Below are 56,251 nucleotides of genomic sequence, written 5' to 3' on the forward strand. Positions count from 1 at the left end.
GCGCGGCGAAGGCAATGGTCGGGTTGCTGAAGTGGTTGGCCAGGTACGACAGGATCGACAGGTTCTGCGCCTTGGCTTCGGCCAGCTGGGCGCTACTCAGGGTGAGCACGCAGCTGAACACGAAGAACAGCACCATCACCACCATCAGCAGGTGGGCACGGCGCAGGATCTGGCCGCTGCGCTCGTCGGCGTGCTCGCCATAGCTGCGCTTCTGGTCAACGGCGAAGGCCGAGATGATCGGCGAATGGTTGAACGAGAACACCATCACCGGAATGGCCAGCCACAGCGTATGCAGGAAGGCCGGGCCCGACGGCACCTGGGCGGCGCTGTCGAGGATGCCACCGGTCCAGTGCGGAATCAGGTACAGGCCAAGCAGCCCCAGGGCCACGATGAACGGGTACACCAGCAGGCTCATGACCTTGACCGTGGCCTGCTCGCCGCAGCGCACGATGGCCAGCAGGCCGAGGATCAGCACGAACGACAGGATGACCCGCGGTGGCGGCGCCATGTGCAGCTGGTGCTCCATGAAGCTGCTGACCGTGTTGGTCAGCGCCACGCTATAGATAAGCAGGATCGGGAAGATCGCGAAGAAGTACAGCACGGTGATCAATGCACCGGCCTTGATGCCGAAATGCTCTTCGACCACTTCTGTGATGTCACCGCCGTTGCGCCCGGACAGCACGAAACGGGTCAGCGCACGGTGGGAGAAATAGGTCATCGGGAAAGCCAGCGCGGCCAGGATCAGCAGCGGCCAGAAGCCGCCGAGGCCAGCGTTGATCGGCAGGAACAAGGTCCCCGCGCCAATGGCTGTGCCAAACAGGCCCAGCATCCAGGTGGTGTCGTTACGCGACCAGGCGCCGAGGGTGGCGGGGGTCGATTCTACAAAGCGTTGTTCAACGCTTGGGGCCTGCTCATTCATTCCGGGTGAAGCTCCACTCGCAAGACTGCAACAGGCTGAGAATGGCGAAATCGTGTTATCGCCCAACTCAACCGGGAAAGAGGGGCGCGATTGTGCACCGAAAGGTTGCACTTGCGAAGCCCCTTTCCGAGAGGCGGTTGCACTTGTCTTTACAAGCGGGTTGTGCCCATAAGGCAGGCCGCAAATGAATGTGGGAGCGGCCTTGTGTCGCGAAAGGGCTGCGCAGCAGCCCCAGGACCTGTGCAGCGACACAGATAGCTGGGGCCGCTGCGCAGCCCTTTCGCGACACAAGGCCGCTCCCACAAGAGCCGCGTGCGGCCCGCTGCGGTTTATTTCTGGACGGCAGCGAAGGCTTCGGCAACCCGTTGCAGGTTAGCCGGGCGCAGGCCGGACATGCACACCCGGCCGCTGTCGATCAGGTACACGCCGAACTCGTCACGCAGGCGACGCACCTGCTCGACGCTGAAGCCGGTGTAGCTGAACATGCCGCGCTGGCGCAGGAAGAACTGGAAGTCCTGACCCGGCAGCAGCACCGCCAGGGCATCGACCAGCGCCTGGCGCATGTCGAGGATACGCTTGCGCATCACTTCCACTTCTGCGGCCCACTGGGCGTTGAGTGCAGCATCGCCGAGCACGCCAGCCACCAGCTGGGCACCGAAGTTGGGCGGGCTGGAGTAGTTGCGACGCACGGTGGCCTTGAGCTGGCCGAGCACGCTCTGGGTGGTGGCTTCGTCGTCGCAGACCACCGACAGGCCCCCTACCCGCTCGCCGTACAGCGAGAAGATCTTGGAGAACGAGTTGCTGACCAGGCACGGCACGCCGGCCCGGGCCATTTCGCGGATGGCGTAGGCGTCTTCCACCAGGCCTTCGCCGAAGCCCTGGTAGGCGATGTCGAGGAACGGGATCAGCTGGCGCGCCTTGACCACTTCCACTACCTGTTGCCACTGCGCCGGCTCAAGGTCGGCACCGGTCGGGTTGTGGCAGCACGGGTGCAGCAGCACGATGCTGTTGGCCGGCAGGCCCTGCAGGGCTTGCAGCATGCCGTCGAAGTCGACGCCACGGCTGGCCTGGTCGAAGTACGGGTAGGTGTGCACCTTGAACCCGGCACCTTCGAAGATGGCGCGGTGGTTGTCCCAGGTCGGGTTGCTGACCCAGACTTCCGACTGCGGGAAGTAGCGTTTGAGGAAGTCGGCACCGACTTTCAGCGCGCCGGAGCCGCCAACGGTCTGCACGGTGGCCACGCGCTTGCCGGTCACGGCCGGGTGGTCGGCACCGAACAGCAGCGCCTGGATCGCCTGGCGGTAGCTGGCCAGGCCTTCCATCGGCAGGTACAGCGAGGCTTCATGGGCCTGGCCGGCAATGCGCTTTTCCACCGCATCCACCGCTTCCAGCTGCGGCACCACACCGGCCTCATCGTAATACAGGCCGATACTCAGGTTGACCTTGTCGGCGCGCGGGTCGGCCTTGAAGGTTTCCATCAACGAGAGGATCGGGTCGCCGGCATAGGCATCGACATGTTTGAACACAGCGTGCAGCTCCTTGGATCAGGACAGTTCGGAAAGACTGCCCTGAGGATACCCGGAGTCGGGCCCAAGGAACATCACATAAGTGCAAGGTTGTCTATGCAACTTTGCACAGCTGGGGTTTCGTGCTGGATTCTTCGCGGGCATGCCCGCTCCCACAGGGATATCACAGCCCTTGAGATCTGTGCAGTACCTGTGGGAGCGGGCTTGCCCGCGAAGAGGCCGGATCAGCCAAGCAATTCTTTCAGTCCTTGCAACTCTTGTTCAGTCACCGCCACCCCTTCCCGCTCGGCCTGCTCCCGCTCGCGGTAGCGCCGCTCGCCCGGCATGCGCGACAACCCTGCAGCCTGCATGTGGTCGACCAGTTCGCGGCTGCGCTGGGCAAACCGGCTACCCTCGGCCTTGCTCGGGTCGATGACGATGATCAGTTGCCCGGTCCACGGCGTTTTCGCACCTGGGTGCCCTGACCAGTCGAACTCCCAGGAGAAATGCCCGCCGGTCAGCGCCGCCGCCAGCAACTCGACCATCATCGACAACGCCGAACCCTTGTGCCCGCCAAACGGCAGCAGTGCGCCGCCTTCGAGAATGGCCTTGGGGTCGGTGGTCGGCAGGCCTTGGGCATCCACGCCCATACCCTCGGGCAGTGCCTGGCCGGCACGCGCGGCGATCTGTACGTCGCCATGGGCCATGGCACTGGTGGCCATGTCGAAGACGATCGGGTCATGCCCGGCACACGGCGCAGCAAAGGCAATCGGGTTGGTGCCGAACAGCGGTTTGCGCGCGCCGTGCGGCACCACGCAGGTCATGCTGTTGACCACGCTCAGTGCCACCAGGCCCTCATCGGCAAAGGGTTCGACATCGGGCCACAGCGCGGCGAAATGGTGCGAATTGTGGATCGCCAGCACGGCAATGCCGGCGCTGCGGGCCTTTTCCACCAGCAACTCACGGGCCGCTGCCAATGCAGGCTGGGCGAAGCCACCGGCGGCATCCACGCGCACGTAGCCTGGCGCCAGGTCGGTCACCTGCGGTATGGCCCGCCCATCAACCCAGCCACTGGCCAGGGTCGAAACGTAACCGGGAATACGAAACACGCCATGGCTGTGGGCGCCATCGCGCTGGGCACTGGTGCAGTTGTGGGCAAGCACGGTGGCCACCGCTTCGCTGCAGCCGTGACGCAGGAAGATCGCTTGCAACAGCCCCTGCAGTGCAGTGAAGGGCACGCGCACGAGCGGGCTGGTGGAAGGTGCGGACATCTGTAGCTCCTTTTTTGGAATTGGAATGGCAACAGCGTATGCAACGACAAAAACTTTCCGATAAGTGACAGCTATCTGTCAAATGTTGACGGCATGACAGAAAACAGCCATTTTCTATTTCACGCCTTACCTGGAGCAGCAGCATGAGCCAACCGATCAAGCAACGCCTGGAAAACAGCCTGCAAGGGGCCGCTGCCTCAGGCCGCAAGATCGCCAGCTACATGCTCGCCAACCTGCACGAACTGCCGTTCCAGACCTCGGCCAGCATTGCCGAGAAGCTGGGTGTCAGCGAATCCAGCGTCGGCCGTTTCTGCCGCTCCCTCGGTTATGCCCATCTCAAGGCGCTCAAGCAAGACCTGCAGAGTGACCTCGGCGACGGGCCGTGGCTGATGGGTGATCGCCTGCAAGAATATCGCCAGAACCAGGACGTCAGCGACAACGCTGGCAGCCTGGAGCGGGAAATCGCGGCCCTGGTGCGCGTTCACGAATACCGCCAGAGCGATGCCTGGCACACCGTGGCACAGCGCCTGGCGGTAAAGCCACGGGTGTGTATCGCCGGCTTCCAGACCGAGCGCGGCATCGCCATGTGCATGAGCCACCTGCTGCAATACCTGCGCGACGGCGTGCTGCTGGTCGATGGCAGCGCCGGGCACTTCGGCGACGTGCTGCTCGGCCGCAGCGAGGACACCGCGCTGGTGGTGTTCGAGGCCCGCCGCTATTCCCGCCATGCCCTGCAGCTGTGCCAGAAGGCACGCGCCGCCGGCATCCCGGTCACCCTGGTGACCGACACCTTCTGCGACTGGGCCGATGCCCATGCCGACGAAGTGTTCCGTATCCCCACCGAATTCAACCTGTTCTGGGAGTCCACCGCGACCATGCTGTCGTGGGTGCACCTGATGGTCAACGAGGTCTGCAAGAAGCTCGGGCCTGATGTTGAAAAACGCTTGGAAGCGACTGCCGCTCTACATAACGAGTTCGTCGGCTACACCTCGTGGCCGGCGGGCAAACAACAATAGCAAGAGTGCAAGAGGTGCGAGATGAACAAGACCATGGCTATGCTGGGTGCGTGTGCCCTGCTGCTGGCGGGTAACGCCAGCGCCGAGACCCTGCGCTTCGCCACCGAAGGTGCCTACCCGCCCTTCAACTATGTCGATGCCGATAACCAGCTGCACGGCTTCGACATCGACATTACCCACGCCCTGTGCGAACAGATGAAGGTCGAATGCACCCTGGTCGCCCAGGACTGGGAAGGCATCATCCCGGCCTTGATGGCGCGCAAGTACGATGCCGTGGTGGCGTCGATGATCGACACCGAGGAACGGCGCAAGAAAATCGCCTTCACCGACCACTACTACCGCACCCCGCTGACTGTCGCCGTGGCCAAGGACAGCAAGATCGGCGACGCCCAGACCAAGTTTGACGGCTACACGGTCGGCGCCCAGTCGTCCTCGACCCAGGCCATCTATGCCGAAGACGTGTACGCCAAGGCCGGCGCCGACGTGAAGTTGTACCCGACCATGGACGAGGCCAACGCCGACCTCGCCGCCGGCCGCCTGGACGGGGTGATCGCCGACAAGTTCCCGCTGCACGAGTGGATGAACAAGAACGGCGGCGATTGCTGCAAGATCCTCGGCGACGTTGCCGATACCAAGGCCAACGCCGCCATTGCCGTGCGCAAGGACGATGACGCCCTGCGCCAGCGGCTGAACACCGCACTGGCCGAGATCGTCGCCAACGGCACCTACCAGAAGATCGCCAGCAAGTACTTTGCCTTCGATATCTACAACTGATCTGTAGAAAGTCTTTGCGAAACCCCTGTGGGAGCGGCCTTGTGTCGCGAAAGGGCCGCATAGCGGCCCCGGCAATCTGTGCTGTTGCATAAATCCTGGGGCCGCTTCGCAGCCCTTTCCGACCGGTCCGACGCCTCGGCAAGGCCGCTCCCACACTGTAATCGCATTACCCGCCCAAGGGGTTTGTCATGCTCGATCAATTGTCCTTGCTGTCCTTCGCCAGTGGTGGCTGGGGCCAGGCGCTGCTGGCCGGCGCCCTGGTCACCGTTTCCCTGGCCCTCGCCTGCCTGCCCATCGGCCTGCCGCTGGGCCTGGCCGTAGCCCTGGCGGCGCGTTCACGCAAGCGCCTGCCACGGGCCTGGGCCACTACCTTTTCCACAGTGTTCCGCGGCCTGCCCGAGCTGCTGACCTTGCTGATCATCTATTACGGCTGCCAGATCGCCGCGCAGAAGCTGCTGGCGGCCATGGGCTATGAAGGCGAATTCCTGATCAACACCTTCCTGACCGCGATGATCGCCTTCAGCCTGGTCTTCGCAGCGTTCTCCAGCGAGATCTGGCTGGCGGCGTTCAAGACCCTGCCCAAAGGGCAACTGGAGGCCTGCTCGGCGCTGGGCCTGAGCAAGCGCACCGGCTTCTTCAAGGTGGTGCTGCCGCAACTGACCCGCATCGCCCTGCCGGGCCTGTCGAACAACTGGCTGTCGCTGCTCAAGGACACCTCGCTGGTGTCGACCATCTCGCTGGTCGACCTGATGCGCCAGACCAACCTGGCGGTCAGTGTGACCAAGGAGCCGATGTTCTTCTATGGCGTCGCCTGCCTGGGTTACCTGCTGTTCTCCGCCGCCTCGGGACGGGTATTCGCCTATATCGAGCGCCGCAGCAACCGCCACCTGCAAGGAGCACGCGCATGAGTGCCGAACAACTGCTGGGCCTGGTGCTGGACCCGGACCTGCTGGAGCGCTACGGCCCGCGCTTCGTCGAGGGCCTGCTGGTGACCGCCAAGCTGGTAGCGATTTCCTTCAGCCTGGGCGCCGTGCTCGGCCTGCTGCTGGCCCTGGCGCGCATGTCGCGCCACCTGCTGCTGCAGCGCATGGCGGCCGGCTACATCTACTTCTTCCGCGGCTCGCCACTGCTGGCACAACTGTTCCTGCTGTATTACGGCCTGGGCTCGCTCAAAGGTTTCTGGCAGGACGTCGGGCTCTGGTGGTTCTTCCGTGAAGCCTGGTTCTGCACCTTGCTGGCGTTCACCCTCAACACCGCCGCCTACCAGGCCGAGATCTTCCGCGGCAGCCTGATGGCCGTGGCGCCGGGGCAGTACGAAGCGGCACGGGCGCTGAACCTGAAACGTTCGACCACCTTCTTCAAGGTGATCCTGCCGCAATCGTTGCTGGTGGCCATCGGCCCGCTGGGCAACGAGCTGATCCTTATGATCAAGGCCAGCGCCATCGCCTCGCTGGTGACCATCTACGACTTGATGGGCGTGACCAAACTGGCGTTCTCGCGCAGTTTCGACTTCCAGATCTACCTGTGGGCCGCGGTGCTTTACCTGGTGATCGTCGAACTGGTCCGGCGCTTGCTCAAACACCTGGAAGCCCGCCTGGGCCGCCACCTGAACTGACCGAAGGATACATCCATGCATTGCCAGACCCTTGTTCTCGGCGCCGGCATCGTCGGCGTCAGCACCGCACTGCACCTGCAGGCCCGCGGGCGCCAGGTGATCCTGATCGACCGCGATGACCCCGGCAGCGGCACCAGCCATGGCAACGCCGGGCTGATCGAGCGCTCCAGCGTGATCCCCTATGCCTTCCCGCGGCAATTCGGTGCCTTGCTGCGCTATGGCCTGAACCGCCAGCCCGACGTGCGCTACAGCCTGCTGCACCTGCCCAAGGCGGCGCCCTGGCTGCTGCGCTACTGGCAACAGTCGGCGCCCGGGCGCCTGGCTGGTGCGGCGGCCGACATGCTGCCTCTGGTGCAGCGCAGCGTCGAGGAACACGATGCGTTGATCCACGCCGCCGGCCTTGAAGGGCTGATCCAGGCCAAAGGCTGGATCGAGGTGTATCGTGAACCGGCGCTGTTCGAGCAGGCCAAGGCCGAGCTCAAGGGCCTGGCCCGTTACGGCCTGCAGTACGAAATCCTCGAACGCGGCCAGCTGCAGGCGCGCGAACACCAGCTCGACAGCACCGTGGTCGGTGGCATCCACTGGCTCGACCCGAAGACCGTCAGCAACCCCGGCGCCCTCACCCGTGGCTACGCCGCGCTGTTCGTACAGCGTGGCGGGCAGTTCCTGCATGGCGATGCGCGCAGCCTGCGCCAGGTCGACGGCCAATGGCAGGTCGATAGCCAACGGGGGCCGATTACTGCCGACGAGGTGGTGGCCTGCCTGGGCCCGCAGTCGGGCGACCTGTTCGAGCGCCTGGGCTACCGCATTCCGCTGGGCATCAAGCGTGGCTACCACATGCACTACGGCACCCGTGACGGCGCGCAGCTGCAGCATTCGGTCTGCGACACCCAGGGCGGCTACGTCCTGGCCCCTATGGCCCGCGGCGTGCGCCTGACCACCGGCATCGAGTTCGCCGCCAGTGACGCGCCGGGCAACGAAATCCAGCTCAAGCGCTGCGAAGCCCTGGCCCGCAAGCTGTTCCCGGCCCTGGGCGAGCGCCTCGATGACAAACCCTGGCTCGGCCGCCGGCCCTGCCTGCCCGACATGCGCCCGGTGATTGGCCCGGCGCCCCGACACAAAGGCCTGTGGTTCAACTTCGGCCACGCCCACCACGGCCTCACCCTTGGCCCGGTCAGCGGCCGCCTGGTGGCCGAGTTGCTCACCGGCGAGCGCCCCTTCACCGACCCTGCGCCCTACAGCGCGGCACGTTTCGACTGACACCCAGCGGGAGAACAACAACATGACCGCCCCCATGAGCGTTGCCAGCCTTGCCCCCGAACCTGACCCACGCCCGGAACTGATCCGCATCGAGGGCCTGAACAAGCACTATGGCGCCTTCCATGTGCTGCGTGACATTGACCTGCGGGTGCGCGAAGGCGAGCGCATTGTCCTGTGTGGCCCGTCCGGCTCAGGCAAATCGACGCTGATCCGCTGCATCAATCGCCTGGAAATCGCCCAGCAGGGCAGCATCCAGGTTGCCGGCACCGACCTGGCCGCCAACACCCGCCAGGCGGCCCAGGTGCGCAGCGAGATCGGCATGGTGTTCCAGCACTTCAACCTGTTCCCGCACATGAGCGTGCTCGACAACTGCCTGCTCGCCCCCACCAGCGTGCGCGGGCTGTCGCGCAAGGACGCCGAGGAACGGGCGCGCATGTACCTGAGCAAGGTGGGTATCGAGAGCCAGGCGCACAAGTACCCCAGCCAGTTGTCCGGCGGCCAGCAGCAGCGCGTGGCCATCGCCCGGGCGCTGTGCATGAAGCCGCGCATCATGCTGTTCGACGAGCCGACCTCGGCGCTCGACCCAGAGATGGTCGCCGAGGTCCTGGACGTACTGGTGCAGCTGGCCGGCACGGGCATGACCATGCTCTGCGTCACCCATGAAATGGGCTTTGCCCGGCAGGTGGCAGAGCGGGTGCTGTTCCTTGAAGGCGGGCAGATCATCGAAGACAGCCCGCCCCAGGTGTTCTTCAACCAGCCGCGTACTGCACGGGCCAAGGCGTTCCTGGCGCAGATACTGCACTGAGCCGTCGATCATTGCAGCGCTGCAATGAACCAACTGCGTCGTTAAATATAATTGACCTTACCCCCTGCCAAACCCTTGCCGGCTCAGGCTCGCAAGGGTTCAGCCCCCGTATTTCGGCGCCTTAACCGCTTTTTGCTCGTTTGACATATCGAACGGCTCTGGCAAGCTATCTACAAGCCCCGACCGGAATCGTCCAGTGATGAGCCGGCAGTGCTCGGGACTTCAGGTAGCACAACATGGCCACGGGCCGTGCACCTGCACAACAACGACAGGCAGAGCCCTGTCATAAGGTGACATATGTCCAACAGCAACATTGGCAACAAGCAACCTTCCCTGCGCAAACCCGTCGTCCTGATGACCATGGGCAGCCAAGAGCGCAAAGGCCATGACTATCAGGTCATGACCCACAAATACATCACCCCGCTGGTCGACTTCGCCGATTGCGTCCCGGTCCTGGTGCCCACCTGCTGTGGCATCGAAGACCTCGAGACCTATCTGGACATGGCCGACGGCGTGTACCTGACCGGTGCTGGCAGCAACATCGACCCGACCCTGTACGGTCAGGAGAACGAAACGCCAGGCAAGGGCCAGGACAAGAACCGCGACCTGTTCGACATCCCGCTGGTCAAGGCGGCGCTCAAGCGCGGCCTGCCGATTTTCGGCATCTGCCGTGGCATGCAGGAAATCAACGTTGCCCTGGGCGGCGACATCTACCAGAAGGTCTACGCCGAGCCAGGCTTCAACGACCACCGGGAAAACCCGGAAGATCCGGTCGATGTGCAATACGCCCAGGTGCATGGCGTGAAGATCAAGCCGGGCAGCTGGCTGCGTGAAACCCTCGGTACCGACGAGATCCGCGTGAACTCGCTGCACGGCCAGGGCCTGCGTAACCTCGGCGCCGGCATCGAGCCGATCGCCCACGCCGAAGACGGCCTGGTCGAGGCGATCCACGCCCCGAGCATCTCGCCGTTCCTGTTTGCCGTGCAGTGGCACCCGGAGTGGCAAGCGGCGAAGAACCCTGATTCGATCAAGATCTTCCAGGCCTTCGGCGATGCCTGCCGCGCCCAGGTGCGCAAAAGCCAGATCAAGCGCCAACAGGCTGCCTGATACCCGGTTTCAGCTTCGTTAGCTTTGATCGCGGGGCGGCGCAAGGCCGCCCCCGCTTCCCCGGTCACCCTCTGCTGGTCCCAGAACACTTCCCGTGGAAGCGGGCGGCGGGCTTGTGCCTGTCTCCGCGATCGTTTTTTTCCTTTCTCCTGAAGAGATACGATGACTGCCTAGTGCTCGTCGTTAGATCTTCTGCGCCTATCAGATCGAGCGCCGCCCGCGCGGCGCATCGCGGGCAAGCCCGCTCCCACATTTGTTTCGGGCCAGTTACTCCTGTGCCGCCAACAGGATCCGCCTTGGTGCATGACTGGAGACAGGTGGGGCTTCATCAGCGCCCACCAAGATGCATTGCCATGCCAACAAGGCGGTCCCTGTTGGCTTCACAGGAGAGATTGGCCCGAAACAAATGTGGGAGCGGGCTTGCCCGCGATGCGCCGCGCGGGCGGCGCTCGATATCCGCATCCGCACAACTCTTGAACTGATCACTTAGGCATCCACACAAAATTTCTGCATAAAGCACTAGTCATCGCAGCAGTTGTACGATAACTTACCTCCAACGCAGAACAACACCCTTCACCCCAAGCGCCACAGGATGCCTACAACAATGACTCCACAAGAACTGAAATCCATCCTCTCCCACGGCCTGCTGTCTTTCCCGGTCACCGACTTCAATGCCCAGGGCGACTTCAACCAGGCTGGCTACATCAAGCGCCTGGAGTGGCTCGCCCCTTACGGCGCCAGCGCCCTGTTCGCCGCCGGTGGCACCGGTGAGTTCTTCTCCCTGGCCGCCAGCGAATACAGCCAGGTGATCAAGACTGCGGTCGACACCTGCGCCAAGTCGGTGCCAATCCTCGCCGGCGTCGGTGGTTCCACCCGCCAGGCCATCGAATACGCGCAAGAAGCCGAGCGCCTGGGCGCCAAGGGCCTGCTGCTGCTGCCGCACTACCTCACCGAAGCCAGCCAGGACGGCGTAGCCGCCCACGTCGAAGCGGTGTGCAAATCGGTCAACATCGGTGTGGTGGTGTACAACCGCAACGTCTGCCGCCTGAACGCCAACCTGCTGGAACAACTGGCCGAGCGTTGCCCGAACCTGATCGGCTACAAGGACGGCCTGGGCGACATCGAACTGATGGTGTCGATCCGTCGCCGCATGGGTGATCGTTTCAGCTACCTGGGTGGCCTGCCGACCGCCGAGGTGTATGCTGCGGCCTACAAGGCACTGGGTGTGCCGGTGTACTCGTCGGCAGTGTTCAACTTCATTCCGAAGACCGCGATGGACTTCTACCACGCCATCGCCCGCGACGATCACGCCACCGTGGCCAAGCTGATCGACGATTTCTTCCTGCCGTACCTGGACATCCGTAACCGCAAGGCCGGCTACGCCGTGAGCATCGTCAAGGCTGGCGCCAAGATCGCCGGTTACGACGCAGGCCCGGTGCGCACCCCGCTGACCGACCTGACCGCCGAAGAGTACGAAATGCTCGCAGCACTGATGGACAAGATGGGCCCGCAATAAGCGCGCCCTGCGGCCTGCCATTGCCGCATCCGGAGTGGGCCTGCCCCACTCCGGCTACAACTCGTGAGCCCGCACAAAAATAACTAGTGGGAGTATTACCAGCATGCAAGCGACTAAAAAGACGCATGTGCGCTACCTGATCCTGTTCATGCTGTTCCTGGTGACCACGATCAACTACGCAGACCGAGCCACCATCGCCATCGCAGGCTCCAGCCTGCAGAAAGACCTCGGCATCGACGCCGTTACCCTTGGTTATATTTTCTCCGCCTTCGGATGGGCTTACGTGGCCGGGCAGATCCCCGGTGGCTGGCTGCTGGACCGCTTCGGCTCGAAGAATGTCTATGCCTTCAGCATCTTCACCTGGTCGCTGTTCACCCTGCTGCAGGGCTTTGTCGGCGGCCTGCCGGTGGCCTGGGCGGTGGTGACCCTGTTCACCCTGCGCTTCCTCGTCGGTTTCGCCGAAGCCCCGTCGTTCCCGGGGAACGCCCGTATCGTCGCGGCCTGGTTCCCGACCCAGGAACGCGGCACCGCCTCGGCGATCTTCAACTCGGCGCAGTACTTCGCCACCGCACTGTTCGCTCCGATCATGGGCTGGATCGTGTTCAGCTTCGGCTGGGAGCACGTGTTCGTGGTCATGGGCGCACTGGGCATCGTGTTCTCCATGGTGTGGCTGAAGACCATCCACAACCCGCGCCAGCACCCGCGCATCAGCCAGAGCGAACTCGAGCACATCGAGCAGAACGGCGGCCTGGTCGACATGGACCAGAAGCGCGGCAACGACGGCCCGAAATGGGGCTACATCAAGCAACTGCTGACCAGCCGCATGCTGCTGGGCGTGTACCTGGGCCAGTACTGCATCAACGCCATCACTTACTTCTTCCTCACCTGGTTTCCGGTTTACCTGGTGCAGGAACGCGGCATGACCATCCTCAAGGCCGGCTTCATCGCCTCGCTGCCGGCGGTATGCGGCTTCATTGGTGGCGTGCTGGGCGGTGTGATCTCGGACTGGCTGCTGCGCCGCGGCAACTCGCTGACCTTCTCGCGCAAGCTGCCGATCGTCTGCGGCCTGTTGCTGTCGACCACCATGGTCTTCTGCAACTATGTCGACGCCGAATGGATGGTGGTCGGCTTCATGACCCTGGCCTTCTTCGGCAAAGGCATCGGCGCACTGGGCTGGGCGGTGGTGGCCGACACCTCGCCCAAACAGATCGCCGGGCTGTCCGGTGGCCTGTTCAACACCTTCGGCAACATCGCCTCGATCACCACCCCGATCGTCATCGGCTACATCATCAGCGCCACCGGCTCGTTCAAGTGGGCCCTGGTGTATGTGGGTGCCAACGCCCTGGTGGCGGTGTTCAGCTACCTGGTGATCGTCGGCCCGATCAAGCGTATCGAGCTGCGCGACGATGCCCCGAAGCCGCAACCTGAGCCAGCCGCCAACGGCGAACTGGCCAGCTCGCGGCACTGAGTGAACACGCCCGCGCCGGCTGCTGCCGACGCGGGCGGATGTACAAAAAGCCTGAGAACCTGACAAGTAGGGCCCAAACATGCAGTTGATCGAACATTCCGACTCGCCCCGCTACGTCCGCCTGCACGAAGACGACAACGTCGTGGTCGTGGTCAATGACGGCGGCCTGGGCGAAGGCGCCCGCTTCGCCGACGGCCTGACCCTGGTCGAAGGCGTGCCACAGAGCCATAAGGTCGCCACCGTACTGATCGCCAAGGGCGAGCCGGTGCGCCGCTATGGCCAGATCATCGGTTACGCCCTGGAAGACCTGCGCCAAGGCAGCTGGGTACAGGAAAGCCAGCTGGCCATGCCGGCCGCCCCCGAGCTGGACAGCCTGCCGCGCTGCGATGCAGTGCCCGATGCCCTGCCGCCGCTGGATGGTTTCACCTTCGAAGGCTACCGCAACGCCGACGGCACCGTCGGCACCCGCAACATCCTCGGCATCACCACCACCGTGCAGTGCGTGACCGGCGTACTGGAGCACGCGGTCAAACGCATCCGCGCCGAACTGCTGCCCAAATACCCCAACGTCGATGACGTCGTCGCCCTCACCCACAGCTACGGCTGCGGCGTGGCGATCAACGCTCGCGACGCCTACATCCCGATCCGCACCGTGCGCAACCTGGCGCGCAACCCCAACCTCGGTGGTGAGGCGCTGGTGATCAGCCTGGGTTGCGAAAAGCTCCAGGCCGGCCAGGTGATGCACGATAACGACCCGTCGGTAGACCTCAGCGAGCCTTGGCTGTATCGCCTGCAGGACGCCAGCCTCGGCTTTGCCGAGATGATCGAGCAGATCATGGGCCTGGCTGAAACCCGCCTCAAGAAGCTCGACCAGCGCCGCCGCGAGACCGTGCCAGCCAGCGAGCTGATCCTCGGCATGCAGTGCGGCGGCAGTGACGCCTTCTCCGGCATCACCGCCAACCCGGCGCTCGGCTTCGCTGCCGACCTGCTGGTGCGCGCTGGCGCCACCGTGCTGTTCTCGGAAGTAACCGAAGTGCGCGACGCCATCTACATGCTCACCTCGCGTGCCGAAAACCAGGAAGTCGCCGATGCCCTGGTGCGCGAGATGGACTGGTACGACCGCTACCTGCAGCAAGGTGCGGCTGACCGCAGCGCCAACACCACGCCGGGCAACAAGAAAGGCGGCCTGTCAAACATCGTCGAGAAGTCCCTCGGTTCGATCGTCAAATCCGGCAGCGGCGCCATCCAGGGCGTGCTTGGCCCGGGCGAGCGGGTCAACCGCAAGGGCCTGATCTTCTGCGCCACCCCGGCCAGCGACTTCGTCTGCGGCACCTTGCAACTGGCCGCCGGCATGAACCTGCACGTGTTCACCACTGGCCGCGGCACGCCGTACGGCCTGGCCATGGCACCGGTGGTCAAGGTCTGCACCCGCACCGAGCTGGCCCAGCGCTGGCCGGACCTGATCGACATCGACGCCGGGCGCATTGCCAGTGGCCGCTCGACCATCGAAGAGCTGGGCTGGGAGCTGTTCCACTACTACCTGGACGTGGCCAGCGGCCGCAAGCAGACCTGGGCTGAACAGCACCGCCTGCACAACGACATCACCCTGTTCAATCCGGCACCGATTACCTGATCATTCAACCCTAGGAGCCCCACATGCCAGAGATCCTCGGCCACAACTTCATCGCCGGCCAGCGCAGCGCCGCTGGTTCGCAACGCCTGCAGAGCCTGGACGCCACCACCGGCGAGGCCCTGCCCTACAGCTTCGCCCAGGCCACCGTGGCCGAAGTGGACCAGGCTGCCAAAGCCGCCGCCGCCGCCTTTGTCGAATTCCGCAACCTGAAACCGGCCCGCCGCGCCGAGTTCCTCGACGCCATCGCTGCCGAACTGGACGAGCTGGACGACGCCTTCGTCGCCATCGTCTGCCGTGAAACCGCCTTGCCTGCCGCCCGTATCCAGGGCGAGCGCGGCCGCACCAGCGGGCAGATGCGCCTGTTCGCCCAGGTGCTGCGCCGTGGCGATTTCCTCGGTGCGCGCATCGACCTGGCCCTGCCCGAGCGCCAGCCACTGCCGCGGGTGGACCTGCGCCAGATGCGCATCGGCGTAGGCCCGGTCGCCGTGTTCGGTGCCAGCAACTTCCCGCTGGCCTTCTCTACCGCCGGTGGTGACACCGCCGCCGCCCTGGCCGCCGGTTGCCCGGTGGTGTTCAAGGCGCACAGCGGCCACATGGCCACCGCCGACCTGGTCGGCTGCGCCATCCAGCGTGCCGCCGAACGCACCGGCATGCCCAAGGGTGTGTTCAACATGGTGTTCGGCGCGGGCGTTGGCGAGCCGCTGGTCAAGCACCCGGCCATCCAGGCCGTGGGCTTCACCGGTTCGCTCAAGGGTGGCGACGCCCTGTGCCGCATGGCCGCTGAGCGCCCACAACCGATCCCGGTGTTCGCCGAGATGTCCAGCATCAACCCGGTGATCATCCTGCCGGGTGCCCTGGCCAAGCGAGGTGAAGCCATCGCCCGCGAGCTGGCCGGCTCCGTGTGCATGGGTGCCGGGCAGTTCTGCACTAACCCAGGCCTGGTGATCGGCCTGCAGTCGGCGCAGTACAGCCAGCTGCTCGCCGACCTCGGCCAGCACCTCGACCAGCAGGCCGGGCAGACCATGCTCAATGCTGGCGGCCTGCGCAGCTACGTCGGCGGCCTGGAGCACCTGCACGCCCACGCCGGTATCGAGCACCTGGCCGGCCAGGCCCAGGAAGGCAGCCAGGCCCGTGCCCAGCTGTTCAAGGCCGATGCCCGCCTGCTGGTGGAAGCCGACCCGTTGCTGCAGGAAGAAGTGTTCGGCCCGACCACCGTGGCGGTCGAGGTCAAGGACAATGCGCAACTGCGTGACGCCCTGCTCGGCCTGCGCGGCCAGCTGACCGCGACACTGATCGGCGAGCCGGAGGACTTCGAGGCCTACGCCTGGCTGGTACCGCTGCTGGAAGAGAAAGTCGGCCGCATCCTGGTCAATGGCTACCCGACCGGTGTCGAAGTGTGCGACGCGATGGTCCACGGCGGGCCGTATCCGGCCACCTCCGATGCCCGGGGTACCTCGGTCGGCACCCTGGCCATCGACCGCTTCCTGCGCCCGGTGTGCTACCAGAACTACCCGCAGGCGCTGTTGCCTGAGGCACTGCGTGACGCTAACCCACTGGGGCTGCGTCGCTTGGTGAATGGGCAGTGGAGCGAAGGTTCGGTCTGATTCCACTCAAACAAGAAAGCCCCGCGTTTGCGGGGCTTTTCTTTGTCGCCTGTGCTGGCCTCTTCGCGGGACAAGCCCAGGTTATTGAAGGCCTCAGGCCCCCTGTGCCTCGGCTTCTTCATGGGCCTGGCGCAAGCGCTCGCGGCTGTTGCTCAGGTGCATGCGCATGGCCATCTTCGCCCCTTCGCTGTCGCGCCGGGCGATGGCCTCGTAAATGGCTTCGTGCTCGTGCATCAGGCGGCTCATGTAATGCGCCTGGTCATCATGGGCCAACCGTGCCGAATTCAACCGGGTACGCGGAATGATGCTGGTACCCAGGTGGTTGATGATATCGGCGAAATAATGATTGCCGCTGGCCTGGGCAATGCGCAGGTGGAACTGGAAGTCTGCCGACACTGCATCGGTGGCATGTGCCGCGCCTTCGTTGAGCTCGTCCAGCGCGGCCCGCATGCCGGCCAGCTCTTCGTCGCTGCGCCGTTGCGCCGCGAGGCCTGCCGACTCGATTTCCAGGGCGATGCGCAGCTCCAGCACCGCCAGCACTTCACGCAAGGTCACCACGGTCGCCGGGTCGATACGGAACCCCCCGGTCGCCGGCGCGTCCAGCACGAAAGTGCCGATGCCATGGCGCGTCTCGACCTGCCCGGCCGCTTGCAACCGGGAGATCGCCTCACGCACCACGGTGCGGCTGACGCCCTCCTCGGCCATGATCTGCGATTCGGTCGGCAGCTTGTCGCCGCGCTTGATCTGGCCGCTGCGAATGCGCTCGGTCAGTACCGTGACCAGTTCCTGGGCCAGACTGCGCGGCTTGCGCCGGGTCCTTGCCTGTACCTGCTGCTCTGTCATGCCCTGTATTTCACCTTGAAAGACAGCCGTCATGATAGCGCAAGCAGTTGTACGATCACATACACCCGATGCGGTATTTCATCAAAGCGCTGCGCCAGGTGCACGCCCCGGCACTGGTAGACTGTCGCCCGTTGCACTTGACGGGACTGAGCGAAGGCATGAACGAAACGCGATACGCCGTGGTGGCCAAGGACTTGATGGAAGGCATCGCCAGTGGCCGCTACCCGGTGGGCAGCCTGCTGCCGACTGAATTCGAACTGTGCGATTTGTATGAGGTGAGCCGGCACACGGTGCGGGCGGCGATCAACCAGTTGCTCAACCAGGGGCTGGTGTCACGCCGCAAGCGGGTCGGTACCCGGGTCGAGGCCAGCAGCCCGCGCGGTGGGTACTCGCAGTCACTGGCGACGGTGGCGGACCTTGCGCAGCTGGCGGAAACCCAGCAACGGGAGATTCAGAACGTGCGCCACTTCGTCGCCGACCTGAGTGAAGCCGCGCGCCTGGGGCTGGTACCGGGGGAACACTACTTCTGCGTGTCGAGCATCCGCGTCGACCGCCAGTGCAATACCGCGCCGCTGTGCTGGACCGATGTCTACGCCCAGCGTGATTACGCCGAGGTCATCGAACTGGCCCGCGAGCACCCCGACCAGCTGATCGCCGCGTTGATCGAACAACACTATGGCCGGTCGATCGCCGTCGTCGACCAGCAGGTACGGGCCGTGTTGCTGACGGCAGAGATGGCGCGTGAACTGAAGGCCGCGACGGGTTCGCCAGGACTGAAGATCATCCGCCATTACCGCGAGAAAAACGGTGACCTGATGGCAGTTTCCGAGACCGTGCACCCGGATGACCGGTTCACCCTGGTGACCCAGATGCGCCGGGACACGCAGGGCTGAAACCGCTACAGTAGGTGCTTTCCATGGAAGGAAGTTGCGCATGAAATCGCTCGACCGTGCCCTGCTCGCCTGTGGCCTGCTCATCCCGTTCTGGCTGCTGATCGGCGTCTGGTTCACCGCCCAGGCCTACCCTGGCTACGACCACCTGCAACAGGCCATGAGCCAGCTCGGCGCCCAAGGTTCCCCGACCCAGCACTGGTCGCCCCTGGTCAACAACTTCCCCCTCGCCCTGCTGTTCGGCCTGTTTGCCTGGGGCCTTGCCCGGCATTGGCGCGCCTCGAAACTTGCGCTGCTGAGCGCTGCCCTGATCCTGCTGCATGGTCTGGGCAGCCTCGGCACTGGCCTGTTTCCGTGCGACCAAGGCTGCGCACCTGCCGAGCCGTCGAGCTCGCAGCAACTGCACAACCTCAGTGGCCTGCTGATGTTCCTCTCGTTGACCCTGGCCAGCGCGCTGTGGGCCTGGCTCGGCAAGCGCCTGGCCAGTTCGCCAGCCTTGAGCTGGTTTTCGCTGGCGTGCCTGATTGCCGCGTTGGTCAGCGTCGTGTTCATGGCCCAGGCCGCACAAAGCGGCGAACTGTTCGGCCTGTACCAAAGGCTGAACTATGGCGTGTCAGTGGTGTGGATCGCCGGCTTGGCGCTGAGCTGCCTGCACCCGGCACTGGCAAATCGCATTCGCATCGCCACTACCTGATGGGAAAATGCTGGCCCCCAGGCATCTTTAGCCAAGGCAAACTCCCTTCATCTTCAGATGCTTAGGACAGCAACATGCGAGTATTTCTAGCAACGATGGCCGGCTGCCTGCTGGCCACTGCCGCCTTTGGCGCCCAGGCCAAAGCGCTTAGCCAGAACGACCGCGAAACCTGTGGATGGGGATCGCAGATCGCCGCCGAGGCGCAGCAAGCCAAGCTCTCCGGCGTCACCCTGTACGCCACGCGCAAGAAGCTGCAGGTGCGCCGCTTCGCCAAACCCTGGATGCGCATGACCGCCTTCGGCATCACCGAACAGACCTACAACAGCCGTTCGAAACTGCAGCCGTCAGCGATCAAGCAGACGTATTACGAGCAATGCGTCCAGCACGCAGTGGCAAAACGATAAATATATATATTTCAATTAGTTGAAATATATTACTAATGTATTTTAGAGAATCAGTCAGCCCTGGCTTCGCCAGGGCGGGCCGTCTTTGAAGCGTTCCTCGATCCAGGCCTTGAACGCCCCCATGGCGGCGCTGTTCAGCCGCGCCGAGGGGCGCACCAGGTAGATACCCGCTGCCACGTCCAGCTGCCATTGCGGCAGCACCCGCACCAGACGCCCGGCCGCGAGGTCCTCGCCCATCAACCAGTCGCCACCTGCCAGAATGCCCACGCCGCGCCGCGCGGCCTCAAGCAATGCCTCATTGTCGTTGCCGCGTAACGAGCCGCTGACCCGGACGCTCACCTCCTGCTTTCCACTGTTAAGCCGCCATTCAGGAAATGAACGTAAGCCACTGAATCCTAAGCAGTTATGCTCAGAAAGCTGCTGAGGTTCGAGCGGTTCGCCCTGGCGCGCAAGGTAGGCCGGCGAAGCGCACAGGATGCGCAGGTGATCGCCCAGCTTGCGCGCCACCAGGCGGTTGTCTGCCAGCTCGCCAACGCGGATGGCTGCGTCGAAACCCTCGCCGACCAGGTCAACGAAGCGGTCGGCATACTCGGCTTCGAGGGTCACCTGCGGGTAAGCCAGCACAAAATCCGCCAGCAGGCCGCTGAGCCAGCGGCGGCCCATGGCGGCAGGCAAGGCCAGCCGCAAGCGGCCACGCACCGCTGCGGCGCCCTCGGCGGCCTCCTGCTCGGCCTCGGCAATCAGGCGGCTGGCCTCACGCACGCGGGCTACCAGCCGCTCACCTTCGTCGGTGAAGCGCAGTTGCCGTGTGGTGCGCTCCACCAGGCGTATGCCCAGGCGCTGTTCCAAGGCGTTCAGACGCTTCGACAGCACCGTGGGATGGCGCTCCAGCTGGCGGCCGGCGGCGGCAAACGAGCGTTGCTCGTGCAAGGCCAGCAAGGTGGCGAGTTCATCAGCGCGGCGGCTGTCAAAGGCATCCATGGCAAGGCTCGGTGGTGAGTTCGGAGTCAGGCGGTGAGAATCAGCGCCCCTTCCGACAGCCCTTGCTCCAGGTCCCCATGGGCCCTGGCCGCCTCGGCCAACGGGTAACGGCGCCACACGCGTGGCTGAATGATACCTGCGCCAATCGCTGCCAGCACATCGGCTGCGCGCTGCTGGTATTCCTCGGCCGTGGCGGTGTGGGCAGCCAGGGACGGCCGGGTCAGGTACAGCGAGCCCTTGGCATTGAGAGTGGCCACTTCGATGGGCTCTGGTACCCCGGAGATCGCCCCGCACGACACCAGCAGGCCACGGGGACGCAAGCTGTCCAGCGATGCCTGCAGCGACAGCTTGCCGACGCTGTCATACACGACGTCGACACCCTGCCCCTGGGTCAGCGCACGTACCTGGCTGGCCAGGCTCGCCGCATCGAAGACCAGCACATCATCACAACCCGCAGCCTGCGCCCGCGCCACGCTCTGTGGCTTCGACACCACGCCAATCACCCGAGCCCCCAGATGGCGCGCCCAGGGCGCCATGAGCTGGCCAAGGGCACCGGCGGCGCCATACAGCAGGATCTGCGTACCAGGCCCCACCGGGTAGGTGGCCTTGAGCAGGTACTGCGCGGTGATGCCCTTGAACAGCACGGCAGCGGCTGCTTCATCGTCCAGGCTCGGCGGCAGCTTCACCAGGCGCTCCGCCGGGTACAGCCGGCCGCTGGCATAGGCACCCACTGGGCCGGTGGCATACGCAACGCGGTCACCGACCTGGACGTTGCTCACCCCGGCACCCACCGCGGTCACTCGCCCGGCCCCCTCCAGCCCCAGCCCCGAAGGCAGTGCCAGTGCTGCGCCGCCTTTGCGTTGCAGCACATCGAGGGGATTGACGCCCATAGCAGTCTGCTCCAGCCATACCTGCCCGGGGCCAGGCTGCAGGGGTTGCAGGTGTTCCAGGTGCATGACGTCGGCAGCGCCAGTGGCGCTCAGGGCAATTCGGCTAGCCATGTTCGGTTCCTTGCGGGAGTGAAAGACCGGATCAGGCTAATTGGCAGGCGGAATTCGAACAATCGGTCCAGGTGCAGATGATTGCTGCACCTGGTGAAGCAATGCTCAGCAGGGATAGACTGGCTCGCAGCGCACTTCGGTCTTTACCGAGTTGGCGATGAAGCAGGCGTCGTGGGCCAGATGATGCAGCTGATCGAGCTGCTCCGCCGTCGGCTGGCGCTCCCCGGAGAACTCGACCCGCGGCCGCAGGGTGACCACGGTCATTGCCATGCGCCCTGCTTCATTACGCGCCATCACCCCTTCGGCGTCGTCGGCATAGTGCTCGACGCAAAAGCGCTGCTTGGCCGCCAACGACAGGAACCACAGCATGTGGCAGCTGGACAGCGCGGCGATGAAGGCCTCTTCCGGGTCCACGGCCGAGGCATCGGACATGGGCAGCGGCACCACATGGGGCGACGACGACCCCGGCACCTCGACGCCCCCGTCGAAGCGCCACAGGTGCCGGCGGCTGTACTGGTTACCGAGAAAATCCTGGCCGTCGCGAGCCCAGGCCACGTGAGCGGTGTATTGCGCCATTCGAACCTCCTTGTCCAATTGATCACAGCGTTTTTCAGCAGCCGCTGAGCGCCACCGGGCGGCGTTCGCCGGCAAAGAACATCGGGCGCAGGCGCACGCCGATCAGGTTACCGGCGTAAGCCGCGATCAGCCACAGCCAGCCATGCACGCTACCCGACGCGATACCGCTGAAGTAGGCGCCGATATTACAGCCATAGGCCAGGCGCGAACCATAGCCCAGCAGCAGGCCACCGATCACCGCAGCGATCAGCGATGGCAGCGGGATTTTCAGGCTGGGTGCGAAGCGACCCGCCAGGCCCGCCGCCATCAGTGCGCCGAGCACGATGCCGATGTCCATCACCGTGGTGATGTCCTGCCACAGCGGCGCAGCCAGCGCCTTGGCATTGGCTGGCACCTGCCAGAACACCCAGCTGCCGACGTCCACGCCGAAGCTGGAAAGGGTCTTGGCGCCCCACAGGGCGAAGGCCGACGTGATACCCCACGGGCGCCCGGCCAGGGCCAGGGTGGCGTAGTTGAGCAAGGCCAGGGCAATCGCGCCCCACAGCAGAGGCCAAGGGCCGCGCAGGAAGCGGCGCAGACCTTGATGCTCGCTGCTCAGGGGCGCTTCCAGGGCGCCATGACGACGCTTTTCCAGCACCACGGTAGCCCAGGCGATCAGCGCGAACACGGCCACGCTGACCAGCAGCGCAGGCACCACGCCCCAGGCCTGGACGATCGAGGTGGCCGGGAACGACGGCAGCGCGAACCACCAGTCGGCATGGTGGGTGGCGCTGACCGAGCCGATGATGAAGAACAGCAGGGTCACCAGCATCCGCGCATTGCCACCGCCGACCGTGAACAGCGTGCCCGAGGCACAGCCGCCCCCCAGTTGCATGCCGATGCCGAAGATGAACGCGCCGAACACCACCGACACGCCAGCCGGCGCGACCAGGCCGGTAACCGGGGTACCGAACAGGCTGCCAGCCGACAGCGCCGGGAAGAACAGCAGCACGGCCAGGGTCAGCATGACCATCTGCGCACGCAGGCCGGCGCCGCGGCGCTCGTTGATGAACACGCGCCAGGCCGAGGTGAAGCCAAAAGCGGCGTGGTAGAGCGTCAGGCCCAGGGCGGCGCCGACCATCAACAGCAGCACCTGTTTGAAGCCGGCGTTGAGGTTGAGGAACCAGGCGCCGGCCAGCAGCAGGGCCAGGGCGATCAAGGGCGCACCGAGGCGGCGCGGTTCGGGTGTGGCGGTTGCAGAAAGACCCATCGGAATACTCGGATTACAGTGAAACGGGGGGCGAGTATAACCCCAAAGGTGGATTGTGTTGCCTGCACCGGCCTCTTCGCGGGTGAACCCGCTCCCACAGGATTACCTTTTCCTCAGGATCTGTGTAGTACCTGTGGGAGCGGGCAAGCCCGCGAAGGGGCCAGTACATCTGTTAGGCTGATAATCACCTGTCAAAGCCACCAAAAGCATTCGCCCCATGGATGAACTGCGCAAGATCGACCTCAACCTGCTGCTCACCCTGCACGCCCTGCTCAGCGAAAAGCACGTGACCCGCGCCGCCTTGCGCCTGCACCGCAGCCAACCCGCCGTCAGTCATGCCCTGGCGCAGCTGCGTGCACACTTCGACGACCCGTTGCTGATCCGCCAGCACGGCCAGATGGCCCTGACCGCCCGCGCCCAATCCCTGGCCAAACCGCTGCAGGATGCCCTCGGCAGCCTCAACGGCCTGCTGGCCGCGCCACAATTCGACCCTGCCCTGGCCCGACGCCGCTTCAGGCTGTCGCTGTCCGACTATTCCTCGCGCATCATCCTGCCGCCGCTGGTGCGCCATCTGCGCCAGGTCGCCCCCGGCGTCGACCTGGCGATCAGCCAGGCCAGCCGCGAAACCATGCTCGCGCAGTTGCTCGATGGCGAACTCGACCTGGCCCTGGGCATCTTCCCCGAACTGCCAGCCGGTATCACCACCCAGACCTTGTTCGAAGACCGCTTCATCAGCGTCGCCGATCGCCACGTGCTGCCAGCCAAGGGCGGGCTCACCCTGGAGGACTGGCTGACGCGCCCGCACGTGCTCATTGCCATGCACCCGGATGCCCACGATGAGATCGAGCGAGCCTTGGCCGAACAAGGCCTGCGCCGGCACATTGCGCTGGCGCTGCCCCATTGGAGCGCAGCGGTCGAAGTACTCGCCGGGACTGACCTGATCCTCACCGTAGCTAGCCGTGCGGTTGGCTCGATGCGCCAGCACCCGTCACTGCGCCAGTTCACCCCGCCACTGCCGATCCCTGCCCTCGCCTATCAACAGGCCTGGCATGGACGAAAGGACAGCGACCCCGGCCATCGCTGGCTGCGCAAAGCAGTCTGGGCGTGCAGCCAGCCCGGGCACTGATCAGCGCTCGATCACGGCCTGGCCAGACGACGGGGTCGAAGTCCAGCCGCCCTGCACCAGCAACACACCACCCAGGATCAGTAGCACACCGGCAACCCTGGCCAGGTTCACTGGCTTGCTGGCAACGCCCATCAGCCCGAAGTGATCGACGATCACCGAGGTCAGGATCTGCCCTGCCACCACCAGCACCAGGAAACCCGCCGTGCCCAGCTTAGGTGTCAAGGCTGCAGCGCCGGCCACATAGAGGGCGCCCAGCACACCACCGATCCAGAGCCACCACGGGCCTTGCAGCGCCTTGCTCAGGTCAGGCATGGGCACCCGCAGGACCAGCAACGCCGTGATGATCACCACCGAACTGACCGTCAACGAGGTGAAGGCGCCCCACAACCAGTGCCCCAGCGCACGGCCGACGGCGGCATTGCTGGCGGCCTGATACGGCAGCACGAAGCCTGCAAGCAGGGCCATCATCACGGGAAGGAATGCAAACAGCAGAGTCTTGTAGGACATGGTGGGTCTCATCTGAAGTCAGGATGAGACCATGATCGGTAAATCGACAGCGCTTATGGAAATCGAAAATATGCACGTGCGGTATTCGTCACGCGCATGCCGGCGAATGCGGGCCTGCCGAAGCGTGCCCGCAGCCCGACCTCAACGCCAGGTATCGACCCGCAGCACTTCGGTGTAGATCGCATCGACGGTCTGGCCGACCTTGAGGTTCTTCATCCGCTTCTGCAGGTCCGGGTTCTCGACCTTGACCACCTGCAGCTTGCCCTCTGGCGGCAACAGGGTCACTTCATGTGTCTTCAGGTCAATTTTCTTGATCTGCGAGGTTACCCGAACCTGACGGAACGCTTCGCCGCCCGGGTTGGGATTGTCCTTGGTGGCGCGAATGGTGCCGGACTCTTCACTCGCTTTGGGCGCGCCGCCCACATTGCTGTTGAGCACGTAGGCGATTGCCCTGGTGACGTAGATATCGACGTTGTCACCTACCTTCAGGTTGGGCAGCGCCTTGGCCTTTTCCGTCAGTTGCAGGGTGACATCCTTGTCGTTCGGCCCTTTTACCGTGACCTGGCGGTTGGCCAGGTCGATGGCGGTGACCTGGGTTTTGACGTGGCTTTCCAACGCCTGGCTGCCAATCGGAATCTCGGCGGCCTGCACCGTGAAGGTGGCAGCGGACATCAGCGTGGCGAGGGCAACAGCGCGAGCGAGCGTGCTAATAGGATTCATAGGCCTGCTTCCATGTGTTCAAGACCGGGTTTGCGCGTGAAATGTTCACGCGCAAAGAAGCATAGCCATTGCTCACCACTCTGCAGGCAAACGCCCGCGCTGCTGCACATTTCAACCCCTTGGCGTCAATAGGCGGCTCCCGCAAGGGACTGCGTAGGGCAGTCAATTACGCGTCACGCGCCAGACGGTGTTGGCCAGGTCATCCGCAATGATCAACGCCCCGCGCGGGTCCACCGTCACGCCCACAGGCCGACCTCTCGTCTTGCCGTCGTCCCCGCGGAACCCGGTGGCAAAGTCGATCGGCTCACCGGCCGGCTTGCCCGCCTTGAACGGCACGAAGATCACCTTGTAACCCACCGGATTCGGGCGATTCCAGCTACCATGCTCGCCCACGAACACCCCGTCGGCAAACCGTTCGCCCATGGCCGGGATTGAGAAGTCCACGCCCAGCGCGGCAACGTGCGACCCCAGGCTGTAATCCGGCTTGATAGCGGCCGCCACCTTGTCCGGATTCTGCGGTTTCACCCGCTCATCGACGTTCTGCCCCCAGTAGCTGTACGGCCAACCATAGAAGCCGCCCTCTCGTACCGAGGTGAGGTAGTCCGGCACCAGGTCCGGCCCCAGTTCGTCACGCTCGTTGACCACCGTCCACAACTGCCCGGTGTCCGGCTGAATGGTCAGCGCCGTCGGGTTGCGCAAACCGGTGGCGTAAGGCTTGTGCGCCCCGGTCACGGCGTCGATCTGCCAGACCATGGCGCGGTCGATCTCCACCTCCATGCCACGCTCGGTGATGTTGCTGTTCGAACCGATGCCCACATACAGGTAGCGGCCATCAGGGCTGATAGTCAGTGCCTTGGTCCAGTGGTGGTTGATCTCGGCCGGCAGGTCGGTGACCTTGGTCGGCGGGCCGCCAGCCTTGGTCTGGCCGTCCTGGTAATCGAAGCGCACCAGCGCATCCTGGTTGGCCACGTACAGCTTGCCGTCGGCAAAGGCCAGCCCGTAGGGCGCATTGAGGCCGTCGGCGAACACCGTCTGCACCTCATAGGTGCCATCGCCATCGGCATCGCGCAGCAGGGTCAGGCGGTTGCCGCCCTTCACCTGCGTATTGCCCTTGGCTTTGATCTGGCTGGCGATCACGTCCTTGGGCTTGAGCTTGACCGCACTGCCGCCGCGCCCTTCGGCGACCAGGATATCGCCATTGGGCAGCACCAGGCTCTGGCGCGGGATCTTCAGGTCAGTGGCGATCGCCGTGATGCTGTAGCCCTCAGGCACGGTGGGCTTCTGCTCGCCCCATTGCGCCGGTTGCGCGATCTTCATGCTCGGCAGCAGGCCGCGCTCCGGGGCCGGCAGCTTCGGGTCGGGCCCCAGTGCCTGGGTCGGCTCGCCGTCACCGCCACAGGCGGCCAACAGCAGCGCCACGCTCAACAACGACAGTCCATGCAACGGCTTCATGCCTCACCTCCCGAACCCAGGTTGCTCATGCCCAGCCATGCCGCCACGCAGGCCAGCACGGTGACGATCACCGACAGCACCAGGCCCGCCGGCATCACTGCCCAGGCATCCTTGGCATGCTCGAAGGCATTGATCAGCCCCAGCACCCAGGTCGCCAGCAACAGCAGTAAATACAGCGTCGGGCGCCCGCCCTTGCGCGGGGCGCGGATCAGGTTGGCCAGCGCGAACAACAGCGCCAGTCCGCAGAACAGCAGGCCGCCAGCGATCAGCCAGGCGGCGAAGTTGCTCCACTGGATCTGGTAGCTCTTGAAGTAGGCAATGTCGCTCAGCAGCGCGCCGAGAAACAGCGGGACCGTGCCGGCCAGCAGGATCGCGTGCAGCGGGCTGGGCGTGCATCGGTAGAGAGTTTGCTCTGTAGCGGTCACGGCGCCTCCTTAATCAGTCAGTGACCCGAGGCTGAGGGACTGGCGCGGCGGCCTGGTCCATCAGGCGTGCGCAGGGTGCGCATAAGAAGGGATCACCTTGACGTTCGGATAGTTCACCGCTTGGCTTGATAGAAATATCCTGAAAGACTTAATACGTCGGGATGAGGGATACCATGAAGACTTGCAGCACACGACCTTACGCGTACTGGGCCGCGCATGCCTTTCTGGCCATCAGCCTGGCACTCAATGCCGGCTGTTCGAGCAAAAACAGCAAGGCGCGCTACTACGCCGCCGCGCCAGGCTCCAACTGTTACGCCAAGGCGCTGCCAAGCACCGGTGAAGGCGGCCTGGCCTGGGGCAACACGCTAGGCATTGCCAAGCAGAAGTCGCTGAACAACTGCATCCGCTATGCCGGCCGCTCCGGTGGTACGCCAGACACCTGCCAGGTGGTGTTGGCCAAATGCAAGAACTGACCCCTAGGCCGGGTCTGCGCCGTTGAGCAACGCGTCAACAACGCTTTCGAGCTCCGATAGCTCGATTTCCGCCAGCGTCCCCGCTTGCGCGAGGCGCTGGTCACAGTCGATGACTACCTGCACGCTCCGACGTGCCTGGTTCCCCGGGTATTTGCGCAGCGTCAGCTCGACCTGCCAGGCACTGACCCAGGTGCTGATGTCCGCCGACCAGCGCCTGTCTTCGAACGCCAGCAGGCAGGTCCCCTGCCGGGTATCGATGATCCGCGGGCAGTAGACCCAGTGGGAGCTTGCCGCCTCCCACGGGGTAACCAGCAGTCGGTAGCGGTCATCTTCCGAGCGCGAGTGAATGTCCACCTCGTCTGCGGGCTGGCCATTGGCATCCACGTAGCACTGGAACGCCTCGACCTGGGCAGCGAAGCGCGCCATGCCCTGGTAATAATCGACATGCTTCCTGTACCCGGCGAACGCCGCAGACTGCGGCCCGTCGGCATACAACGAGACAATGGCCGCACACTGCACCAGCCAGTAGATCTCATCCGACAGTTCGTGGCCCTTGCTGCTGCCCAGGTCGACCGCCTTTGACAGCAGCTCCCTGGCCAGCGGCTGGCCAACCTCACGCAGTGCAGCAGCCTGTACAGGCGGCAGTGTTCCCACGGCCTGCGCGATAAAGCTCACATAACGCTGTTGCAGTGATTGCCCGGCCAGGCCCAGCACCGGGCACTGCGGCGGCGGCAGGTCGAGTGGTTCGGGCGCCCTTCTGTTGCGAGGCAGGTGGAAAAGGTTGATCACCAGTGACTTCCTTGTGAGGGTGCGGACGCCCGCCATGCTACCCCATGAGCCGCCTCCTTCAGTACCGGATGATCACCACTTCCAGATATTCACTGGGCACCACCAGGGACGAGGCTCCGGCCTGGTTGTGCTCGTCCAGCAATGCCGTGAGGTCGCTCTCCAATGCCGCCGCTGCATCCGCCGGCAGTGCAGCGAAGGCTTTGTGCACCGGCCCGTACCAGGTGCGGAACACGTCGATGAAATGCGCCGCCGAGCGATAGCGGAAGTTGAACTGCTGGCGGCTGACGTCCATCGCGCCAATCTTGCCAGCGAACATCTCGCGTAATTGTGCTTCATCACCCCAGCGCGATGGCGGCAAGGCGCCGGGAGGTGGTGGTACATGCCGGCCGAGGGTCTTGAACATCTGCCCGACAAAACCCTGCGGCGTCCAGTTGGCCAGGCCGATACGCCCACCCGAGCGGCACACGCGGGCCATCTCCCGCGCAGCCTGGGTTTGGTCGGGGGCGAACATCACGCCAAAGGTAGACAGCACGACGTCGAAGATACCGTCCTTGTACGGCAGCGCTTCGGCATCGGCCACTTCGAAATCGACCTTGAAGTGCTCCGCACGGGCACGCGCTTCACCGCGCTTGAGCAGTTCGGCCACATAGTCGGTGGAGGTGACCCGGCAGCCGCGCCGGGCGGCGGCCAGGGTGGCGTTGCCATTGCCGGCCGCGACATCCAGCACCTGCTCGTCCCAGCGCAGATCGCAGGCTTCGGCCAGGCGTTCACCGACCAGTTGCAAGGTGGTGCCGATCACCGCGTAGTCGCCGCTGGCCCATGCCGCTTGCTGGCGGGCCTTCAGTGCATTGGTATCCAGAGGAGTGCTCATGGTCTGCGCCTTCTTGTTGTGCGCGCGGCCGAGGTCCTTCTGGCGGTCTACGCGCCATGGAATGGGATAGGTTTGAGCGGGATTCAGCTAAGCGCTGATGACATGATGCGGCAAGGGTGGTGCAATACGAATTAGCGATTGATGCATGAACATTCGGCTATTTGGGGCAGTTTCGCAGCCCTTTCGCGACACAAGGCCGCTCCCACAGGTACCGTGCTAGTCTCACGGACTGCGCAGTCCCTGTGGGAGCGGCCTTGTGTCGCGAAAGGGGCGCAAAGCGCCCCCAAAATGGGTCAGGCGAACTTGGCCCGCGCAGCGTGCAGCTTCTTGTAGCTCTCGATCAGGCGCAGATGGCGGTCCAGCCCTTCCAGCTTCATGCTGGTCGGGGTCAGCCCATGGAAGCGCACGCTACCGTCGACCGAGCCCAGCACCGCGTCCATCCGCGGGTTGCCGAACATGCGGCGGAAGTTGGCTTCGTAGTCGGCCATCTCCAGCTCTTCGTCCAGCTGCACTTCCAGCACCACGTTCAATGCCTGGTAGAACAGGCCGCGCTCGACGGTGTTGTCGTTGAACTGCAGGAACGCCTCGACCAGCTCCTTGGCATCCTCGAAGCGCTTGAGCGCCAGGCAGATCAACAGCTTCAGCTCAAGAATGGTCAGCTGGCCCCACACCGTGTTCTCGTCGAACTCCACGCCGATCAGGGTGGTGATGGTGGTGTAGTCATCCACCTCGCACTTGTCCAGGCGACGGCGCAGCGCGCGCAGGGCGCGGTCGTCGAGGCTGTGCAGGTTGAGGATGTCGGCACGGAAGCCCAGGGCGCGGTTGGTGTTGTCCCAGATCAGGTCCTCGACCGGGTAGATCTCGGAGTAACCCGGCACCAGGATGCGGCAGGCCGTGGCGCCGAGGTTGTCGTACACCGCCATGTACACCTCTTTGCCGAGGTCTTCGAGGATGCCGAACAGGGTTGCGGCTTCCTGGATGTTGGAGTCCTCGCCGTGGCCGGAGAAGTCCCACTCGACGAACTCGAAATCGGCCTTGGCGCTGAAGAAGCGCCACGACACCACACCGCTGGAGTCGATGAAGTGCTCGACGAAGTTGTTCGGCTCGGTCAGCGCATGGCTTTCGAAGGTTGGTTGCGGCAGGTCGTTGAGGCCCTCGAAGCTACGGCCCTGCAGCAATTCGGTGAGGCTGCGCTCCAGCGCCACTTCAAAGCTCGGGTGGGCGCCGAACGAGGCGAACACGCCGCCGGTGCGCGGGTTCATCAAGGTCACGCACATCACCGGGAACTCACCGCCCAGCGAGGCGTCCTTGACCAGCACCGGGAAGCCCTGCTCTTCCAGGCCCTGGATGCCAGCGAGGATACCTGGGTACTTGGCCAGCACATCCTGCGGAACGTCCGGCAGGGCCAGCTCGCCCTCGAGGATTTCGCGCTTGACCGCACGCTCGAAAATTTCCGACAGGCACTGCACCTGGGCTTCGGCCAGGGTGTTGCCGGCGCTCATGCCATTGCTGAGGAACAGGTTTTCGATCAGGTTGGACGGGAAGTACACCACCTGCTCGTCGGACTGGCGCACGAACGGCAGCGAGCAGATGCCGCGCTCGGTGTTGCCCGAGTTGGTGTCGTACAGGTGCGAGCCGCGCAGTTCGCCGTCGGCGTTGTAGATCGCCAGGCAGTTTTCGTCGAGGATTTCTGCCGGCAGCGCGTCCTTCGGCCCTGGCTTGAACCACTGCTCGTTCGGGTAATGCACGAACGCCGCGTTGGCGATGTCTTCACCCCAGAACTGGTCGTTGTAGAAGAAGTTGCAGTTCAGTCGCTCGATGAACTCACCCAGCGCCGAGGCCAGTGCGGCCTCCTTGGTCGAGCCCTTGCCGTTGGTGAAGCACATCGGCGACTGCGCGTCGCGCACGTGCAGCGACCAGACGTTAGGCACGATGTTGCGCCACGAGGCAATCTCGATCTTCATGCCCAGGCCAGCAAGGATGCCGGACATGTTGGCAATGGTCTGCTCCAGCGGCAGGTCCTTGCCGGGGATATAGGTGGTGGTGTCGGCCACCGGCATCAGCAGGCCCTGGGCATCGGCGTCGAGGTTGTCGACCTCCTCGATGATGAACTCGGGGCCGGTCTGCACCACTTTTTTCACGGTGCAGCGGTCGATGGAGCGCAGGATGCCCTGGCGGTCCTTTTCGGAAATGTCCTCGGGCAGTTCGACCTGGATCTTGAAGATCTGGTTGTAACGGTTCTCCGGGTCGACGATGTTGTTCTGCGACAGGCGGATATTCTCGGTGGGAATATCGCGGGTCTGGCAGTACAGCTTGACGAAGTACGCCGCGCACAGGGCCGACGAGGCCAGGAAATAGTCGAACGGGCCCGGGGCCGAACCATCGCCCTTGTAGCGGATCGGCTGGTCGGCGATCACCGTGAAGTCGTCGAACTTGGCTTCAAGACGAAGGTTGTCGAGAAAATTGACCTTGATTTCCATGCGGGGATTACCGTGATTTAAGCGTGCAAAACGAAATTGGCCGGCATTATCCGGGTTTTCGCCATGGAAGTCCTCTCCACATCCGTCCGCGGCCTTCTGTGGGAGCGGCCTTGCGTCGCGAAAGGGCCGCAACGCGGCCCCTACTCTCTGTGCCGCTTCACAATTCTTGGGGCCGCTGCGCAGCCCTTTCGCGACACAAGGCCGCTCCCACATAGTCGCGCCAGCCTGAGAGATTGCGCATTCCACCGAATTGCTTGCCTTATCCTCTGAACCTGCGCCCGCCACCAGACCAGTGGTCCTACCTCTGTGCTAGCGTTTCTGGATTGGGGAACAACGTATTCCCCACCAGACAGTAAGCGCCATCAACCGATGATCAGCAGGTGAGCCATGGAACTTCATATCAACCAGAAGACCTACCAGGTCGACGCCGATGCCGACACGCCCCTGCTGTGGGTGCTGCGTGACGACCTGGGCATGACCGGTACCAAGTATGGCTGTGGCCTGGCCCAGTGCGGCGCCTGCTCGGTGCTGGTGGATGGCAACGTCGTACGTGCCTGTGTCACCCCCGTGGCCGGCGTGGTCGGGCGCGAGGTGACCACCATCGAAGCGGTCGAGGCCGACCCCATAGGCAAGCGCGTGGTGGCGGCCTGGGTCGAGCACCAGGTGGCGCAGTGCGGCTACTGCCAGTCCGGCCAGGTGATGGCGGCCACTGCGCTGCTCAAGCACACCCCCAAGCCCAGCGACGAGCAGATCGGCGCGGCGATGGTCAACCTCTGCCGCTGCGGTACCTACAACGCCATCCATGCAGCCGTACATGCACTCGCCCAAGGGGAGCAGGCCTGATGAACACGCCCGTCGATACCCCCGCAGAACTGCTCAGGCTGCAGCTGGGCGAAACCGTCAACCTGTCGCGCCGGCGCTTCCTCGCTGGCACCGCGGTTGGTGCCCTGGTGCTGGGCTTCGGCCTGCCGATGGGCGCGACCCGCGTGCAGGCAGCGGCGGCAGCCACCCCGGAGCGCGGCACCCAGGTGCCGGCGTTCCTGGAAATCCGCCCTGACGGCAAGGTGCGCCTGCTCAGCCCGTTCATGGAAGGTGGTCAAGGCCCGTTCACGGCCATGGCCCAGATCGTCGGCGAAGAGCTGGACGTCGACCCGGCCAACTTCCTGGTCGAAAGCGCGCCACCTGGTGAAGCCTACGTGGTGATGGAAAACGGCCTGCGCATTACCGGCGGCAGCATGTCGGTGCGCATGAGCTACCCGACCATGCGTCGCCTCGGCGGGCTGGCCCGGGCCATGTTGCTGCAGGCTGCGGCCGAGCAATGGGGCGTGCCGGTCGGCGAGCTGTCCACCGAGCCTGGCAAGGTCATTCACGCCGCCTCTGGTCGCTCGCTGGCCTATGGCGAACTGGCCGGCCGTGCCATGGACCTGCCGGTGCCGGACCCGGCCAGCATCAAGCTGCGCGACCCTGGCCAGTTCCGCTGGATCGGCAAGCCGGTGCGGCGCCTGGATGCCTACGACAAATCCACCGGCAAGGCCCAGTACTGCATCGACATCAAGGTCGACGGCATGCTCCACGCTGCGGTACAGCACGCGCCACGCCTGGGCATGACGGTGGGTAGCCTGCGCAACGAGGAGCAGGTCAAGGCCATGAAAGGCGTGCACTCGGTGCATCAGTTGCCGGGCGCGGTGGCCGTGGTCGCCGAACGCTGGTGGCACGCCAAGCGTGCAGTGGAAGCCATCCAGGTGGACTGGAAAGAGCCAGGCGCCGACAGCAAGGTGCGGCCGATGCCGGCAGACTTTTCCAGCGACGGCTGGCGCGAGCACCTGGCCACCGTTGACGGGCCGGCCCGCGACGAGGAAAACGAAGGCGACATCGCTGGCGCCCTGGCCAATGCCAAGACCAAGGTCGAGGCCAGCTACCACAACCAGTACCTCAACCATGCCCAGCTGGAGCCGCCGTCTGCCCTCGCCCGCTTCAACCCGGACGGCACCCTGGACGTCTGGCTGCCCAACCAGGCGCCAGACATGTTCCGCGACGACATCGCCAAACGCACCGGCCTGGATGCTGCGCAAATCACCCTGCACTCACCGCTGCTCGGCGGTTTCTTCGGCCGCCATTTCCTGTATGACTCGGCCAACCCGTACCCCCAGGCCATCGCCCTGGCCAAGGCCGTCGGCCGGCCGGTCAAGCTGATCTGGAGCCGCGAAGAAGAGTTCCTGCGCGACGTGCTGCGCCCGGTCGCCGTGGTCAAGTTCCGTGCCGGGCTGGATGCCGACGGCCTGCCGGTGGCCATCGAAGCGGTGAGCGCCACCGAAGGCCCGACCGAAGCCCTTGCTGGCAAGCAAGGCGACAAGATCGACCCCACCGCCCTCGAAGGGCTGTCGGGCAAGGCTTACGCCATTGCCAACAAACGCATCGCCCAGATCTACGTCAAAGGCCCGGCCATGCTCGGCTACTGGCGCTCGGTGGGCAATTCGCTGAACGATTTCTTCTATGAATCGTTCCTCGACGAGCTGGCCGACAAGGGCGGCAAGGACCCTTACGAATTGCGCCTGCACCTGCTGCGCGACAATCAGCGCCTGACCAACCTGCTGCACGCGGTGGCCGAGTTGTCCGGCGGCTGGAAGCGTGGGCCGTTCACCGCTGAAGACGGCAGCAAGCGTGCCCGCGGCATTGCCATGGCCTCGCCGTTCGGCTCCGAAGCCGCGGCAATCGCCGAGGTGTCGATCGACAACGGCCAGGTCAAGGTGCATGACATCTGGCAGGCGATCGACCCTGGCAGCATCGTCAACCCGGCGATCATCGAGCACCAGGTCAACGGCGCCGTGGCCCTGGGCCTGTCGCAGACATTGGTGGAAGAAGCGGTGTTCATCGACGGCAAGCCGCGTGCGCGCAACTACGACCTGTACCCGATCCTGCCGCCCTCGCGCATGGCCCGGGTGCATGTGCGCATTGTCGAGAGCGGGGCGAAGATGGGCGGTATCGGCGAGCCGCCGTTGCCGGCGGTGGCGCCTGCCGTGGCCAACGCCGTGGCGCAGCTCACCGGCCAGCGCGTGCGTAGTCTGCCGCTTAGTCGCCACACCTTCAGCTGACCGCACAAGGACTGCCCCATGACCCACAGCCGTTTCGCCCGAACCGCGGGCTGGCTGGCCGTGCCGTGCCTGGTCGCGGCCGGCCTGCTGGCCTGGTACGTGACCCGCGAGCCCGCCTCGCCTTTTACCACCGAACGCGTTGACCCCGCGCTGGTCAGCCGTGGCGAATATGTCGCCCGGCTCAGCGACTGCGTGGCCTGCCACAGCCTGCCCGACGGCAAGCCGTTTACCGGGGGCCTGGCAATGGCCACGCCGCTGGGCACGATCCACGCCACCAACGTGACCCCCGACCGCGAGACCGGCATTGGCAATTACAGCCTGGCCGACTTCGACCGCGCCGTGCGCCATGGCGTCGCGCCGGGTGGCCGGCGGTTGTACCCGGCCATGCCCTACCCTTCGTACGCCAAGCTCAGCGACGACGATGTCAAGGCGCTGTACGCCTTCTTCATGAAGGGTGTGCAGCCGGCACAACAGGCGAACATCCCCAGCGATATCCCCTGGCCGTTGAACCTGCGCTGGCCCATCGCCTTGTGGAACGGCGTGTTCGCTGCTGACACGCCGTACGCAGCCAAGGCCGGGCAGGATGCGCTGTGGAACCGCGGCGCCTATATCGTCCAGGGGCCTGGCCACTGCGGCAGCTGCCACACACCACGTGGCCTGGCGTTCAACGAGAAGGCCCTGGATGAAGCGGGTGCGCCGTTCCTCGCCGGCGCCCTGCTCGATGGCTGGTACGCGCCCAGCCTGCGCAGCGACCACAACACCGGGCTCGGCCGCTGGAGCGAGGCCGAGATCGTCCAGTTCCTCAAGACCGGGCGCAACCAGCATGCGGTGGTGTATGGGTCGATGACCGAGGCGTTCAACAACTCCACGCAGTTCATGAGCGATGACGACCTGGGCGCCATCGCCCACTACCTCAAGTCGCTGCCCGGTGACCCACAACGTGACGGTGCACCTTGGCAATACCAGGCCGTTTCTGCGGCCACGCGCCTGGACAGCCCTGGCGCCCACACCTATGTCACCCGCTGCGCCAGCTGTCATGGCCTGGACGGCAAGGGCCAGGCCGAATGGATGCCACCGCTGGCCGGTGCCACCTCGGCACTGGCCAGGGAAAACGCCTCGGCGATCAACATCACCCTCAATGGCTCGCAACGTATCGTCGCCGCTGGCGTGCCGGATGCCTACCGCATGCCGGCGTTCCGCGAGCAGCTGTCGGACCAGGAGATTGCCGATGTTTTGAGCTTCGTGCGCAGCACCTGGGGCAACGCGGGCGGCGCGGTGGATGTGCAAGCGGTCGGCAAGCTGCGCGGGCACACCGACCCGGCCAGTAGCAGCCCGATCATCCTGCACATGCGGTAAATGATGTTGCCTGTGCTGGCCTCTTCGCGGGCACAGGTATTGACTGACTCTGGATTTCTCAAGAGGCGCCTATGGAAAGCATCGACCTGTTGGTCTTGCGCACTGCCCGTGACTGGCTCCAGGCTGGCGAGCGCGTGCTGCTGGCCACCGTCGCCCGCACCTGGGGCTCGTCGCCACGGCCCGTCGGCTCGATGATGGCCCTGCGCGGCGATGGACGGGTGGTCGGCAGCGTCTCTGGCGGCTGCATCGAAGACGACCTCATCCACCGCTACACCACGGCCTACCAGGGCGACGGCATGCCAACGGGCCTGCCGCAGGTGGTGCGCTACGGCGTCAGCGCCGATGAAGCACAGCGCTTCGGCCTGCCCTGCGGCGGCACCCTTGAGCTGATCCTCGAATTCGACCCGGCGCTGGCCAGCCTGGAGCATCTGCTGCCACTGCTGGACAGCGGCAACCTGGTGCGCCGCGAGCTGGACCTGGACAACGGCCAGGTTCACCTGACCACCACCCGCGCACCGGAGCAGTTCGGCTTCGATGGCCGCTACATGCTCAACACACTGGGCCCCGGTTATCGCATGCTGCTGATCGGTGCCGGAGTGCTGGCCGAGTACCTGGCGACCATGGCCCTGTTCAATGGCTTCAAAGTGGCGGTCTGCGACCCTCGCCCTGAATACATGGATGGCTGGAACGTGGCTGGCGTGGAGAAGATCGTCGGCATGCCGGATGACGTGGTGCGCGCCTTCGCCCCGGACCTGCGCAGCTGCATCGTCGGCCTCAGCCACGACCCCAAGCTCGACGACCTGGCCCTGCTCGAAGCCTTGCACAGCCCGGCGTTCTACATTGGCGTGATCGGTTCGCGACGCAATAACCAGTCGCGCCGGGAGCGCCTGATCGAACATTTCGGCGAAAGCGAGGCCTCGCTGCAGCGCCTGCACGGGCCGATTGGCATCTATATCGGCAGCAAGACACCGGCAGAGATTGCCGTCAGCGTCATGGCCGAGATCCTGGCGACCAAGAATGGCGTCGCGTTGCCCGGTGAGGTCAATGTCAGCGAAGCCAAGCGGGCGCTGGAGGTTGATGGCTAGCCGCCCCCTTCAAGGCTTCCCTCCCGCCTGCTGCTGCCGCCACAACTCCAGATTCTTCTCGACCAGCTGCTCGGGCACCGGCCCGGCAACCAGCTCTTTCATTTTTTGCGCCAGCCTCTCGCGCAGCTCTGCTCGATTGCACTTCGACTGATGCGACAGCGCCAGGTACAGCCCTTCGCTGGACACCGGCGGGTCGAGCACCTTCAGCTGCGTATCCCAACCCTGCGTCCCTGCCAGGGCCATGCCGGGGTACTGCTCGTAGATCAGGTAGTCATTGCGCTTGTGCAGCAGTTTCTCGAACGCCTGCCTGGCGCTTGGCACCGCTTCGAGCTGCAGGTTCGCCCTGGCGTAATCGTCGAACTGCTGCCCGTGGCTGTTGCTGACCAGTGTCCCGCCGTTGTGGCCCTTGAGGTCCGCCCAGTCGTGGTAGGGAAAGCCGCCATCCTGGCGGACCCAGACCACGCTGCGCACATGCAGGAACGCCGGGCTGACGAAGTCCATCTGCTGCTGGCGCTCGTGGGTCAGGAAGTACCCCGCCATCAGGTCGATACGCCCGGTGCGCACTTCCTCCTGCGCCCTTGACCAGGGCCCGCCGTACACCACCTTCACTTCCAGCCCAAGCGCCTCGCCCACTTCATTGAGCAGGTCGGCATTGGCTCCGATCAACTGGTCAGGGTTGTTCGGGTCACGCCAGAGGTAAGGTGGGTATTCCGGATTACCGGTAGCGGTGAGTTGGCCGCACAGCGCCTCTGCCGCCGCGAATTCGGGCATCAGAAGCATGAAGAGCGACAGCAGCAAAGACCGGCAACGACTACGCTCGATCATCTACACCCCTCGGGAGCTTTGGCATTCAGCGGCCGGGCGTGGTCGCTGAAGCCGCCACATCCCGTGGGCCACGGCGGCATCGGTGGCCGCGTGCTACCAACAGTCTGGCTCAGGATTGGCCGAGCGCCAGCCTTTGGTACGCCCTTCGCGCATTATGCGGCACTTAGTCGCCGGGCTGGAAAACGCAGACCCGCCCGCGCTGGCGCTTGGCTTCGTACATCGCCTGATCGGCTGCCTTGACCAGTGCATCGACCTCGTTGGCATGGACCGGCGCGAGGGCAAGGCCGATGCTTGGGGTGACGAAGTCGATGGTCAACCCGCTGACGCTGACCGGTTCCGCCAGCACCTTGAGCAAGCGCTCGGCCAGGGCACTGGCTGCCTGGAAACGGGTGGCCGGGACGATCACGGTGAACTCGTCGCCGCCCAGCCGATAGGCCTTGTCCGGCTGGCGCAAGGCATTGCGCAGGCGCTCGGCCATGCACACCAGCAAGGCATCGCCGACATCGTGGCCAAAGCGGTCATTGACCTGCTTGAAGTGGTCAAGGTCGAGGAAGATCAGTGCCAGCGGCATGGCGCCGCCCTGCAGATGGCGGGCAAGGTCCTCATGGAACGCCTTGCGATTGCCCAACCCGGTCAGGACATCGTGATAGGCCAGGTCGAACAGCTGCTGCTGATGCAGTACATGCTCGCTGACGTCGTGCAGGATGCCGCGATAGCCAATCAGACGCCCCCCTGCATTGTGCCGCCTGGATATCTGGGTTTCGAAGTGCCCGATGCTGCCGTCGGCGCGCCGCAGTCGAGCCGAGAGCGGCGCGCCGGGCTCGGTCTCGGCGATTGCCGGTTCGGTTGACGAACTGGCCTCGGGGTCTTCCTGCAGGGAAGCGACGGTTCGCCCGATCACCTGCGCCGCCGGGTAACCGAGCAGCCTGCAGAAAGCCGGGTTGACCGACTCGATCCTGGCCTGCTCGTCGAGTTCGAAGTAGCCGTCTTCCATGGCGTCGAGAATCGCCCGGTCGCGCGCTTCGCTCTGCTCGAGGCGGTCCAGCGCACGGTTCGCTTCGCGCGCCAGCTTGCCCAGCTCATCGCGCCCGTCGTCAGTCAGGCGCCGCCCTGCCGCCGTCGGGCCAATGGTCAGAAGCTCCTGATGCAAGCGGGCAATGCGCCGCAGCAAGGTGACGTCCAATGCCAGGTAGATCAGCAGCCAGGCCAGGCCGATGAGCCCGCCGGTCACGCCGAGAAACACATTGAGCTGCTGCTCGCCTTCCAGGTACAGATGGCGCTCGCGGGTCAGTTGCAGACGCAGTTGCGGCTCGCCCAGGCTGTCCTGGAACAGCAGGTCGATGCTTTGATGGCGGGCATCGACCACCTGGCGATTGCCGATGCTCATGAGTTCGGCCTGCAGCACGGGCCGTTCCTGCTCGGTGCTCGATGGCAGCCAGGTGAGTTCACCGCCCAGCTGTTGCTGCAGCATGGCGATGCGCTTGCTGTCCAGGAACGTTCCCGCCAACAGCACACCGCTGGCCCGATCGCCGCTGCGCGCGGTATCGACGGCGACCAGAATCAGCGGCACCCTGAGCACCGCCAGCAACTGCGCGGGGGGCGCCACGTCCTGAGGCTGCAGCAGCCGCGCCAATTGCGCGGCAACGCCGTCATGCAGCGCCTTCAGGTTCAGTGCGGGCGCGCCGGCCGGGCGCTCCAGCGCCGCCAGGTCGAGCGGCCGCCAACTTACCCGCTGCTCACCATTGGCAAAGTAAAGAATGAAATCGAAGCCACTGCGGCCCAGCGTGGCGGCATCGAGCGGGAAAGCCGACGGCACCGCTCCCGGAATCGCCTGGGCCCATTGCCGCAAGCGGTTGGCGTCACGCTCGAAGCTGTTGCCCAGCAAGGCGCGCAGGCGCTCGGCCTCGGCCACCAGCAGCCGCTCGTCCTGCTTGTCCAGCCGCGCCAGCAGCATGCCCTGGGCCGCAAAGTAGACGAGCGACAACACCAGCAGCAGCGGCGGTACGAACAGCCAGAGCAATCTCGTGCGTAACTTCATGCGGGCTCCCCGTACCCTGGTTCACCCGCTTCATGAGCTTGGGCAGGACCTGCCTGGTGCCGCCGTTGCCCGCACGGCCTCGGCCAGCTTGCGCAGGTTGGCCTGATGGGCGTTGACCAGGTTGTTGATGCTGTTGTCGGCGGCGGTCTGCACCGACGTCCGGCAGGTGATTTCGGGCTCGCCTGGCCGCTTCAGGCGCCACAGGGTATCGAGCGAGGCGTATTGACCGGGCACGCTGTCGAAGCGCTGCACATCGACCCTCAACACACTGCTGGTGCCGGGCGCCGGGCCGCCCAGCATGTCCTGCAGGGCACTGCGAAACTCATCCACCAGGTTGGCGCCCCACCACTCCGTTTCCAGAATGGCCAGGCCGCTGCTGCCCTGGCGCACCACCAGTTGCGGGCGGTCCACCTGCGGCGGCAGGCTGACCCGGCTCACCTGCACGTGCTGGCTACCCCCTTGCGCCGGCTGCGCCGGGACCAGGGTGTGGTAGTTGTTCGGGGTACTGCTGCAGCCGCTCAGCCAGATCAACAGGCTGGCCCCACACAGGTTGCGCACTCGATGCATCAGCTGACACTCCTTTGGCCTTTCACTTTCAAGGTCTCAAATCTTGCGCACCGGCCGCTTTCGGCCGGCCTTGGATCAGCGACTCGGGGTGGCGCCCCAGGTAGTCGGTCAGGTCACGCAGCGAACGCGACATGCGTTCCAGTTCGTCCAGCGTTTCACCCAACCGTTCGCGCGCGGGCGAATCGTCGGCAATGGTCGCATTGGCCGTCTTCAAGGTTTTCTGCATGTCGTCGAGGGTGGCTTTTACCCCGGGCAGCGTCTGGCTGTTGAAGGTCTTGAGGTTGGCGCGCAGGTCACGCAGGGTGCCATCGAGGTTGCTGGCAATGCTCTCCAGCGGCAACTTGCCGATGCGCTCGACGAAATGCTGCAACTGCTCCTGGAGCATCTCCAGGCTGCCAGGCATGGTAGGAATGACGATAGGGTTGGCCTCCCGGTCGAACGCGACCTTGGGGGCGTTCGGGTAGAAGTCCAGGGAGATGAACATCTGCCCGGTGATCAGGTTGCCGCTGCGCGCCTGCGCCCGCAGGCCATGTTCGACGAAGGTGCCGATCAGCTGCCGGGCGCCATTGAGGTCACCCTCGGTGTGCTTGAATACCGATAGCATCTTCTGATGCACCGGGCCCAGCCGCTGCGGGTAGATCACCGCATCCACCACCACCGGGAAGATCTGTTTCACCGGGTCGTAATCCAGTTTGATCGAAGTAACCCGGCCAAACTCCACGCCCTTGAACTCTACCGGAGCGCCCACCGACAGCCCGCGCATGGACTGGTCGAAGCGCAGCTGCAGGTACTGCCCCTTGCCGTGCGGCGGTGCCAGTGCCGCATCACGGTCGGCAAACAGCTGGAAGTGCGTCTGGTCTGCGGCTGGCTGAACATCCGCAGTAAAGTCGGGCGAACCAAAAGCCAGCCCGCCGATCAGGATGGACGACAACGACTCGGTATCGACCTTCAGGCCATTGGCGCCGATCTGCATGTCGACGCCGCTGGCATTCCAGAAACGGGTGTCACCTGTGACGAAGTTGTCGTAGGGCGACTGCACGAAGATGCCGATCTCGACGCCCTTGCCATCGTCCTGCAAGCCATAGGACACCACTTCACCTACCGGGATCTTGCGGTAATAGATGGCCGAGCCGATATCCAGCGAGCCGAGGTCTTCGGCGCTGAGCAGGAATCGCTTGCCCTTCTCGCCATAGGTGATCGCAGGCGGCAGCTCCAGGCCGGTGAAGTTCTTTTCCGAGGCTTTCGACTCCCCGGCATCGGCACCAATGAAGCTGCCGGACAGCAAGGTATCGACGCCGGACACCCCGCCCGCACCAATCCGTGGGCGTACCACCCAGAAGCGCGCCCCCTCGGTGGCGAACGAGCGCGCATCATTGGCCAGCTGCACCTTGACGATGACGCTATTGTGGTCCTCGGCAAGGTCCACGGTGGTCACTTCGCCAATCACCACGCTGCGGTACTTGACCTGCGTCTTGTGCGCCACCAGCCCTTCACCGGAGCGAAAGGAAATCGAAATCACCGGCCCTTCCTGCAGCCAGTTGCGCACCACCAGCGAAGCCCCGACCAGGATCGCCAGGATCGGCACGATCCACACCAGTGAAATATTCCAGCGCCGGGTGCGTACCTCTGCCTGCCCGGCCCCATTTCGCGCCTCACTCGCTTGCGCCATCGGTGCGGCCTCCATTATTGCCAAGGTGATCCCAGATCAGGCGTGGGTCGAAGCTCATTGCCGAAAACATGGTCAGCACCACGACCATGCCGAAAAACAGGATGCCCGGGCGCGGCTCGATGGTGCCCAGGCCGCGCAGCTGCACCAGCGCGGCCACCAGTGCGACGACGATGACATCGAGCATCGACCAGTAACCGATCAGCTCGACGGCACGATAGAGTTGCGAGCGCTGCCGTTGTGCCCAGCTGGAGCGGCGTTGGGCAGTGAACAGCAGCAGGCCGAGGGAAAAGAACTTGATCGCCGGCACGCCCATACTGGCGATGAAAATAATCAGGGCGATATCCCAGGCACCTGCCTCCCAGAACTCCAGCACGCCGCCACCGATGGTGCTGTCGCTGCCACTGCCGAGCATTTCGGTGTGCATCACCGGCAACAGATTGGCGGGTACATAGAACACCAGCGCGGCCAGCAAGAAGGCCCAGCCACGGTTGATGGCGTTAGCCTTGCGCCGGTGCAAGGGTGCACCGCAGCGCGGGCAGGTGTGGGCCTTGCCCAGTTCGCACGCCAGCCCGCATCCGTGGCACAGGCACAGGCCGAGGTCATCGGCCAATATGGGCGTGCTCATACCTGCTCCCACAGGTCGCGAATATCGCGGCCGGCAATGTAGATGATCAGCATGCTCAGGGCGGCCAGGGCGATCAGGCCGATGCCGGGGATCACATCCAGCAGGCCAGCCAGCTTGATGACGGCTACCAACGCGCCGAGCAGGCAGACTTCCAGCATGCTCCACGGGCGCAGGCCTTCCAGGCAGCGCATGCTCACGGCAAACCCTGGCGCCCTGCGCCCGGCCAGGGCAAAGCTCAGCAACCAGCACAGCAAGGTGATTTGCAGCACTGGCGCAAAGATGATCGCCAGCGCCATGACCAAGGCGATGAAGGTGATGCTGCCACTGCTGAGGATCAGCACCGAATCCCACAGGGTGGCGGAGTTGCTCAACCCTTGCATGCCGATGGTCATGACCGGATAAAGGTTGGCGAACAGCAGCAAGACACCCCCCGTGATGCTCAGGGCCAGGCGTTGCTGGATGCTCAGGCTGCCATGCCGGTACAGGACACCCGCGCAGCGCGGGCAGAGCGCACGTTGGTGACGCTGCAATGGCGTGCGCCGATACACGGCATCGCAATATTCGCAGATGATCAGGGGCTCGGTCTGGCTCATGCGGTATTCCCGGATGCAGGTCTCTATGCGTGCAGTCAGCCGTTGATTGACGCAGGGCCGAGCGTCGACATGAGCAAGCGTAGACGGGAAAGTTGCGTTACGGAGCCAGAGAACGCACCGCGGATCCAATGGCGGCATATAGAAGAAAGGCCGGGGACCGATGCCTTACATCGGTCCCCGGCCTTCTGGATCAGGCGGGTTTGCTGATCGAATGACCCTGGATCACCTGCACATGCGCTTCACGGCGCGCTCTGCGGCCGCCTGGAACACCTTGCGCATGGCCTCCAGCTGTTCGGGCGGCAACGCCTTGGCACAGGTCAGCCCCTGCAGGAAGCCGATACCCCAGCCTTTGGTTTCAGCCAGCTCCTGACGGTTCTCGGCGTCGGCGATATCCCCCAGGTGCAGGGCTGCTGGATGCTCGTAGCGGTCTTCCAGCGCCAGTTTGCGCAGTTCCTCCAGCGCCACCTTGAACTCGGCAGCGGCAGCATCGTCCAGGCCCAGGTGCTCGTACTGCAGCAGGCTCAGACGGTCGGTGGCGGTCATCTTCGAATCTCCGTTTCACAGTAAAAGGAGCAGGTGCAAGGAAATCACCAACCCGCCGCGACGCATCCGGGTGCCAGCGAAGGTGGTGTCAGTTCCGAGTTGTATACCACAACTGGGGGCTCTCCCCCTAGCGGCGTGCGCCATCCGGGTGCAACGCAGCGACACCGTCTGTCGCAGGCCAGTCGCGTTAATTAAATTTAAATTGAATTTAACATAGAACAAGCTCACGCTGCGTGTCATTGCACTGAACCGAGAGCATCGCAACATGGCCACCACACCGCGCGAACCGCGCAAGGACGGCGAAGCCACCCGCACACGCATCCTCCAGGCCGCTGGCGAACTGTTCGCCGCCGTGGGTTATGCCGAAGCCAGCAACAAGGCCGTCGCCGCCAAGGCCGAGGTCGACCTGGCCTCGATCAACTACCACTTCGGCAGCCGCAATGGCCTGTACCTGGCCGTGCTCGACGAAGCGCGGCGGCGCTTCCTGGACATCAGCGACCTGCAGCGGATCACCCTCGCCGAGCAACCGGCGGCGGAAAAGTTGCGGGCACTGGTCGAACTGGTCGTGCGCAAGGCCACGCAGCGCCGCGACAACTGGCACCTGCGTGTGCTGGCTGCGGAAATCCTCGCGCCCAGCCCGCACGGCCAGGCCCACATGCAGGCCGAGGCTCCGCTGAAGCTGTCGCTGCTCAAGGGCCTGTTCAGCGAGATCACCGCCATCCCCCCGAGCGACCCGGCACTGACCCGCTGCATCCTCTGTGTCACCGCCCCCTGGGCGATGCTGTTGATCGGCCCGCGCGGGTCCACCGGGACCCTGCATGAAATCCTCGGCATGCCGGCCGAAGACGTGTCTGCCCAGCTGTTCAGCTTCGCCCTGGCCGGCTTGCAGGAAGCCGGCCGCCAGCACGCCCAAGGCAAAGGACGCTGACCGCACATGGACGCCCAATCGCACCCACAGGCTCTAGGCAACCGCATGCAACCGACATCTGTTGACGCGCCCTCCTCCACACAGGCCGAACCGGGCACCCAGGCTTCCATCCCGCTGCTGCTCGGCGCCCTGATGCTGGTGATGTTCCTCGCGGCACTGGACCAGACCATCGTCTCCACCGCGTTGCCGACCATCGTCAGCGACCTCGGCGGGCTGCGCTGGCTGTCCTGGGTGGTCACCGCCTATTTGCTGGCTTCCACCGTGGTCGTGCCGCTGTATGGCAAGTTCGGCGACCTCTACGGGCGCAAGCGCGTCCTGCAGATCGCCATTGCCTTGTTCCTGCTCGGCTCGGCGTTGTGCGGGCTGGCGCAAACCATGACCCAGCTGATCCTGTTCCGCACGCTGCAAGGCCTGGGCGGTGGCGGCCTGATGGTGGTGGCCATGGCAGCTATCGGCGACGTCATTCCACCCGCCGAACGGGGCCGTTACCAGGGCCTGTTCGGCGGAGTGTTCGGCCTGGCCACCGTGGTTGGCCCGCTGATTGGCGGGTTCCTGGTCGAACACCTGTCGTGGCACTGGATCTTCTTCATCAACCTGCCGCTGGGCCTGCTGGCCGTCGTGGTGATCGGCAGCGTGTTCCGCCCGCACGTGGCCCCGGTCAAGCATGTGGTCGACTATATCGGTGCGTTCTTCCTCACCATCACCCTGGGCGCGCTGGTGCTGATCACCAGCCTGGGCGGCGGCTTGCTGCCCTGGGCCTCGCTGGATGTCCTGTGCCTGGCGCTGTTCGCGGTCATCGGCCTGGTCGGTTTCGTGTTCGAGCAACGCCGCGCGCCCGAACCGATCATGCCGCTGCACCTGTTCCGCCACCGCACCTTCGTGCTGGCCGGGTTGATCGGCTTGATTGTCGGCGTGTCGCTGTTCGGCTCGGTGACCTTCCTGCCGCTGTACATGCAAGTGGTCAAGGACGCCTCGCCCACCAGTGCTGGCCTGCAAATGCTGCCGTTGATGGGTGGCTTGCTGGTGGTGTCGGCGATTACCGGGCGGCTGATCAGCCGCTGGGGGCGCTACCGGGTGTTCCCGATCGTCGGCACGCTGCTGCAGGTGGTCGCCCTGGGGCTGCTCAGCCGCCTGGAACTGGACACGCCGATGTGGCGGATGAACCTGTACATGGGGCTGCTTGGCGCAGGCCTGGGCATGGTGATGCAGGTGCTGATCCTGGCGGTGCAAAACAGCGTCGAACGGCGCCACATGGGCGTGGCGACTTCCGGGGCCACGCTGTTCCGTTCGATTGGCGGTTCGGTGGGGGTTTCGGTGTTCGGCGCGTTGTTTTCCCATGCCCTGCTCGATGGCCTGCCGAGCGATTTCGCGGCCAGCAGTGGCGGTGCCGCGAGCCTGTCGCCGACGGCGGTGCATGCCTTGGCGGCGCCGCAGCAGCAGGCGTATCTGGAGGCGTTCTCCGGGGCCATGCATGGGGTGTTTCTGGTCGCAGCGGTGGTTGCTTGTGTGGCCTTTGCCTTGTCGTGGCTGCTGCGCGAGGTGCCGCTGCGGTCAGCTCATTGAGCGCTGCACCCAGCTATGCTGTGAGATGCGATTCCTATCCTGTGGAGGTGTGCAATGCGTGCGTTCACGTGGAGCTACGTACTGATAATGCTGTGTGCTGCTTCAGCAGCCCAGGCCCAGTCGGTGGTGCCGCTCAAGGGCCAGAGCAGCCAGCAGATGCAGCTGGACATCAACGACTGCAACACCGTGGCGACCAACGCCGCGAACAGCGCCAGCAGCAGTACTTCTGGCAGCCATGTCGGCGGCAGGGTCAAGGGCGCAGCGGCCGGTGCCGCAGCTGGTGCGGTGGGCGCCCAGGTGCGGGGCAATCAGCATGACGAGGTGTATGACCGGGTCAGCGACGATGCCAAGCAGGAATACCGGCAGAACCGTGCCGGCCAAGGGGCAGCCGCCGGTGCTGCGGTAGGTGCCTCGCGGCAACGTCAGGAGCGTCGCCAGGACCGGCGCAACCAGGGCCAGGCGCAAAGCTCGGCGCAGGCCAGCGCCTACAGCGGGTGCCTGCAGGGGCGTGGCTACCAGGTCAACCCTTGACGATGTCGACCGAGATTTCTACCGCCGTCACTGTGCCGCGATTTTCCAGCCAGTGCGTGGTGTTGTGGTCTTCGGGCCAGCCGACACCCGGGCCGTAGTCGGTGGCTTGGCCATTGCGGTGGTCGGTGATGGTGCCTTGCAGGATGAACACCGTGCCGGGCCGGTCCTTGTGATCATGGACCGGCCCAAACACGCCACCGGGGGCGATGGTCACCTTGCGCATACGCAACTGCCGGCCTGCCATGCCTTCGATTTCCGGCCCCAGATCGACCGTTGCCAGTAACTCCACCGTCACGCCATGGGTTTCGGGTGCTGCCTGTTCGTTGTTCATGGGGGTGCGCTCAGTGGGGTGTCATCAATCAGTGAAGCGCGCTTTGCTGTTGTTTGCCTCAGTGCCTCAGTGCCTCAGTTGCGGCTCAACCAGGATCGGGTAGCTTCATAAGCCGCTTCAAGTCCCATCTCAGGCGCAAACAGCGCCGAAGGTGTCTCCACACTGACCTGCACATCGGCTGGCAATGCATTCATCAGTGCTGTCAACGGCAACTGCCCGCGCCCGGGCAACAATCGGCCTTGCCGGGCCTCCTGAATGATCAAGGCCTCGGCCGGCGCCTGCAGCGGCGCATCGCACAACTGCACAGCCCGCAGGTAACGCGGATCCACCTGTGCAAGCGCTTGCTCATCCCCACCCGAGCGATACAGGTGCAGCGCATCCACCAGCACCCCGGCATTCCCTTGCCCGGCCCCGGCCACCACGGCCACCGCTTGCTGCACGTTCGCCACCGCCCGCCAGCGCATGAACTCGAGGTCCACGCGCAGGCCGTAGCCACTGGCCAACTCGCAGAGCGCCGCAAAGGTGTGGGTGAGCCGCACCGGGTCGTCGTCATCACCCGAGACGGTAAGGCTGACGGCCCCCAGCTCAGCCCCGGCAGCCAGCAATGCCTCGCATTCGGCGACCTGCAATTGTGCAGTGAGCGACACGAACTCGATATCACTTACCCGCATGCCCTCGCCCGCCAGCACCCGCTGCAGTTCACGGGCAGCGGGGCTGCCGACCGGTTGCGGGTAGGCCAGCGCGCCCGGCATTACCGGATGCAACCGCAGCCCCACGGAACAGAACCCGGCCCGCGCCGCCTCACGCACCAACGCGATCGGTGCCTGGTCCAGCGCCGTCAGGTGGGCAACCCCAAGCGGCCTCAATAGGTCGCCCTTCCGCCGCTGAGGTCAAACACGAATCCGGTGGTGAAGCTGCATTCCGGTCCGGCAATCCAGCTCACCATGTTGGCGATCTCTTCCACCTTGAGGAACCGACCCATGGGGATCTTGGCCTTGCTGGCGGCGATGTGTTCCGGGGTCATTTCCGCCATCAGCGGGGTCTCGACCATGGCCGGGGCAATACAGTTGAGCAGCACGCCGTCCTGGGCCAGCTCCTTGGCTGCCGCCTTGGTGAAGGCGATGACCCCGGCCTTGGCCGCAGAGTAGGCCGAGATGTACTGCACGCCGTCCTTGCCGGCCATCGAGGCGACGTTGACGATGCGCCCGTAGCCGCGCTCACGCATGTGCGGGATGGCGGTGCGGCAGCAGTAGAAGACACCGTTGAGGTCGATGGCGATGACCTTGTCCCAGGCTTCTGGCGGGTATTCCCATGAAGCGACCACCGGGCCGTTGATGCCGGCGTTGTTGACCAGGATCTCGACCTGGCCTACCTGGGCCAGTGCTTCGCCGAAAGCCGCCTCCACCGACGCCAGCGAGGACACATCCACGGCCTGGCGCAGCACCGGTTCGAAACCGTTTTCAGCCGTGTTCCAGCCATCGACCGCGAGGTCCCAGATCACCACCTGGGCGCCGGCCTGGTGCAGGCGCTGGGCGATGGCCAGGCCTATGCCACGCATGCCGCCGGTGACGATTGCAGTTTGCCCGTGCAGGGGTTGGCTCATTGTATTGCTCCAATTTCAACAGAAGGGATATCCGGCAGGCGACGCAAGTCGCGCACCATGAACAGGTAGCACAGCGCACCCAGCGCGGTGATCGACGAGACGAAGGCCAGCGCCCAGACGAACGAGCCGGTGGCGGTGACGATCAGGCCGATGGTCAGCGGGGTGACGATGCCGGCCGCGTTGGCGAACAGGTTGAACAAGCCGCCGCTCAGGCCCAGCAGCCCTTTCGGCGCGATGTCGGAGACGATCATCCAGGCCAGGGCCGACATGCCTTGGGCGAAGTAGGCGACGCAAAGGATGGTGATCACCAGCGCGTCAGACTCGACATAGTTGGCCAGCACGATGATCGACGCGGTCAGCAACCCGGCGATCACCGGCAGCTTGCGAGCCAGGTTCAGCGAGTAACCCCGGCGCAGCAGTGCATCGGAAATCCAGCCGCCGACCAGCGTGCCCAGCGACGCGGCAATGAATGGCAGCACCGCCACCCAACCCACCTTGAGCCAGGGCATGTGCCGCTCGGTGACCAGGTAAGTGGGGAACCAGGTGAGGAAGAACACATTGGTCGAGTTGCAGGCGAACTGCCCCAGGCAGATGCCGAGCATGTTGCGATGCTTGAGCAGCGCCGGGATTTGCGACCAGCGGAACTGCGTGGCCTTCTGCCCGCCATCCACCACCCCGCCACCGGCGGCGATATAGTCGAGCTCCGCCTGGTTGGCCGACGTCGACTGATGCGGCTCGTGGTACTTGCGCCACCACACCAGGCCATAAAGGATGCCCAGCAGCCCCACCGCCATCAGCAGGAAGCGCCAGCCATAGGCATGCAGCACCCAGAACAGCAGCGGCGTGAGGAACGCCAGACCGGTGTATTCGGCAAAGGTGTAGATGCCGGTTGCCCGGGCCCGCTCGCTCTGCGGGAACCAGGTCGCCACCACACGGCTGTTGGTGGGGAAGCACGGTGCCTCGGTGACGCCGACCAGAAACCGCATGCCCAGCAGCGACAGAAAGCCTTGGGCCAAGCCCTGCAGGCCGGTGAACAGCGACCATAGGGTCAGCGCCAGCCAGTACGTGAGCTTGGTGCCCAAGCGGTCGATGAGGATGCCGCCGGGGATCTGCGCGGCGGCGTAAGTCCAGGAAAACGCCGAGAAGATCAGCCCCATCATCGCCGCATTCAGGCCCAGGTCGGCACTGATGCTCGGGGCGGCGATGCCCATCACGCTGCGGTCCAGGTAGTTGATCATGGTACCGCCGGAAATCAGCGCCAGGATCATGAACCGGGTGCGGGTACGTTGTTGCGCGCGCGCCGGGGTGTCGAACACCCCGACGCCGATTGGCTGCTCAGTGCTCATGGCGATTGCTCTCTTGTTATTGGAATGGCAAGTGCTGCGGATCAGGCAAAACCGAACAGCCGCCGCGGGGTGTCCCACATGACCTTGCGGCGCAGGCGGGCGTCCGGCATCAGGCGTTCGGCCAGCTTCAGCAGCGGGCCGTAGTCGACCCGTGCCTGCTGGCGAATGAATGGCCAGTCCGAGCCCCACACGCAGGCGTCCGGGCCGAACGCATCGAGCAGCACCCGTACATAGCCATGGCTTTGCTCATACAGGCCATCGGCCTCGGCGAACTTCTGCATGCCTGACAGTTTCACGCTGGCCCGCCCACTGCGGGCCAGCTGCAACAGCGACTGGAAGCCGGCCTGCTGGAGGCCGGCGACGGCATCCGGGCGGCCACAGTGGTCGATCAACAGACGCGCCGAGCTGTGTTCGATCAGCCACTGCAGGTCCAGCAGCTGGTCTTCGCAGACCTGCACCTGGGCAAACATGCCCAGTTCGGCCAACTTGCCGAACAGTGGCTCGGCATCACGCATGCTCGGCACGCCATACAGCGCCGGGTTGAAGGCGACACCGACCACGCCTTGCTCGCGCAGCGCGGCCAGCGCATCAAGGCTGATCTGCCGCTCGACCACCGCAATCCCCTTGAAGCGCCCTTGGCCTGTCGCCAGTGCATGAAGCAGCAGGCGATTGTCGGTGTGGTAGCCACTGTTCGGCTGCACCAGCAAGGCATGGCGCACGCCATAGGCGTCCATCACCTGGTTGAACTGGGCCAGGGTGGCGACCTCCTGGCCTGAAGGCGCGTAAGGGGCGTTGGGGTGGTAAGCGAAATGTGCGGGGTCAAACAAATGGTTATGGCAGTCGATCTTGAGTTCGTCGTAGATGTTCAAGCGCGGTTCCTTCAAGCGCCACTGCGCTTGCCTGCAGATCTTGTTATTGTTCGCCACCAGGGCGATTTGCCTGGGCTCACGATACTGCGGGCGGTTGCGCAGCGCTCATACACAGATGGCGAAGACCATAACCAAAGGTAATAGGCATGCTCCCCGCTGAGGAAACCCCGGACGGCACGACGATGGTGTTCAAGCTGCGGCACATGGAAGTGTTCCGCGCGGTGATGCTGACCGGCTCGATCAGCGCGGCAGCGAAGATGCTCTACGTGTCCCAGCCAGCCGTGAGCAAGCTGATCGGCTATATCGAGGGTCGCCTGACCTACCGGTTGTTCGAGCGCATCAACAACCGCCTGGTGCCCACGGCCGAGGCGCAGGTGCTGTATCGCGAGGTCGAGCGGGTGTACCAGGCGGCCTTGCAGGTGAACGCGTGCGCCCATTCCCTGGCCGCCGGCACCCACCGCACGCTGCGCATTTCCTGCAGTGCCTCGCTATCGACCGTGGTCATCCCCGCCGCGTTGGCCCAGCTCAAACGCCAAGCGCCATCACTGCAGATCGAGTGGCAGACCTCGCTGATGCACGCCATGCCCAACCAGATCCTGTCGAAGACCGTCGACCTGTCGATCGCCGCGTTGCCGGTGATTCACGACCACCTGCACTCCCAGGCCTTCATGCGCGGGCGCATGGTGGTGGTGATGCCGGCCGGGCATGCCCTGGCGCAAGCGCCGTCATTGACGCTGGAACAGCTGCAGGGCCATGCGCTGCTGCTGTTCCGCCCGGACATGCCGTTCGGCCAGCTGTTGGCCGGCCATATCGAGCGGCGTGGACTGAAGCTGGATTCCCTGCTGTCGTTTACCAATGCCAATGAAGCTGTGGCACTGGTCAAGCAAGGTATGGGCATCAGCGTGATTGACGAGTTCGTCGCGCAGGACAGCGGCTTGCATGTGGTGCCCTTGGTCGACGAGATCCATTTCGATATCAGCTTCGTCTACTCGCGTTTCGAGCCGCCGTCGCAGTCGGCGCTGCACCTGATGCGGGTGCTGCATGATCAGGCACTGAGGCTTGGGCGGGGGATCGACGGGTTCACGCAGCCCCTGGCGTAAACCCTGCCGGCGATTGGATCCACAGCTGAAAAAGCGTTACTCTTGCCCGCCGCGCCAACCATTGTGCTGGCGCGCCTCAACCCCTTATGGAGATTCATCGACATGAACGTCTCGTTCCGCCCCCAGTGGCTGCTTGCCCTCGCCCTGCCCCTGGCCCTGGCCGCCTGTGGCGACAATGAACCCAAGCAGCGCGCTGCCTTCAGCGAATTCCTGCAAACCCGCATCGTCGACAAGCCCGGCGTTCACGTGCCCAAGCTGAGCGCCGATGAATCCAAGGCGTTTGGCCCATACAACGATCATTACGCGGTGATCACCAACTTCAACGGCGCCATGGATAGCGCGGTGAAACCCCTGGGCAGCCTGCTGCAGAAAGGCGCGGTGCGCTCGCTGAGCGATATCACCAGCCGCCGTGACGACATCAAGGCGGTACAGACCGGCCTGAACGACATGGGTCTGCAGCTGCAGGACCAGAAGGCCAAGGCCGACAGCGCCCATGCCCAGCTCAAGCAGCCTGATGACCTCAAAGTGGTCTACGACAAGGCCTACGACCGCACCGTCAGCGTTCCGGCCGATACCTTCCTGCAGGTGCTGCCGCAGATCAACGGCACCCTCGACAGCAGCCTGAAAGTTGCCGACTACGTGGATGCACACAAGGCGCAGATCGAGATCAACGGGCCGATTGTCAAGGTCAACGACCCTAAGGTACAGGCTGAACTGAACGCCTTGCTGCAAGACCTGACGACTCAGGCGAAGACCGTGCAGCAGGCCCAGGCGCAGCTGCAGACCGTGATGCTCGGCCGCTGATTGATGGTTGTGGGAGCGGCCTTGCCGGGGCGCCGGACCGGTCGGAAAGGGCTGCGCAGCAGCCCCAGATTCTCTGCTTCGCCGCGAGATTGCCGGGGCCGCTACGCAGCCCTTTCCGACCGGTCCGGCGCCCCGGCAAGGCCGCTCCCACAAGTTATGCGCATGACCATTCAACCCAGGCGCGGCAACAGGATCGCCACGCTCAAGCCACCTGCCTCGCCCGACTTCGCGCTGATACTGCCCTGGTGCAGCCCGATGGCGCGCCGGGCGATGGCCAGGCCCAGGCCAAAGCCATCGGTGCCGCTGTGCCCGCCCCGGTCGAACGGCTCGAAGATGCTCTGCAGGCGCGCCGGCTCGACCCCGGGGCCCTGGTCGACGATATGCACCTGCAACTGTTCCCCGCCGCCCACCAGCCTCGCCTCGACGCGTACTTCGCTGCCCGGCGCGGTATAGCGCACGGCGTTGCGGATCACATTCTCGAAGGCGCGGTACAGCAACTCCTCATGGCCACGGGTGACGAATGTGCCAGCGCCCTGCAGGCTGACCTGCGCCTGCTTCATGCCCGCCTCGAAACGGGCGTCCTCGACGATCTGCGCCAGTACCTCGACGGCATCCAGTTCGCCCTGCTCGCTTTGGCCTTGCTGCGACTGCACCCGCGCCAGGGTCAGCAGCTGCTCGATCAGGTCATCCATGCGCCGCGATTCGCGTTCGATTCGCCCAAGCATTTCCTCGCGCTCGGGCTGCTGACGCAGCAGCCCGATGGCGACATGCAGCCGGGTCAGCGGCGAGCGCAGTTCGTGGGAGATGTCGTGCAGCAACTGCTGCTGCGCTTCGACCAGCGCCTTGAGCTGCCCGGCCATGCGGTCGCAGTCTTCGGCCAGCTCGACGATTTCGTCGCGCCGCCGCCCCAGGCGCGGGCGCACACGCACGTCGAAGCGGCCTTGGGCAACCTGGCCCATGGCCTCGCGCAGCCAGGTCAGCGGCCGGGTCAGGTAGAGGCTGCAGAGCAAGGCGAACACCGCACTCATCAGCGTACCGGTCAGCAACGGGCCCATGCCCCGTGGGCGCGGTGCCTCATCCAGGCGTGTGGGCACCGAAGCCCGCAGCACCAGGGCCTGGCCGCCCTCATCGAGCAGTGCCCGCTCGAACCGTGGGGTGTCAACTGCACGCCCGGCCAGCAAGTGACCGGTGCCGTCGTACAGGCCCACCTGCACCTCCGGTGGCTGCGGCGACACCTGCAGGTACTGGCGGCCGGCCTGTTCGCCATAGCGCTGCAACAGGTTCAGTTCAGTGGCCAGCATGGCCCGCAACCCGGGGGTGTCACCGCGCAGGTCGTCGAGCATGAACGCCCCCGCACCGACCAGGAAGGTCAGGCTGTTGGCCAGCCAGAATGCCAGGAACAGCTTCCAGAACAGGCGCCGGCGCATCATTCGACGATCAGCATGTAGCCCATGCCCCGCACGCTCTGGATCCAGCTGCTGCCATCGTCACGCGGGCCGAGCTTCTGGCGGATGCTGCTGATGTGCACGTCGATGCGACGGTCGTAACGGGTCAGTGGCCGGCCCAGCGCGTTCAGCGACAGGTCCTGCTTGCTCACCAGCTGGCCGGCCTGGCGGACCAGGGCTTCGAGCAGGCTGAACTCGGTGCCGGTCAGGTCCAGCGGTATCGGCCCCCACTGCGCCTTGCGCCGCCCCGGCCACAGGGTCAGCGCACCACGGCCGATGGACTCGGCACCCTGGCTCTCGGCCAGCATCTGGGGATGCACCCGGCGCAGGATCGCCCGCAGGCGCGCCACCAGTTCACCCGGCGAGCTGGGCTTGGGCACATAGTCGTCGGCCCCCAGTTCCAGGCCGGCGATGCGGTCGATGTTGTCACCCCGGGCGGTCAACAGCAGCACCGGTACCTGGCTGCGCGCACGAATGCGCCGCAGCACTTCGATGCCCGAGATGCCCGGCAGCATCACGTCCAGCACCACCAGGCGGTAAAGCCCGCTCAAGGCGCGGCTCTCGCCCTCCTCACCAGTGGCCACGGCAGTGGCCTGGAAGCCCTCGCGGGCCAGGTACAGAGCGAGCATTTCGGTCAGTTCGCGGTCGTCGTCGACCAGCAGTACGGGAATCATGATGGGTCAGGTGCCAGGTTCTACAAAAGCGCAATGATCGCCCCGTCCTGGCAGACGGTGGGCGAACTTTACACATCTTTACCCTCGGTTAACCGCGCCGAACACAGCCCGCCCGTATGCTCATCGCCCGCTTCCCGGCAGCCCAGTGCTGCTCTTCTACGCCCGCCTGGAACCCTCGATGAACTACCCGCGACTGTTGCTCTCCATCCTGCTGCTCAATGCCTCCATGGCCCAGGCCGCGTCGTTCAGGATCGCCGACATCCGCGTCAACGGCCTGCAGCGGGTGTCCGCCGGCAGCGTGTTCGGTGCCTTGCCACTCAACGTTGGTGACGAAGCTGACGACCGTCGCCTGGTGGATTCCACCCGTTCGCTGTTCAAGACCGGCTTCTTCCAGGACATCCAGCTGAACCGCGATGGCAACGTCCTGATCATCAACGTGATCGAGCGCCCGTCGGTATCGAGCATCGAGATCGAAGGCAACAAGGCGATCAGCACCGAAGACCTGATGAAGGGCCTGAAACAGTCGGGCCTGGCCGAAGGCGAGATCTTCCAGCGTGCCACCCTCGAAGGCGTGCGCAACGAACTGCAGCGCCAGTATGTGGCCCAGGGCCGCTACTCGGCCGAAGTCGATGCCGAAGTAGTGCCGCAGCCGCGCAACCGGGTGGCCTTGAAGATCAAGATCAACGAAGG

At 64.8% G+C, this 56,251-nt stretch carries 55 protein-coding genes (1 of these 55 only partly in view); 26 read left to right on the forward strand and 29 right to left on the reverse strand.

Annotated features, from left to right (window positions below; genetic code table 11):
• The 3 genes from N430_RS17620 to N430_RS17635 form a co-directional block, all read right to left on the reverse strand.
• On the reverse strand, positions 1-919 hold the 5' portion of the coding sequence (locus N430_RS17620) for a serine/threonine transporter (protein WP_110638080.1). It extends 362 nt beyond the left edge of the window; the window shows 919 of its 1,281 coding nt (coding positions 1-919); the start codon lies at positions 917-919; its stop codon lies off the left edge, out of view.
• A gap of 329 nt (positions 920-1,248) precedes the next feature.
• Positions 1,249-2,445 carry an amino acid aminotransferase gene (locus N430_RS17625; RefSeq protein WP_110638081.1) on the reverse strand — a complete coding sequence of 399 codons (1,197 nt, stop codon included), beginning with the start codon at positions 2,443-2,445 and terminating at the stop codon, positions 1,249-1,251.
• Between the two features lie 224 nt (positions 2,446-2,669).
• Complete coding sequence (locus N430_RS17635; RefSeq protein WP_110638083.1) at positions 2,670-3,695, reverse strand: Ldh family oxidoreductase; 1,026 nt, start codon at positions 3,693-3,695, stop codon at positions 2,670-2,672.
• A 143-nt stretch (positions 3,696-3,838) separates the two neighbouring features.
• Between N430_RS17635 and N430_RS17640 the strand changes: the two genes are divergently transcribed.
• The 11 genes from N430_RS17640 to N430_RS17690 all read left to right on the forward strand — a co-directional run bounded on the left by N430_RS17640 (position 3,839) and on the right by N430_RS17690 (position 16,493).
• Positions 3,839-4,711, forward strand: coding sequence for a MurR/RpiR family transcriptional regulator (locus N430_RS17640; protein ID WP_110638084.1), 873 nt, complete (start codon positions 3,839-3,841; stop codon positions 4,709-4,711).
• Between the two features lie 21 nt (positions 4,712-4,732).
• Positions 4,733-5,485, forward strand: coding sequence for a transporter substrate-binding domain-containing protein (locus N430_RS17645; RefSeq protein ID WP_110638085.1), 753 nt, complete (start codon positions 4,733-4,735; stop codon positions 5,483-5,485).
• A 188-nt stretch (positions 5,486-5,673) separates the two neighbouring features.
• Positions 5,674-6,393 (forward strand): ABC transporter permease, encoded by a 720-nt coding sequence (locus tag N430_RS17650; protein ID WP_110638086.1) that lies wholly within the window; start codon positions 5,674-5,676, stop codon positions 6,391-6,393.
• Positions 6,390-7,100 carry an ABC transporter permease gene (locus N430_RS17655; protein ID WP_110638087.1) on the forward strand — a complete coding sequence of 237 codons (711 nt, stop codon included), beginning with the start codon at positions 6,390-6,392 and terminating at the stop codon, positions 7,098-7,100. Before N430_RS17650 ends, N430_RS17655 begins: the two co-directional genes overlap by 4 nt.
• Positions 7,101-7,115: 15 nt before the next feature.
• Positions 7,116-8,360: an FAD-binding oxidoreductase gene (locus N430_RS17660; RefSeq protein WP_110638088.1), complete on the forward strand. Its 1,245-nt coding sequence runs from the start codon at positions 7,116-7,118 to the stop codon at positions 8,358-8,360.
• Between the two features lie 22 nt (positions 8,361-8,382).
• Positions 8,383-9,165, forward strand: coding sequence for an amino acid ABC transporter ATP-binding protein (locus N430_RS17665; protein ID WP_110638089.1), 783 nt, complete (start codon positions 8,383-8,385; stop codon positions 9,163-9,165).
• 297 nt (positions 9,166-9,462) lie between these two features.
• Positions 9,463-10,272, forward strand: a complete 810-nt coding sequence (locus N430_RS17670; protein WP_110638090.1) for a gamma-glutamyl-gamma-aminobutyrate hydrolase family protein — start codon at positions 9,463-9,465, stop codon at positions 10,270-10,272.
• 604 nt (positions 10,273-10,876) lie between these two features.
• Positions 10,877-11,788 carry a 5-dehydro-4-deoxyglucarate dehydratase gene (gene kdgD, locus N430_RS17675; RefSeq protein ID WP_110638091.1) on the forward strand — a complete coding sequence of 304 codons (912 nt, stop codon included), beginning with the start codon at positions 10,877-10,879 and terminating at the stop codon, positions 11,786-11,788.
• Positions 11,789-11,891: 103 nt separating this feature from the next.
• Complete coding sequence (locus tag N430_RS17680; protein WP_110638092.1) at positions 11,892-13,256, forward strand: MFS transporter; 1,365 nt, start codon at positions 11,892-11,894, stop codon at positions 13,254-13,256.
• 79 nt (positions 13,257-13,335) lie between these two features.
• Entirely contained in the window at positions 13,336-14,889 is a 1,554-nt protein-coding gene (gene garD, locus N430_RS17685) for a galactarate dehydratase (RefSeq protein ID WP_110638093.1), read from the forward strand.
• Between the two features lie 23 nt (positions 14,890-14,912).
• Positions 14,913-16,493, forward strand: coding sequence for an aldehyde dehydrogenase (NADP(+)) (locus tag N430_RS17690; RefSeq protein WP_110638094.1), 1,581 nt, complete (start codon positions 14,913-14,915; stop codon positions 16,491-16,493).
• 93 nt (positions 16,494-16,586) lie between these two features.
• Here N430_RS17690 and N430_RS17695 read toward each other — a convergent pair whose 3' ends face one another.
• Positions 16,587-17,336 (reverse strand): FadR/GntR family transcriptional regulator, encoded by a 750-nt coding sequence (locus N430_RS17695; protein WP_110638095.1) that lies wholly within the window; start codon positions 17,334-17,336, stop codon positions 16,587-16,589.
• A gap of 158 nt (positions 17,337-17,494) precedes the next feature.
• Here N430_RS17695 and N430_RS17700 point away from each other — a divergent pair, with 158 nt between their 5' ends.
• From N430_RS17700 to N430_RS17710, 3 genes are all read left to right on the forward strand, one after another.
• On the forward strand, positions 17,495-18,229 hold the full coding sequence (locus N430_RS17700) for a GntR family transcriptional regulator (RefSeq protein ID WP_110638136.1): 735 nt from the start codon (positions 17,495-17,497) through the stop codon (positions 18,227-18,229).
• A 40-nt stretch (positions 18,230-18,269) separates the two neighbouring features.
• The gene (locus N430_RS17705) at positions 18,270-18,920 is read left to right on the forward strand and encodes a DUF998 domain-containing protein (protein ID WP_110638096.1); all 651 of its coding nucleotides are present in this window, start codon (positions 18,270-18,272) and stop codon (positions 18,918-18,920) included.
• Positions 18,921-18,994: 74 nt separating this feature from the next.
• Positions 18,995-19,324 (forward strand): hypothetical protein, encoded by a 330-nt coding sequence (locus tag N430_RS17710; RefSeq protein ID WP_110638097.1) that lies wholly within the window; start codon positions 18,995-18,997, stop codon positions 19,322-19,324.
• 54 nt (positions 19,325-19,378) lie between these two features.
• Here N430_RS17710 and N430_RS17715 read toward each other — a convergent pair whose 3' ends face one another.
• From N430_RS17715 to N430_RS17730, 4 genes are all read right to left on the reverse strand, one after another.
• The gene (locus tag N430_RS17715; protein ID WP_110638098.1) at positions 19,379-20,305 is read right to left on the reverse strand and encodes a LysR family transcriptional regulator; all 927 of its coding nucleotides are present in this window, start codon (positions 20,303-20,305) and stop codon (positions 19,379-19,381) included.
• 26 nt (positions 20,306-20,331) lie between these two features.
• Positions 20,332-21,306 (reverse strand): quinone oxidoreductase, encoded by a 975-nt coding sequence (locus tag N430_RS17720; protein ID WP_110638099.1) that lies wholly within the window; start codon positions 21,304-21,306, stop codon positions 20,332-20,334.
• Positions 21,307-21,411: 105 nt separating this feature from the next.
• A complete protein-coding gene (locus N430_RS17725) occupies positions 21,412-21,882 on the reverse strand; it encodes an OsmC family protein (RefSeq protein WP_110638100.1) in 471 nt (156 codons plus the stop codon).
• A gap of 34 nt (positions 21,883-21,916) precedes the next feature.
• The gene (locus N430_RS17730) at positions 21,917-23,131 is read right to left on the reverse strand and encodes a YeeE/YedE family protein (RefSeq protein ID WP_110638101.1); all 1,215 of its coding nucleotides are present in this window, start codon (positions 23,129-23,131) and stop codon (positions 21,917-21,919) included.
• A 217-nt stretch (positions 23,132-23,348) separates the two neighbouring features.
• Between N430_RS17730 and N430_RS17735 the strand changes: the two genes are divergently transcribed.
• The gene (locus N430_RS17735; protein WP_110638102.1) at positions 23,349-24,257 is read left to right on the forward strand and encodes a LysR family transcriptional regulator; all 909 of its coding nucleotides are present in this window, start codon (positions 23,349-23,351) and stop codon (positions 24,255-24,257) included.
• Here N430_RS17735 and N430_RS17740 read toward each other — a convergent pair whose 3' ends face one another.
• The 4 genes from N430_RS17740 to N430_RS17755 all read right to left on the reverse strand — a co-directional run bounded on the left by N430_RS17740 (position 24,258) and on the right by N430_RS17755 (position 27,361).
• Positions 24,258-24,764 (reverse strand): DMT family transporter, encoded by a 507-nt coding sequence (locus tag N430_RS17740; protein WP_110638103.1) that lies wholly within the window; start codon positions 24,762-24,764, stop codon positions 24,258-24,260.
• Between the two features lie 141 nt (positions 24,765-24,905).
• On the reverse strand, positions 24,906-25,484 hold the full coding sequence (locus N430_RS17745) for a hypothetical protein (protein ID WP_110638104.1): 579 nt from the start codon (positions 25,482-25,484) through the stop codon (positions 24,906-24,908).
• A gap of 162 nt (positions 25,485-25,646) precedes the next feature.
• Complete coding sequence (locus N430_RS17750) at positions 25,647-26,936, reverse strand: sorbosone dehydrogenase family protein (protein WP_110638105.1); 1,290 nt, start codon at positions 26,934-26,936, stop codon at positions 25,647-25,649.
• Positions 26,933-27,361: a DUF2231 domain-containing protein gene (locus tag N430_RS17755; RefSeq protein WP_110638106.1), complete on the reverse strand. Its 429-nt coding sequence runs from the start codon at positions 27,359-27,361 to the stop codon at positions 26,933-26,935. The genes N430_RS17750 and N430_RS17755 overlap by 4 nt, the downstream gene beginning before the upstream one ends.
• Positions 27,362-27,534: 173 nt before the next feature.
• Here N430_RS17755 and N430_RS17760 point away from each other — a divergent pair, with 173 nt between their 5' ends.
• The gene (locus N430_RS17760; RefSeq protein WP_110638107.1) at positions 27,535-27,834 is read left to right on the forward strand and encodes a hypothetical protein; all 300 of its coding nucleotides are present in this window, start codon (positions 27,535-27,537) and stop codon (positions 27,832-27,834) included.
• Positions 27,835-27,837: 3 nt separating this feature from the next.
• Here the strand turns inward: N430_RS17760 and N430_RS17765 are convergent, their stop codons facing one another.
• The 3 genes from N430_RS17765 to N430_RS17775 form a co-directional block, all read right to left on the reverse strand.
• Positions 27,838-28,623, reverse strand: a complete 786-nt coding sequence (locus N430_RS17765; RefSeq protein WP_110638108.1) for a hypothetical protein — start codon at positions 28,621-28,623, stop codon at positions 27,838-27,840.
• Positions 28,624-28,681: 58 nt separating this feature from the next.
• Positions 28,682-29,494 carry a class I SAM-dependent methyltransferase gene (locus tag N430_RS17770; RefSeq protein ID WP_110638109.1) on the reverse strand — a complete coding sequence of 271 codons (813 nt, stop codon included), beginning with the start codon at positions 29,492-29,494 and terminating at the stop codon, positions 28,682-28,684.
• Positions 29,495-29,787: 293 nt separating this feature from the next.
• Positions 29,788-31,974 (reverse strand): OsmC domain/YcaO domain-containing protein, encoded by a 2,187-nt coding sequence (locus tag N430_RS17775; protein WP_110638110.1) that lies wholly within the window; start codon positions 31,972-31,974, stop codon positions 29,788-29,790.
• Positions 31,975-32,361: 387 nt separating this feature from the next.
• On the opposite strand from N430_RS17775, the gene N430_RS17780 reads away from it, so the two are divergent.
• The 4 genes from N430_RS17780 to N430_RS17795 all read left to right on the forward strand — a co-directional run bounded on the left by N430_RS17780 (position 32,362) and on the right by N430_RS17795 (position 37,507).
• Positions 32,362-32,817 carry a (2Fe-2S)-binding protein gene (locus tag N430_RS17780; protein WP_110638111.1) on the forward strand — a complete coding sequence of 152 codons (456 nt, stop codon included), beginning with the start codon at positions 32,362-32,364 and terminating at the stop codon, positions 32,815-32,817.
• On the forward strand, positions 32,817-35,066 hold the full coding sequence (locus N430_RS17785) for a xanthine dehydrogenase family protein molybdopterin-binding subunit (RefSeq protein ID WP_110638112.1): 2,250 nt from the start codon (positions 32,817-32,819) through the stop codon (positions 35,064-35,066). The genes N430_RS17780 and N430_RS17785 overlap by 1 nt, the downstream gene beginning before the upstream one ends.
• An 18-nt stretch (positions 35,067-35,084) precedes the next feature.
• Positions 35,085-36,422, forward strand: a complete 1,338-nt coding sequence (locus N430_RS17790) for a cytochrome c (protein ID WP_110638113.1) — start codon at positions 35,085-35,087, stop codon at positions 36,420-36,422.
• Positions 36,423-36,493: 71 nt separating this feature from the next.
• Complete coding sequence (locus tag N430_RS17795) at positions 36,494-37,507, forward strand: XdhC family protein (RefSeq protein ID WP_110638114.1); 1,014 nt, start codon at positions 36,494-36,496, stop codon at positions 37,505-37,507.
• A 9-nt stretch (positions 37,508-37,516) separates the two neighbouring features.
• Here the strand turns inward: N430_RS17795 and N430_RS17800 are convergent, their stop codons facing one another.
• From N430_RS17800 to N430_RS17830, 7 genes are all read right to left on the reverse strand, one after another.
• Positions 37,517-38,332, reverse strand: coding sequence for an ABC transporter substrate-binding protein (locus N430_RS17800; protein ID WP_110638115.1), 816 nt, complete (start codon positions 38,330-38,332; stop codon positions 37,517-37,519).
• A gap of 163 nt (positions 38,333-38,495) precedes the next feature.
• The gene (locus N430_RS17805) at positions 38,496-40,370 is read right to left on the reverse strand and encodes a diguanylate cyclase domain-containing protein (protein ID WP_110638116.1); all 1,875 of its coding nucleotides are present in this window, start codon (positions 40,368-40,370) and stop codon (positions 38,496-38,498) included.
• A gap of 30 nt (positions 40,371-40,400) precedes the next feature.
• On the reverse strand, positions 40,401-40,937 hold the full coding sequence (locus N430_RS17810) for a membrane integrity-associated transporter subunit PqiC (RefSeq protein ID WP_110638117.1): 537 nt from the start codon (positions 40,935-40,937) through the stop codon (positions 40,401-40,403).
• A gap of 28 nt (positions 40,938-40,965) precedes the next feature.
• Positions 40,966-42,606: an intermembrane transport protein PqiB gene (locus N430_RS17815; protein WP_110638118.1), complete on the reverse strand. Its 1,641-nt coding sequence runs from the start codon at positions 42,604-42,606 to the stop codon at positions 40,966-40,968.
• A complete protein-coding gene (locus N430_RS17820; protein ID WP_110638119.1) occupies positions 42,590-43,231 on the reverse strand; it encodes a paraquat-inducible protein A in 642 nt (213 codons plus the stop codon). The genes N430_RS17815 and N430_RS17820 overlap by 17 nt, the downstream gene beginning before the upstream one ends.
• Positions 43,228-43,824 carry a paraquat-inducible protein A gene (locus tag N430_RS17825; protein WP_110638120.1) on the reverse strand — a complete coding sequence of 199 codons (597 nt, stop codon included), beginning with the start codon at positions 43,822-43,824 and terminating at the stop codon, positions 43,228-43,230. The genes N430_RS17820 and N430_RS17825 overlap by 4 nt, the downstream gene beginning before the upstream one ends.
• 222 nt (positions 43,825-44,046) lie before the next feature.
• Complete coding sequence (locus tag N430_RS17830) at positions 44,047-44,367, reverse strand: hypothetical protein (protein ID WP_110638121.1); 321 nt, start codon at positions 44,365-44,367, stop codon at positions 44,047-44,049.
• Positions 44,368-44,632: 265 nt separating this feature from the next.
• On the opposite strand from N430_RS17830, the gene N430_RS17835 reads away from it, so the two are divergent.
• Genes N430_RS17835 through N430_RS17845 form a run of 3 tightly spaced genes read left to right on the forward strand, consistent with a single transcriptional unit; the run spans position 44,633 to position 47,389 of the window.
• Positions 44,633-45,295 (forward strand): TetR/AcrR family transcriptional regulator, encoded by a 663-nt coding sequence (locus N430_RS17835; RefSeq protein ID WP_110638122.1) that lies wholly within the window; start codon positions 44,633-44,635, stop codon positions 45,293-45,295.
• A 45-nt stretch (positions 45,296-45,340) separates the two neighbouring features.
• On the forward strand, positions 45,341-46,858 hold the full coding sequence (locus N430_RS17840) for an MDR family MFS transporter (RefSeq protein WP_110638137.1): 1,518 nt from the start codon (positions 45,341-45,343) through the stop codon (positions 46,856-46,858).
• 54 nt (positions 46,859-46,912) lie between these two features.
• Entirely contained in the window at positions 46,913-47,389 is a 477-nt protein-coding gene (locus N430_RS17845; RefSeq protein ID WP_110638123.1) for a YMGG-like glycine zipper-containing protein, read from the forward strand.
• Here N430_RS17845 and N430_RS17850 read toward each other — a convergent pair.
• From N430_RS17850 to N430_RS17870, 5 genes are all read right to left on the reverse strand, one after another.
• Positions 47,379-47,720 carry a cupin domain-containing protein gene (locus N430_RS17850; RefSeq protein ID WP_110638124.1) on the reverse strand — a complete coding sequence of 114 codons (342 nt, stop codon included), beginning with the start codon at positions 47,718-47,720 and terminating at the stop codon, positions 47,379-47,381. The two genes, N430_RS17845 and N430_RS17850, sit on opposite strands and share 11 nt — an antisense overlap.
• 74 nt (positions 47,721-47,794) lie before the next feature.
• Positions 47,795-48,586 (reverse strand): sugar phosphate isomerase/epimerase, encoded by a 792-nt coding sequence (locus N430_RS17855; RefSeq protein WP_110638125.1) that lies wholly within the window; start codon positions 48,584-48,586, stop codon positions 47,795-47,797.
• A complete protein-coding gene (locus N430_RS17860) occupies positions 48,583-49,323 on the reverse strand; it encodes an SDR family NAD(P)-dependent oxidoreductase (protein WP_110638126.1) in 741 nt (246 codons plus the stop codon). The genes N430_RS17855 and N430_RS17860 overlap by 4 nt, the downstream gene beginning before the upstream one ends.
• Positions 49,320-50,669, reverse strand: a complete 1,350-nt coding sequence (locus N430_RS17865) for an MFS transporter (RefSeq protein ID WP_110638127.1) — start codon at positions 50,667-50,669, stop codon at positions 49,320-49,322. Before N430_RS17865 ends, N430_RS17860 begins: the two co-directional genes overlap by 4 nt.
• A 41-nt stretch (positions 50,670-50,710) precedes the next feature.
• On the reverse strand, positions 50,711-51,538 hold the full coding sequence (locus tag N430_RS17870) for an amidohydrolase (RefSeq protein ID WP_110638128.1): 828 nt from the start codon (positions 51,536-51,538) through the stop codon (positions 50,711-50,713).
• A gap of 146 nt (positions 51,539-51,684) precedes the next feature.
• Between N430_RS17870 and N430_RS17875 the strand changes: the two genes are divergently transcribed.
• Entirely contained in the window at positions 51,685-52,638 is a 954-nt protein-coding gene (locus N430_RS17875) for a LysR family transcriptional regulator (RefSeq protein ID WP_110638129.1), read from the forward strand.
• A gap of 102 nt (positions 52,639-52,740) precedes the next feature.
• Positions 52,741-53,442: a DUF3053 domain-containing protein gene (locus tag N430_RS17880; protein ID WP_110638130.1), complete on the forward strand. Its 702-nt coding sequence runs from the start codon at positions 52,741-52,743 to the stop codon at positions 53,440-53,442.
• 170 nt (positions 53,443-53,612) lie between these two features.
• On the opposite strand, the gene N430_RS17885 is transcribed toward N430_RS17880, so the two are convergent.
• Both N430_RS17885 and N430_RS17890 read right to left on the reverse strand, forming a co-directional pair.
• Positions 53,613-54,872, reverse strand: coding sequence for a HAMP domain-containing sensor histidine kinase (locus N430_RS17885; RefSeq protein WP_110638131.1), 1,260 nt, complete (start codon positions 54,870-54,872; stop codon positions 53,613-53,615).
• Positions 54,869-55,561: a response regulator transcription factor gene (locus tag N430_RS17890; RefSeq protein ID WP_110638132.1), complete on the reverse strand. Its 693-nt coding sequence runs from the start codon at positions 55,559-55,561 to the stop codon at positions 54,869-54,871. The genes N430_RS17885 and N430_RS17890 overlap by 4 nt, the downstream gene beginning before the upstream one ends.
• Positions 55,562-55,739: 178 nt before the next feature.
• Between N430_RS17890 and N430_RS17895 the strand changes: the two genes are divergently transcribed.
• Positions 55,740-56,251 (forward strand): POTRA domain-containing protein (locus tag N430_RS17895; protein WP_305888043.1); only part of this gene is annotated, 512 nt, incomplete at its 3' end.

The sequence above is a fragment of the Pseudomonas sp. CC120222-01a genome (genome assembly GCF_003097235.1).
Classification (GTDB): Bacteria; Pseudomonadota; Gammaproteobacteria; order Pseudomonadales; family Pseudomonadaceae; genus Aquipseudomonas.

Bases quoted from the DNA above. Each gene is read 5' to 3' on its own strand.
- N430_RS17635 (WP_110638083.1), bottom strand. From the start codon at position 3,695: ATGTCCGCACCTTCCACCAGCCCGCTCGTGCGCGTGCCCTTCACTGCA.
- N430_RS17640 (WP_110638084.1), top strand. From the start codon at position 3,839: ATGAGCCAACCGATCAAGCAACGCCTGGAAAACAGCCTGCAAGGGGCC.
- N430_RS17645 (WP_110638085.1), top strand. From the start codon at position 4,733: ATGAACAAGACCATGGCTATGCTGGGTGCGTGTGCCCTGCTGCTGGCG.
- N430_RS17650 (WP_110638086.1), top strand. From the start codon at position 5,674: ATGCTCGATCAATTGTCCTTGCTGTCCTTCGCCAGTGGTGGCTGGGGC.
- N430_RS17655 (WP_110638087.1), top strand. From the start codon at position 6,390: ATGAGTGCCGAACAACTGCTGGGCCTGGTGCTGGACCCGGACCTGCTG.
- N430_RS17660 (WP_110638088.1), top strand. From the start codon at position 7,116: ATGCATTGCCAGACCCTTGTTCTCGGCGCCGGCATCGTCGGCGTCAGC.
- N430_RS17665 (WP_110638089.1), top strand. From the start codon at position 8,383: ATGACCGCCCCCATGAGCGTTGCCAGCCTTGCCCCCGAACCTGACCCA.
- N430_RS17670 (WP_110638090.1), top strand. From the start codon at position 9,463: ATGTCCAACAGCAACATTGGCAACAAGCAACCTTCCCTGCGCAAACCC.
- kdgD (WP_110638091.1), top strand. From the start codon at position 10,877: ATGACTCCACAAGAACTGAAATCCATCCTCTCCCACGGCCTGCTGTCT.
- N430_RS17680 (WP_110638092.1), top strand. From the start codon at position 11,892: ATGCAAGCGACTAAAAAGACGCATGTGCGCTACCTGATCCTGTTCATG.
- garD (WP_110638093.1), top strand. From the start codon at position 13,336: ATGCAGTTGATCGAACATTCCGACTCGCCCCGCTACGTCCGCCTGCAC.
- N430_RS17690 (WP_110638094.1), top strand. From the start codon at position 14,913: ATGCCAGAGATCCTCGGCCACAACTTCATCGCCGGCCAGCGCAGCGCC.
- N430_RS17695 (WP_110638095.1), bottom strand. From the start codon at position 17,336: ATGACAGAGCAGCAGGTACAGGCAAGGACCCGGCGCAAGCCGCGCAGT.
- N430_RS17700 (WP_110638136.1), top strand. From the start codon at position 17,495: ATGAACGAAACGCGATACGCCGTGGTGGCCAAGGACTTGATGGAAGGC.
- N430_RS17705 (WP_110638096.1), top strand. From the start codon at position 18,270: ATGAAATCGCTCGACCGTGCCCTGCTCGCCTGTGGCCTGCTCATCCCG.
- N430_RS17710 (WP_110638097.1), top strand. From the start codon at position 18,995: ATGCGAGTATTTCTAGCAACGATGGCCGGCTGCCTGCTGGCCACTGCC.
- N430_RS17715 (WP_110638098.1), bottom strand. From the start codon at position 20,305: ATGGATGCCTTTGACAGCCGCCGCGCTGATGAACTCGCCACCTTGCTG.
- N430_RS17720 (WP_110638099.1), bottom strand. From the start codon at position 21,306: ATGGCTAGCCGAATTGCCCTGAGCGCCACTGGCGCTGCCGACGTCATG.
- N430_RS17725 (WP_110638100.1), bottom strand. From the start codon at position 21,882: ATGGCGCAATACACCGCTCACGTGGCCTGGGCTCGCGACGGCCAGGAT.
- N430_RS17730 (WP_110638101.1), bottom strand. From the start codon at position 23,131: ATGGGTCTTTCTGCAACCGCCACACCCGAACCGCGCCGCCTCGGTGCG.
- N430_RS17735 (WP_110638102.1), top strand. From the start codon at position 23,349: ATGGATGAACTGCGCAAGATCGACCTCAACCTGCTGCTCACCCTGCAC.
- N430_RS17740 (WP_110638103.1), bottom strand. From the start codon at position 24,764: ATGTCCTACAAGACTCTGCTGTTTGCATTCCTTCCCGTGATGATGGCC.
- N430_RS17745 (WP_110638104.1), bottom strand. From the start codon at position 25,484: ATGAATCCTATTAGCACGCTCGCTCGCGCTGTTGCCCTCGCCACGCTG.
- N430_RS17750 (WP_110638105.1), bottom strand. From the start codon at position 26,936: ATGAAGCCGTTGCATGGACTGTCGTTGTTGAGCGTGGCGCTGCTGTTG.
- N430_RS17760 (WP_110638107.1), top strand. From the start codon at position 27,535: ATGAAGACTTGCAGCACACGACCTTACGCGTACTGGGCCGCGCATGCC.
- N430_RS17770 (WP_110638109.1), bottom strand. From the start codon at position 29,494: ATGAGCACTCCTCTGGATACCAATGCACTGAAGGCCCGCCAGCAAGCG.
- N430_RS17775 (WP_110638110.1), bottom strand. From the start codon at position 31,974: ATGGAAATCAAGGTCAATTTTCTCGACAACCTTCGTCTTGAAGCCAAG.
- N430_RS17780 (WP_110638111.1), top strand. From the start codon at position 32,362: ATGGAACTTCATATCAACCAGAAGACCTACCAGGTCGACGCCGATGCC.
- N430_RS17785 (WP_110638112.1), top strand. From the start codon at position 32,817: ATGAACACGCCCGTCGATACCCCCGCAGAACTGCTCAGGCTGCAGCTG.
- N430_RS17790 (WP_110638113.1), top strand. From the start codon at position 35,085: ATGACCCACAGCCGTTTCGCCCGAACCGCGGGCTGGCTGGCCGTGCCG.
- N430_RS17795 (WP_110638114.1), top strand. From the start codon at position 36,494: ATGGAAAGCATCGACCTGTTGGTCTTGCGCACTGCCCGTGACTGGCTC.
- N430_RS17800 (WP_110638115.1), bottom strand. From the start codon at position 38,332: ATGATCGAGCGTAGTCGTTGCCGGTCTTTGCTGCTGTCGCTCTTCATG.
- N430_RS17805 (WP_110638116.1), bottom strand. From the start codon at position 40,370: ATGAAGTTACGCACGAGATTGCTCTGGCTGTTCGTACCGCCGCTGCTG.
- N430_RS17810 (WP_110638117.1), bottom strand. From the start codon at position 40,937: ATGCATCGAGTGCGCAACCTGTGTGGGGCCAGCCTGTTGATCTGGCTG.
- N430_RS17815 (WP_110638118.1), bottom strand. From the start codon at position 42,606: ATGGCGCAAGCGAGTGAGGCGCGAAATGGGGCCGGGCAGGCAGAGGTA.
- N430_RS17820 (WP_110638119.1), bottom strand. From the start codon at position 43,231: ATGAGCACGCCCATATTGGCCGATGACCTCGGCCTGTGCCTGTGCCAC.
- N430_RS17825 (WP_110638120.1), bottom strand. From the start codon at position 43,824: ATGAGCCAGACCGAGCCCCTGATCATCTGCGAATATTGCGATGCCGTG.
- N430_RS17830 (WP_110638121.1), bottom strand. From the start codon at position 44,367: ATGACCGCCACCGACCGTCTGAGCCTGCTGCAGTACGAGCACCTGGGC.
- N430_RS17835 (WP_110638122.1), top strand. From the start codon at position 44,633: ATGGCCACCACACCGCGCGAACCGCGCAAGGACGGCGAAGCCACCCGC.
- N430_RS17840 (WP_110638137.1), top strand. From the start codon at position 45,341: ATGCAACCGACATCTGTTGACGCGCCCTCCTCCACACAGGCCGAACCG.
- N430_RS17845 (WP_110638123.1), top strand. From the start codon at position 46,913: ATGCGTGCGTTCACGTGGAGCTACGTACTGATAATGCTGTGTGCTGCT.
- N430_RS17850 (WP_110638124.1), bottom strand. From the start codon at position 47,720: ATGAACAACGAACAGGCAGCACCCGAAACCCATGGCGTGACGGTGGAG.
- N430_RS17860 (WP_110638126.1), bottom strand. From the start codon at position 49,323: ATGAGCCAACCCCTGCACGGGCAAACTGCAATCGTCACCGGCGGCATG.
- N430_RS17865 (WP_110638127.1), bottom strand. From the start codon at position 50,669: ATGAGCACTGAGCAGCCAATCGGCGTCGGGGTGTTCGACACCCCGGCG.
- N430_RS17875 (WP_110638129.1), top strand. From the start codon at position 51,685: ATGCTCCCCGCTGAGGAAACCCCGGACGGCACGACGATGGTGTTCAAG.
- N430_RS17880 (WP_110638130.1), top strand. From the start codon at position 52,741: ATGAACGTCTCGTTCCGCCCCCAGTGGCTGCTTGCCCTCGCCCTGCCC.
- N430_RS17885 (WP_110638131.1), bottom strand. From the start codon at position 54,872: ATGATGCGCCGGCGCCTGTTCTGGAAGCTGTTCCTGGCATTCTGGCTG.
- N430_RS17890 (WP_110638132.1), bottom strand. From the start codon at position 55,561: ATGATTCCCGTACTGCTGGTCGACGACGACCGCGAACTGACCGAAATG.